Here is a 57,671-nt window from a genome sequence, read left to right on the forward strand (position 1 = left end):
TACCGGCTCGTGGAGAGCTGGGTGTTGAGGTCGATCACCGGCAGGATCCGCACCTCGGTGTGCGTGCCCCGCACCCATGACCGGACCTGGGACAGCAGGGCCAGCTTCTGGCCGTTCTCGAGTAACCCGATCGGGTTGATGCCGGTGGTGCCGTCGGGCTGGACCTCGGCGGTGAAGTGCAGGTGCAGGTCGACCCGCCGGGCCTTGCGCTGCACGTTCTCGTCCTCGGCGTCCGCACCGGCCAGGTCGAGTGAGGTCTGTTGGCGTGCCAGCTCGCCCAGCGCCATCGACCGGCGCACGTCGAGTGATGCGGTGGAGCCACCGGCCTTGAGTGCCGCCGCGCCCGCGGCGAGGGCTTGGGCGAGGTCGTGCCCGTCAGCGTTCGAGACCTCCGCCTCGATCCGCATCGCACCCGCGAACGGTCCGACCGGGGTGTGGATGTGCACGTACCGGCCGTCGTGGTCCTCATCCCGTGGTGGCTCCTGCATCGCCAGGCCGTAGAGCTCGATCGCCTGCGCGAGGATGCGTTCCATCTGGGCGCGGCCGATCTTCTCCAGGAACGGCGCCACCTGCGCGTCGATCCACGCCATCGCCTCCGGTGTCAGGGCCGGGTCACAGTGAATGGTCGCCTCAGCGACCTGCTTGGCCCGCCACACCGGCACCAAGCCGGACTGGACCCGCTTCCACACCCGCGGCAGCCGGTGGACCATCTCGACCGCGTGGCCGATCAGCTTCTTCGCCGCATCGGTGGAGACCCCCAGCGCGGCCCCGAGCTCGGGGATGCAGAACTCCGCCACCAACGGGGTGCCGTCACCCGAGATCGGCTCATCACCCAGTGGGTGGTGGAACGTGGCCGCGTTCCAACCGTCCTCGTCCGCGGGGTGGGCGACCGCCCACTCGTACGCGATCGCCAGGAGATCGGCCTCGCCACGCTGCACCACCGAGCGTCGCTGACGAGCCGCACCGAGCAGCTCGGCGGCGGTCAGGTCACCCAGCTCGGGGGCGGCAGTGGCGGTGGCTTCCATGACTCAACCCAACCAGCGCCCACCGACGACTCTGAACCTCCGGCCGGACACGGGCCTCCGCCACACGCTGGCACACAACGAGGGCCGCCTCCCTCAGGGGAGACGGCCCTCGGTGGGACGGACGTACGTCAGTCCTTGAGCTCGCAGATGACCTCGCCGTTACCGACGGTGGCGCCGACCTCCGCCTTGAGGCCGGTCACGGTGCCGGCCTTGTGGGCCTTGAGGGGCTGCTCCATCTTCATCGCCTCGAGCACGACCACGACGTCGCCCTCGGCGACCTCCTGGCCCTCCTCCACGGCGATCTTGACGATGGTGCCCTGCATCGGCGAGGCCACGGCGTCGCCGGAGACGGCGGAGCCCGCCTTCTTCGCGGCACGCTTCGGCTTCTTGGCGCCGCCGGCGGCAGCGCCACCGCCGAGACCACCCAGACCAGCAGGCAGGACGACCTCGAGGCGACGGCCATCGACCTCGACGGTGACCTTCTGGCGCTCGCCGGCCTCCTCGGCCTCGCCCGCCTCGCCACCGTAGGGCTCGATGTCGTTGACGAACTCGTTCTCGATCCACGTGGTGTAGACGTCGAAGGAGCCCTCGCCGGTCTTGTTCGAGGCGCCGACGTAGGCGGGCTCGTCGAGGACCTTCTCGAAGAACGGGATGATCGTCGGCATGCCGTCGACCTTGAACTCGGCCAGCGCGCGCTTGGAGCGGGCGATCGCCTGGGTGCGGTCCTTGCCGGTGACGATCAGCTTGGCGACCAGCGAGTCGAACGCGCCCGGGATGGTCTCGCCCTTCTCGTAGCCGGAGTCCAGGCGGATGCCGGGGCCGCTCGGCGGGGCCCACTCGGTGAGGGTGCCCGGCGCCGGCATGAAGTTGCGGCCGGCGTCCTCGGCGTTGATGCGGAACTCGATGGAGTGACCCTTGATCTCGGGGTCGTCGTAGCCCAGCTCCTCGCCGGCGGCGATGCGGAACATCTCCTGCACGAGGTCGATGCCGGTGACCTCCTCGGAGACGCAGTGCTCGACCTGGAGGCGGGTGTTGACCTCGAGGAAGGAAATGGTGCCGTCGGCGGCGACGAGGAACTCGCAGGTGCCGGCGCCGACGTAGCCGGCCTCCTTGAGGATGGCCTTCGACGACTCGTAGAGGCGGGTCAGCTGGTCGTCGGTCAGGAACGGCGCGGGGGCCTCCTCGACGACCTTCTGGTGGCGACGCTGCAGCGAGCAGTCGCGGGTCGAGACCACGACGACGTTGCCGTGCTGGTCGGCCAGGCACTGGGTCTCGACGTGGCGGGGACGGTCGAGGAACTTCTCGACCAGGCACTCGCCGCGACCGAAGGCGCCGACGGCCTCACGCGTGGCGGACTCGAAGAGCTCGGGGATCTCCTCCATGGTGCGGGCGACCTTGAGGCCACGACCGCCACCACCGTAGACCGCCTTGATGGCGACCGGCAGGCCGAACTCCTTGGCCAGCTCGACGACCTCGTCGGCGTCCTTGACCGGGTCCTTGGTGCCGGGGGCCAGCGGGGCGTTGGCCTTCTGCGCGATGTGCTTGGCCTTGGCCTTGTCGCCCAGCGCGTCGATCGCCTCGGGGGAGGGCCCGATCCAGATCAGGCCGGCGTCGAGCACGGCCTGGGCGAACTGGGCGTTCTCCGCCAGGAACCCGTAACCCGGGTGCACCGAGTCGGCGCCGGACTTCTTGGCCACCGCGATGATCTTCTCGATGTCGAGGTAGGACTCGGCAGGCGTCGAGCCGCCGAGCGCGTGGGCCTCGTCGGCCAGACGCACGAACAGCGCGTCGCGGTCGGGCTCGGCGTAGACGGCCACGGAAGCGATGCCGGCGTCCTTCGCGGCGCGGATGACGCGGACGGCGATCTCACCGCGGTTGGCGATGAGGACCTTCTGCAAGGGCTTGATCTCGGGCACGAACTCTCCTCGACTACCGATCTGTGGGCATGCGTCGCGCACGCCAGTTGACGATTGTATGGGCGCTGCGGTGGGTCGTCGGACCGGGGTTCGGGTGGTGGGCGCCCGGTCGCCCCGAGGTGAGCCGCGCCGCCACGGCCCGCTGCACCGGACGCATCAGCAGCCCGTAGCCGATCCCCACGACGAACGACGCCACCAGGGCCAGCCACGGGTGCCCGGCGTCCTCCAGCGGGGGGTAGACCTGCCAGTGGGTGAGGTAGACGAAGAGCGAGTACGACGCGAGCACGGCCGCGACCCGGCTCACCGGTCGCGCGCCCCACCGGGGCAGTCGCAGGTGGCTGAGCCAGGTCAGGGCGAGCACTCCGACGACCACGATCGCCTCACGGGTCGGGTTGCCGAAGAAGCCGACGACGACCAACGGGGCCAAGGCGCTCACCACCAGCTTGCGGCGCACGGTGTCGGCGCGCGCGGCGCACCAGCCGAGCACGAAGAGGAAGGCCACCACGGAGGTGGTGTAGCGCTCGACGGCGTCGGCCTCGACCCCCACCCGGGCGTGGCGCACGGTGGTCGTCGCCAGCAGCAGTCCGACCGCGAAGAGGAAGGGGGCCCGCCGTTCCCACCGGTGCACCCACGGCACCGACAGCAGCAGCAACGCGGCGAGCATCGTCCAGACCAGGGCCTCGAGGAACCACAGCTGCCACCGTTCGTCCCACCCCGGTGACCCGAGGACCCCGTTGAGCAGCAACGCCGTGGAGGCGTCGTAGCCGCCGGACAGGAAGGCCACGGTGCCGACCCAGGCCACGGCGGGCACGACGACCTGCAGCACGGTCGACAGGCCGTGCCGGACCCGGGTCGCCGGGTCGGCCGAGCCGAGCTGGAAACGGGCGAAGTTGTAGCCGGCGACGGCGAGCAGCAGGTGGGCGCCCCCCTGCCACCCGACGAGGTCGACGTGGCCGGCGACGATCGCCACGATGGCCAGGGCGCGCAGGGCGATGGTCGTGTCGAGCCGTGCCGCGGGCCGCGGCCGTTCGCCGGGGCGTACGTCGTGGTGCGCTGCCGCAAGCTCGGCGAAGGGCGTCGTGTGCCATCCGTCGGGCAGGTCGCCCAGGCGCTCCTCCAGGCGGACCGTGAGCTCGACGTAGGAGAGGGAGTCGCCACCGAGCGAGACGAACGTGTCGGACTCGTCCGCGTCGTCACGACCCAGCACGATGCCGGCCCACGCGGTGATCCAGACGGCCAGCGGGGCGTCGGGGTCGGGCGCCTCGGAGGCGGGCGTCGAGGTCTCGTCCGCCGCTCGCGCCTCCGCCAGGCGCAGCAGCGCTGCCCGGTCGACCTTGCCGCTGGAGGTCCTGGGCAGCTCGTCCACGAGGTGAGCCCGCACGGCGTGAGCAGGCAGGCCGCAGAGGTGCGCGACCGTGGTGGCCAACCGTCGGCCCCGGCCCCGGGCCGTCGCGAGGTCGGGGTCCGGCACGAGGCTGACGGCGTGCAGGACCTGGTCGGAGGCGACGAGGGTGGCCGGGGTGCCCTGCACCTCGAGGTCGACCTCGAGCTGGTCGAGGTCGATGCGCAGGCCGAAGATCTTCGCGAACCGGCTGCGGCGCCCCACGACCTCGTGGAGGCCGTCGCGCACCCGGCCGAGGTCTCCGGTGCGCAGCTCGGTCAGCTCCGCGCCGCGGGCCAGGTCGCAGAGCGTCTCGGCGTAGCCGAGCATGACGTTGGGCCCGCTGTAGACGAGCTCGCCGACGCCCGGCTCGTCGCACTCGGCCACCGGGTCGACACGCAGGTGGCCACCCGGCACCGCGACGCCGATCGCGGTGGGGTGGTCGACCGCGAGGTGTGGGGGCAGCCACGCCATCCGCGCGGTCGCCTCGGTCTGCCCGTACATGACGACCAGGTCCCAGCCCTGACGCCGACCCCGCTGCGCCCAGTCGACCACCCGCTGCGGCGCCATCCGTCCGCCCGCCTGCGTCACCTGCCGCAGTGACGCCGGGCGGCGGGCGTCGAAGTTGATGCCCTCGAGCAGCTCGAAGGTGTAGGGCACCGCGGCGAAGGAGGTCACCTCGTGCTCCCGGGCCAGGCGCCAGAACTCCGCGTCGACGACGCTGGCATCGGTCAGGACCACCGATCCACCGACCAGCAGGTGGCTGTGCACGACCGAGAGGCCGTAGCAGTAGTGCAGCGGGAGGCTCGTCAGCGCCCGGCTCCCGGGGCCGAGGTCGAGGTAGTCGGCGATCGCGGCGGCGTTGGAGACCAGGTTGTCGGCGGAGAGTCGCACCAGCTTGGGCGAGCCCGTCGAACCGGAGGTGCTCGACAGCATCGCCAGGTCCGGGTGGAGGTCGTGGAGGCTGGTCTCGCGGTGGACCCGGTCACCGTCGTGGCGGCACTCGACGTCGGGAAGCCAGGCGGTCGCGAGCGGGTGGGGCGCAGCGTCCGCTCCTCGGGGCGGCACGAGCAGGGAGACGTGACCGTGCTCGACCGCCGCCAGGTGGGCGACGAGCGCGTCGAGCCGGTTGCCGCCCTCCACGAGGACGACCCGGCGTGCCGGACCCCAGCTGGCGGCACGTCGGGCGACCATCTGCGCCAGCTCGCCGTGCGTGAGCCGCAGGCCGTCGGGCCCGATCACGGCGACGGAGCCGTGGTGCTCGGGCGCCGCCAGCAACCGGGGGCGGGTCCGGGTGCTCATGGCGTCCGGGAGTCGGCGGGGAGCAGGTGGACCCCGTCGTCGACCGCAACCGTCAGGGTGTCGCCGACGTGGGGACGGACCCGGCTCACAGAGGCCTCGACCACCTGTCCGTCGGGCAGCTCCAGGAGCAGCTGCACCCCGGCACCGACGAAATCGACTGCTCGCACGGTCGTCCGCACCCCCGAGTCGGCGACGACGACCTGCTCGGGACGCACCAGCGCCACGGCGCCCGCGGCGTCGTCGACACCCGGGCCCGCGGACCGCTCCGGGTGGCCTCCGAGCACGGTGGTCACGTGTCCGGACCCACGCTCCAGCACCGGCACGAACGACGCCGGCCCCAGCAGGCGCGCGACCTCACGATTGGCGGGGGCGTCGTAGAGCGCGAAGGGCTCGCCGACCTGGGTGATCCGTCCGCCCACCATCACCGCGACGCGGTCGGCCATGGTCAGCGCCTCGCCACGGTCGTGGGTGACCAGCACGCCGGTGGCACCCTCGCGACGCAGCATCTGGGCGACCTGGGCGCGGACGTTGACCCGGGTCTGGGCGTCCAGGGAGGCGAACGGCTCGTCGAGGAGGACGACTCCCGGACGCGGTGCCAGCGCCCGCGCCAGCGCGACGCGCTGCTGCTGGCCGCCGGAGAGCTCGCGCGGCATCCGCTGCTCGAGCCCGACGAGGTCGGCGAGGGCCACCAGCTCGGCCACCCGCGCCCGGCGGTCGGGGGCACGGCGGGGGAGGCCGAAGGCGATGTTCTCCGCCACCGTCAGGTGGGGGAAGAGGGCACCCTCCTGCGGCACGATGCCCACCTGCCTGCGGTCGGGGGAGACATGGGTCCCGGGCCCCGCGACCAGGGTGTCGCCGAGGTGGATCGTGCCCTCGGCCGGACGTTCGAAGCCGGCCATGAGCCGGAGGAGGGTCGACTTGCCGCAGCCGCTGGCCCCGATCACCGCCAGCAGGTCGCCACTGGCGACCTCGAGGTCGACGCCGTCGAGCACCCACGAGCGGTGGTAGCCGAAGCGCAGCTGCGAGATCGCGATGCCGGTCACGTGGTCTTCTCCCAGGTGGACGAGCGCGACAGCACCAGCGCAGGCACGCTGGCGATGAGCACGAGGGCGAGGGCGTAGGGAGCGGCGGCACCCTGGGCCGAGGAGCTGGTGCGGCTCCAGATCTCGGTGGCCAGGGTGTCCAGGCCGCTGGGCCGCAGGATGAGGGTGGCGGGCAGCTCCTTCATGGCGGTGATGACCACCAGCAGGAAGCCTGCCGAGATTCCGGGGGCGGCCAGCCGGGCGGTGACCAGCCGCGCACCCAGGCGGCTGCGGCCCAGGGAGGCCGCGACCTCGCCGAGGCCGGGCGGCACCGCGCCGACCGCGGCACGCACCGAGCCGACGGCCTTGGGCAGGAAGAGCACGGCGTAGGCGAAGACCAGGACCCACACGGTCTGGTAGAGCCCCGGCACGACCCGCAGCGAGAGGTAGACCAGGGCGAGGCCGACGGTGATGCCGGGCAGGGCGTGGCCGGCGAAGCTCATCGTCTCGATGAGCGTGGTGGTACGGCTGGGGTGGCGGGCGGCCAGGACGCCCACGAACCCGGCGAGGGTCACCGCGACGACGGCGCCCAGCACCGAGACGGCGGCGGTCGCCGCCACGGCCGACCACAGCTCCGCCGGGTCGAGGGGGTGGCGGGTGCCCAGGGAGAGACGTCGGAGCAGTGCCGCGCAGGGCACCACGGCGGCGACGACCACGGGCACGAGCACCAGGACCCAGGCCGGCGCCGACCACCAGCCCAGGCGCACGGGGCGGGGGGCGCGTCGGGCCTGACGGGAGACCGACCAGCGGCGGGCGTCGCCGCGGGCCAGCCGCTCGAGGCTGACCAGCAGCAGGGCGATGGCGACCAGCACGAAGGCCAGCAGGGCGGCGCGTTCGCGTCCGACGAGTGAGCCGTACTGGCGGTGCACGGCGAAGGTGAGCACCTCGTGGCGCATCAGTCCGGGCGTGCCGAAGTCGGAGAGCGCGTAGAGGCCGGCCAGCAGCGCGCCGGCCAGGGCGGCGGGAGCCACCTGGGGCAGCAGCCCGGTGGAGAAGGCGCCCCAGGGACGACGGCCCAACGAGCGCGCCACGTCGACGAGGGAGTGGTCGGCCACCCGCATCGCCGCGATCGTCGGCAGCACCACGTAGGGCAGGCAGGCGGCGGTGAGGATCGCCCAGGTGGGCCAGAAGCCGCGCAGCGACGGCACGGTGTCGAGCCAGCCGAAGGCCGAGACGTAGGACGGCACGGCCAGCGGGACGGCACTGGCCACGACCAGCCAGCGACGCCCGGGCAGGTCGGTCAGTGCCAGCAACCAGGCGATCGCCACGCCGAGGACCAGGCAGGTGAGGGCGACGGCGACGACGAGCACGAGGCTGGCGCTGGTCCACTCCCACAGCCGACGGCGCAGCACCGCGTCGGCGCCCTCCGGCAGGACCCCGGCGGTACGCACCACCAGGTAGACCAGGGGGGTGAGCGCGCAGACGACCGCCAGCAGGGCTCCCGCGAGGAGCCCCGCCGGCGGTCGGCGGCGTCGGGGGTGGACGCTCAGCTCAGGCCCACTTCCTCGAGCATGGCCAGGGTGGCCTCGAGGTCCTCGAGCTCGGCAAGGTCCTCGAGCGGGCCCTTGAGGGAGGTGAGCTCCGGCAGGCCCTCGGGTGCCTCGACGCCCGGCAGGAGCGGGTACTCGAAGGTCTCCTCGGCGAAGTACTGCTGGGCGTCCTCGGCGACGAGCCACTCGACCAGGGCCTCGGCGTCGGGGTGGTCGGAGAGCGTCGCGGCGCCGGTCACGTTGACCAGCGCGCCGGGGTCGCCGGCCTCGGGGAACTTCAGCTCGGTGACGACGTTCTCCGCGCCGAGCTCGGCGCGCAGACCGAAGAGGTAGTAGTGGTTGATGAGGCCCAGGTCGACGGTGCCGTTCTCGATCGCCTCGAGCGTGTCGAGGTTGTTCTCGAAGGTCTGGACGTCGTTGGCGACCATGTCGGTCAGCCACTGGCGCGCGGCGTCGTCGCCCTCGGCGGCACGGAACCCGGTCACGAACGCCTGGAAGGAGGCGTTGCCCGGAGGGAACCCGACCCGGCCGGCCCACTTCTCGTCGGTGAGGGCCCCGACCGTGGTGGGCACCTGGTCCTCGTCGAGCTTCTCGCTGTTGTACGCGATCACGCGGGCGCGGGCGGTCAGGCCCACCCAGGTGTCGTCGGCGGAGGTGAACTGCGCCGGCACCTGGCCGGTGATCTCCTCGGGCAACGTCTGCAGCATGCCGGCCTCGGAGAGTGCGCCGAGCGCGCCGGCGTCCTGGGAGACGAAGACGTCGGCGGGCGTGTCCTCGCCCTCCTCGAGCAGCAGCGCCAGCGCGTCGGGGGTGGCGGTGTAGCGGGCGTCGACCTCGATGTCGGTCTCGTCGGTGAACTGCTTGAGGAGCGGGCCGACCAGACCCTCGTCGCGGCCGACGTAGACCACGAGGGTGTCGTCGTCACCCTCGCTGGAACAGGCGGCGAGCGGTGCGAGCGTGAGGGCGGCGAGCAGGGCACCGAGGCGCAGGCGACGGGTGCGAGAGTTCATCGAGTTCCTCCGAAGACATGAGTTTAGGCGAGCCTAACCTTGCCGCCCGGGAAGCCGGAATTCGCGTTCCAGATAGAGGTTAGCAATCGCTAACCTGTGGGATACGCTCGTGCCATGACCTACGAGCTGTCCCGTGAGCACGAAGAGTTCCGCCGCACCGTCCGCGACTTCGCCGAGGCCGAGATCGCGCCACACGTGGCCGAGTGGGACCGTGACCACCACTTCCCGACCGACGTGGTGCAGAAGATGGGCGACCTGGGACTGATGGGCCTCACGGCGCCGGAGGAGTTCGGCGGCGCCGGCCTCGCGGGAGAGGACGGTGGCTTCACCAGCCTCTGCCTGGCCATCGAGGAGATCGGCCGCGTCGACCAGGCCATGGGCATCACCCTCGAGGCGGCCGTGGGGCTGGGCATCAACCCGATCCTCACCTACGGCACCGCCGAGCAGAAGCAGGCCTGGCTTCCCGACCTGGTCGCCGGCCGGAGGCTGGCGGGCTTCGGCCTGACCGAGCCCGGCGCCGGCTCCGACGCAGGGGCGACGCGCACCAAGGCCGAGCTCGTCGACGGTGAGTGGGTCGTCAACGGCTCCAAGCAGTTCATCACCAACTCGGGATCCGCGATCACCTCGGTGGTCACCGTGACCGCGCGCACCGGCACCCGCGAGGACGGTCGCCCGGAGATCTCCGCGATCATGCTGCCGTCCGGCACGCCGGGCTTCACCGCGGAGAAGGGATACGACAAGCTCGGCTGGCACATCTCCGACACCCACCCGCTGACCTTCGTCGACGCGCGGGTGCCCGAGGACCACCTGCTCGGCGGTCGTGGTCGCGGCTACGCGCAGTTCCTCGCCACGCTCGACGACGGCCGCGTCGCCATTGCCGCGCTCGCCGTCGGTTGCATCCAGGCATGCCTCGACATGAGCCTCACCTACGCCGGTGAGCGCCAGACCTTCGGCGGCCCGATCGGGCGCAAGCAGGGCGTCGCCTTCCAGATCGCCGACCTGCAGGTCATGCTCGACGCCTCCCGCCTGCTGACCTACCGCGCCGCTGCGCTCAAGGACCGGATGGACGCCGTCGTCGGCGCCGGCGGGTCGCTCTCTGCCGCCCAGGTCGCCGAGTTCAAGCAGGCGGCCGCCGTCGCCAAGCTCTACACCTCGGAGTCGGCGGTCACCGCGACCCGCATCGCCACCCAGGTCTTCGGTGGCTACGGCTTCATGGAGGAGTACCCGGTGGCGCGCTTCTACCGCGACGCCAAGATCCTGGAGATCGGTGAGGGCACCTCGGAGGTCCAGCGGATGCTGATCGCCCGGGGGCTCGGCCTGCCCGTGGAGTGAACCACCCGCTCCGGCGGCGGAGTGTCCGCCGTCGGGCAGGAGGGGCACCCCGGCTAGGCTCGAACCCATGCGTGCACGTCGCTTCGCCGGTGAGGTGAGCAAGTTCCTGACCGTGGGCGCCCTGGCCACCGTGGTGGCCTTCGTGGTCTTCAACTTCCTCGTGCACGGTTTCCGGCCCGGTGCCGACCCGTGGATGAACGACAAGCCGCAGCTGGCGTTCGTCATCGCCAACCTGGTCGGCATGCTGATCAGCTTCCGCGGCACCCGCGACTGGGCCTTCCGGTCACGCGACGTCCGCCACCCTGACGGCGGCCGGACGGCTTTCGTGGTGATCAACCTGGTCACCATGCTGATCCCGATGGCCTTCCTCTGGATCAGCCGCAACGTGCTGGAGCTCGACGACCCCTTCTCCGACAACATCGCCGCCAACGTGCTGGGGCTCGGTGTCGGCACGGCCGTGCGCTTCGCGCTCTTCCGGCAGTACGTCTTCCCCAGGGTCCGGCACGTGACCCGCTACGAGTCCGCGGCGTCCGCCACTGACGCGGGCAGCGGCTCAGTCGGGTCGGGGTGACCAGAGGTCGGTCCACCGGTGGCCCAGGTCGGCCACCATCTCGCGCAGCACCGGCACGCTGACGCCGACCACGTTGTGGGGGTCGCCCTCGACGCCGCGGACGAACGCAGCGCCGTAGCCCTCGAGCGTGAAGGCGCCGGCCACCCAGATCGGTTCGCCCGTGGCGACGTACGCGTCGATCTCCGCGTCGTCGACGTCGGCGAAGTGGACCGTGGTGCTGGCGGTGCGGGAGAGCGCCCGCCCACTCACGGAGTCGGCGAGCGCATGGCCGGTGTGCAGCACGCCGGAGCGGCCGCGCATCGCGCGCCACCGTTCACGGGCGACCTCGGGCGTCCCCGGCTTGCCGAGCGCCTCGCCGGCCAGTTCGAGCACCGAGTCGCAGCCGAGCACCAGCGCGCCCTCGGGGACCTCGGGGTGGTCGAGCACCGCGCGGCACTTGAGGTCGGCCAGGGCGCCTGCCAAGGGGGCGGGCGCGAGGTCGGTGAGCTGGTCCTCGTCGACGCCGGAGACGATCACGACGGGCTCCACCCCGGCCGTCCGCAGCGTGCGCAGGCGCGCCTCGGAGGCGGAGGCCAGGACGAAGGGCGTGCTGACGGTGCGTTCGTTCACGGAGCCAGCCTAGGAGTGCGGTGAGGCCCGCCGCGGGAGGGGCGTGGACGAACAGAGGAAAGTCCCTCCCGAGCCCGATTCCGGGCGCCGAGAGGGACTTTCCTCCGTCGAACTACGAGTGATGAGGCGTGGTCAGCGCGGCATCGCGCTCGCCCGCCAGCCGCCGAGGCCGTGCGGGAGGGTGCGGCGGGCCGACCGCTCGGGAGCGGACCACTGCGAGCGGGGGCGCTTCGGAGCCGGCGCCTGGCCGCCCATGGCGGAGACCACGGCCACGAGGGCCGCGATCTCCTCGGGGGTCGCATCGGGGGTGATGATCCGCAGGGCCGGCGCGGCCGGGGCCTGGGGAGTCTCTCCCGTCTGCTCTGTCTGCGTGGCGTCGTCGGTGGCCATCAGAGCGGGATGTTCCCGTGCTTCTTGGCCGGCAGGGACTCGCGCTTCGACTTGAGCAGGCGCAGGGCGCGCACGATCTCGACGCGGGTCTCGTGCGGGGGAATGACCACGTCGACGTAGCCCCGCTCGGCAGCGATGTAGGGGTTGGCCAGCGTGGTCTCGTACTCGTCGATGAGCTCCGCGCGCTTGGCCTCCACGTCGCCGCCCTGGGCCTCGACGGCCGCCAGCGTCTTGCGGTGCACGATGTTGGCCGCGCCCTGGGCGCCCATCACGGCGACCTGGGCGGTGGGCCACGCGATGTTGATGTCGGCCCCGAGGTGCTTGGAGCCCATCACGACGTAGGCGCCGCCGTAGGCCTTGCGGGTGATCGTGGTGATCAGCGGGACGGTGGCCTCGGCGTAGGCGTAGATCAGCTTCGCGCCGCGACGCACGATGCCTGCGTACTCCTGGTCGGTGCCGGGCAGGAAGCCGGGCACGTCGACGAAGGTCAGCACCGGGATGTTGAAGGCGTCGCAGAAGCGGACGAAGCGGGCCGCCTTCTCGGAGGCGTCGATGTCCAGGGTGCCGGCGAACTGCATCGGCTGGTTGGCGACGACGCCGACCGGCGAGCCCTCGACGCGGCCGAAGCCGACGATGATGTTGGGCGCGAAGAGCTCCTGGACCTCGAGGAAGTCCTCGTCGTCGACGACCGCCTTGATGACCTCGAGCATGTCGTAGGGCTGGTTCGGCGAGTCGGGGATGATCGTGTCGAGGGTGCGGTCGAGGTCGTTGAACTCGAGGTCGGCCACCTCGTCGTAGGTCGGCAGCTCGTCGAGGTTGTTCTGCGGCATGTAGCTCAGCAGGGCCTTGACGTACTCGAACGCGTCCTCCTCGTCGGAGGCCATGTAGTGGGCGTTGCCGGACTTGGTGTTGTGCGTGCGGGCACCGCCCAGCTCCTCCATCGTGACCTCCTCACCGGTGACGGTCTTGATGACGTCAGGACCGGTGATGAACATCGCGGAGGTCTGGTCGACCATGATCGTGAAGTCGGTGACGGCGGGGGAGTAGACGTGCCCACCGGCGCAGTTGCCCAGGATCATGCTGATCTGCGGGATGACGCCCGAGCTGTGCACGTTGCGCTTGAAGATCTCGCCGTAGAGCCCCAGGGAGACGACGCCCTCCTGGATGCGGGCGCCGGCGCCCTCGTTGATGCCGACGATCGGGGAGCCGGTCTTGATGGCCAGGTCCATGATCTTCGTGATCTTCTCGCCGTAGACCTCGCCCAGCGACCCACCGAAGACGGTGAAGTCCTGCGAGAAGACGCAGACCTGTCGGCCGTTGACGGTGCCGTAACCGGTGATGACGCCGTCGCCGTAGGGGCGGGTCTTCTCCAGTCCGAACGCGGTCGAGCGGTGGCGGGCCAGCTCGTCGATCTCGACGAAGGAACCCTCGTCGAAGAGCATCTCGATGCGCTCACGGGCGGTCTTGCGGCCCTTGGCGTGCTGCTTCTCCACGGCCTTCGCGGAGCCGGCGTGGACGGCCTCGTCGATGCGGCGCTCCAGGTCCGCGAGCTTGCCCGCGGTGGTGTGGATGTCGATCTCGGGCTGTTCGGTCTTCTCGGCGCTCACCGGTCGGTTCTCCTCGGCTGTGCTGGGGCGGTCTGCCGGTCCGGCTGCGCCGGACGGTGTGGGCGGGTCGGCGGTGTGCCGGCCACGCAACTAGGCCAATCTAGTCTGCATGTCCGACGCACCTGCACCGCGCCCAGCCCTCGATCCCGCACAGTTCGTCGACCTGCCGGCCCCGTGGCGGGTCGAGGTGGTCGCCGAGACGCATTCCACGAACGCCCTCGTGGCAGAGCGCGCACGCGCCGGCGAGCGCGAGGGACTGGTCGTCGTGGCCGAGCACCAGACCGCCGGCAGGGGTCGGCTCGACCGGGTCTGGGAGACCCCGCCGGGCACCGGACTGACCTTCTCGCTGCTGCTGCGCCCCGACCTGCCCGTCACCGCGTGGACCTGGATCCCCCTGCTCACCGGCTTCGCCCTGCACGCCGCCCTGGCCGACCGCATCCCCGAGGTCATGCTCAAGTGGCCCAACGACGTGCTGGTGGGCGAGCAGAAGATCTCCGGGATCCTCGTCGAACGGGTCGAGACCGACCTGGGTCCGGCCGCGGTGATCGGCATCGGCCTCAACGTCAACCAGTCCGAGGCGCAGCTGCCGAGCGAGACGGCGACCTCGCTGCGCGTCGAGCTGGGGGAGACCTTCGACCGGGGCGACCTCCTCATCCAGGTGCTGGGGTCGGTGCGGGCGCTGCTGCCGCTGCTCGAGCAGCCGGAGGTGCTGCGGACCGCCTACGTCGACGTCTGCTCGACGGTGGGGCGCACCGTCGACGTGCACCTGCCCGGCGGTGAGGTGGTGCGCGGCGAGGTGCTCGACCTCGACCCCCACGGCGCACTGGTGCTCAGCACCGGTGAAGGCACGTTCACCGTCCACGCCGGTGACGTGGTGCACGTCCGACCCGCGCGGTGAAGCAGCGCGGTCCCGCCCAGAGGTGAGAGGATTCACGTCGTGGCGATCAACGCGAAGTACCTGAACGAGGGCGAGCACGTCATCGTCTCCACCCGTACGCACGTCAAGGCGCTCTTCGGACCGGTCCTCGTGCTGGTGGTCGTGGTGGTGGGGACCCTGCTGCTCGCCCAGGTGGCTCCCAGCGGCACGGCCGGCACGGTCCTCGGCTTCGTGGTCGGCGCGCTGGCTGCGGTCGTGGTGGCCCGGTGGGTGCTGTGGCCCTTCGTCGTGTGGCTGACCACCACCTACACCTTCACCAACCGGCGCTTCATCTCCCGCACGGGCTTCATCGCCAAGGAGGGGCGCACCATCCCGCTGAACCGCATCTCCGGGGTCGACTTCGAGATCGGCGTGATCGACCGCCTCTTCGGCTGTGGCACGCTGATCGTCACCGATGCGAGCGCCGAGGGTCGGGTGCAGGTCACCGACATCCCGCGGGTCGAGGAGGTCCAGCTCAGGGTGGCCGACGAGCTGCACCGCCTCTCGGAGCGGGGCGACGAGGGTGCCTGACCGCCGGCAGAGTCGCCAGGACCTCGAGCTCAGCATCCTGGGCGAGCAGCCCACCCTCACCGCCCTCGAGGTGGCGGCCGAGGCGGGGGCGACCGTCGCCCAGATCCGTCGCCTGTGGCGCGCCCTGGGGTTCCCCGAGGTCAGCTCGGAGGCCGCCTTCACCTCCTCCGACGTCGACGCGGTGCTGAAGATCTTCTCGACGGTCGACTCGGGCGCGGTCGACTTCGACATGGCGGTCGCCCTCACCCGCGGCCTGGGCCAGACGATGTCGAAGCTCGCCGACTGGGAGGTCGCGATCCTGCTCAACCGGGTGGAGGAGATGGCCGGCGACGAGGGTGGCGGCTCGCGGATGTCGCACGCCCAGCGTCTGGTCGACGACCTCAACCCGGCGTTCGAACGTCTCCTGATCTACGCCTGGCGGCGGCACCTCGCCGCAGCCGTGTCGCGGATGGAGGCGCTGGGCGCCAAGGAGGAGGACCTGCACACCACCTACGTGAGCGTCGGGTTCGCCGACATCGTCAGCTTCACCGAGCTCAGCAACACCCTCGACGAGGAGGGCATCGGCGACCTGGTGGAGCTCTTCGAGGCCCGCTGCCACGACGTGGTCTCCACGGCCGGCGGCCGGGTGATCAAGTCGATCGGCGACGCGGTGCTCTTCGTGGTGCCCTCGGCGGCCAGCGCGATCGAGATCGGGGAGGGCATCATCCGGGTGATCGGCCGCGACCCGCGCATGCCCGACGTGCGGGTCGGCATCTCCTCCGGCTCGGTCGTCACGCGCATGGGTGACGTCTTCGGCCCGCCGGTCAACATGGCGGCCCGCCTCACCGCGGTCGCGCGCCGCAACCGCATCATCGTCGACGCCGCGACCGCCGAGCTGTTGCCCGACACGTTCCTGACGCGTCGCCTGCCGGCGAGGCCGGTCCGGGGCTTCGGGATCGTCGAACCGCTCGCCGTCAGTCGGCGCTGAGCGTCGACGTACGCCCCCGCGGGGAGCGCGGGCACGGCGCAGCGGTCTGGACCAGGCGCGACCGGTTGCTCCAATCCGCCCCACGGCGAGGGTGAAGATGCCTACGTTCGGATCATGCTCGAGGTGCAGGACGTCGTCGTCGACCCCGCCTCGCGTCGGGTCTGGCGCGCGGGGCAGGAGGTCGTGCTCTCCCGCATGGAGTTCAACCTGCTGCACGCGCTCATCCGGCGGCCCGGGGAGCTGGTCACCCGCGACGAGCTGATGCGCCAGGTGTGGGGAGCCACGTTCTACACCTCGTCGAAGACGATTGACGTGCACGTCGGGTGGGTGCGTCGCAAGCTGGGTGACGACGGTCGCTGCCCGACGTTGATCAGCACCGTGCGCGGGCGCGGACTGCGTTTCGAGAAGGGCTGAGCGAAGGGCTGAGCGCGGCAGTTAGGGTTCTCCTCGTGCCGCTCCCGCTCGCTCCCACCCTCGCCGTGATCGGCGGCGGCCAGTTGGCGCGCATGATGGCCCAGCCGGCCATCGCGCTCGGGCTCCCGCTGCGCCTGCTCGCCGAGGCGGAGGGTGTCTCCGCCGCCCAGGTGATCGTGGACCATCAGGTGGGCGACCACCGCGACCTCGAGGCGCTGCGTCGGGTCACGGCCGGTTGCGAGGTGGTCACCTTCGACCACGAGCACGTGCCGACCGAGCACCTGCACGCCCTCGTCGCCGACGGCGTCGCCGTCCGGCCCGGCCCCGACGCGCTCGTGCACGCCCAGGACAAGGGCGTCATGCGGGCGCGGCTGGCGGAGATTGGCGTGCCGTGCCCGCGCAACGCGCTGGTCACCGACGTCAGCGACGTCGAGGCGTTCGGCTTCCCCTGCGTGCTCAAGACGACGCGCGGTGGCTACGACGGCAAGGGTGTCTGGGTCGTACGCTCCCGCGACGACGCCGCCGAGGCCTTCCGGGTGGCCGCCGAGAGCGGTGTGGAGGTGCTGGCCGAGGAGCTCGTCGACTTCCGCCGCGAGCTCTCCGCGATCGTGGCCCGCTCGCCTAGCGGGCAGGCCGCCGCCTACCCGGTGGTGGCCACCCTCCAGGTCGACGGTGTCTGCGCCGAGGTCGTCGCACCCGCGCCTGACCTCGAGCCCGACCTGGCCGGTCGCGCCCAGCAGATCGCGCTCACGGTCGCCAAGGAGCTCGACGTCACCGGCATCCTGGCCGTCGAGCTCTTCGAGACCACCGACGGGCGGGTGCTGGTCAACGAGCTGGCGATGCGCCCGCACAACACCGGCCACTGGACGCAGGACGGCGCCGTCACCTCACAGTTCGAGAACCACCTGCGGGCCGTGATGGACCTGCCGCTCGGCTCACCGGCGCCGCGAGCTCGGTGGAGCGTCATGGTCAACGTGCTGGGCGGGCCCCACGACCCCGGTCGCCTCTACGACGGGTTCCCCCACGTGATGGCGCGCGACCCGCACCTCAAGGTGCACCTGTACGGCAAGGAGTGGCGACCGGGACGCAAGGTCGGCCACGTCAACGTGTGGGGCGACGACCTCGACGACTGTCTGGAACGGGCCCGCCACGCGGCGGCCTGGCTGCGCGGAGACCTGGGAGACCACAGTGAGTGAGAGTGCCGTGAACGCCGTGAAGCCCCGCGTGGGGATCGTGATGGGGTCGGACTCCGACTGGCCGGTGATGCAGGAGGCCGCCAAGGCGTTGGGTGAGTTCGGCATCAGTCACGAGGCCGACGTCGTCTCCGCGCACCGGATGCCCGAGGAGATGGTGGCCTACGGCCGCGAGGCGCACGCCCGCGGTCTGGAGGTGATCATCGCCGGAGCCGGGGGAGCGGCGCACCTGCCCGGGATGCTGGCGTCGTTGACGCCGCTGCCGGTCATCGGCGTGCCGGTGCCGTTGCGCTACCTGGACGGCATGGACTCACTGCTCTCCATCGTGCAGATGCCGGCCGGCGTCCCGGTCGCGACGGTCTCGATCGGCAACGCCCGCAACGCCGGGCTGCTGGCCGTGCGCATCCTGGCGGCCGGTGACCCGGAGCTGACGCAGCAGGTGGTCGACTTCCAGGCGTCGTTGCGCGACGCCGCCCACGCCAAGGGGGCCGCGGTGCGTGAGGCCGCCGCTGACCCGCGCCCCAAGCTGGGGTTCTGACCGCAGGTTCTGAGCGCAGGGTTTTTCGGGCGCGGCTCAGGCGCAGGAGGCGACGGCCTCGGTGACGAAGTCGGCGACCTCGTCGTGGTTCTCCACGAGCGCCAACGAGTGGTCGTCCGTGTCGACCGCGAGATCGTGTGTGGTTGCTCCCGCCTCCCGGGCTGCTGCCAGCAGTCCCTGCGCGGTGGCGGCGATCGTGTCGTCCTGCTCCTCGTGGGTCACCCAGACCGCCCGAGGCAGGCGGATGGCGTCCTCCGCGGCCGAGACCGGGACGACCGGCGAGATGGAGACGACCGCGCAGACGTCGCCGACCCGGTCCACCGCTGCCCACGCCGACTGGTTGCCCATCGACGACGCGACGAGGACCACGTCCTGCGCCCCGTCGGTGCGGGCCAGTGCGACGGCGGCGGCGAGGTCGTCGGGCTCGGCGGCGAGGTCGTCGTCGCCCGGCGTGGACCCCTGACCGCGACGGTCGAAGAGCAGCACGCGTACGCCCGTGGCAGCGCTCAGCTCCTCGGCCCACCCGAGCCAGTCACAGAGGGTCTGCGAGGCGCCGTGGCGCAGCACCACGGCCGTCGCGGCCCCGGGGTCGCCGACACTGGCGCCCCCGACGGCGCGGGCGTCCGCACCGGTGAGGGTGACGCGCGTGGCCCCGTCCGGCACGTTGTGGCACTGCTCGCCCAGCGGTGCGTCGGCCGCGGTCTCCCGGTCACCGCGGAGCCGGTCGCTGACCCGCGGGCCGAGCCATGCCACCAGGAGGGCGACGACGACCAGGACCGCGAGCAGCTCACCCAGGAAGAGTCGTCGGGTGGTCCGGCGCCTCACCGTCCCGGCCGGCGCCACTCGATGGCCGGGCAGGTGTCCATCACCATGCGGACGCCGGCAGCCGTGGTCCGCTCGTGGGCCTCACGGTCGACGACCCCGAGCTGGAACCAGACCCCCTTGGCGCCGATCGCGACGGCCTCGTCGGCGACCGCGCCGGCCAGCTCGGAGCGCACGAAGACGTCGACGACGTCGACCTCTAAGGGGATGTCCGCCAACGTCGCGTAGCCCTGCTCGCCCAGCACGGTCTCGGCCTTGGGGTGGACCGGGACGATCCGCTTGCCGCGCGACTGGAGCAGCGAGGCGATCTCGTACGCGGTGCGGGCGCGGTTGCTGGAGAGGCCCACCACCGCCCACGTCTCGCAGTCGTCGAGCATGAAGTCGATGTCGTCGCGGTCCTGCCACCGGGAATCCATGGATTCACCGTACCCCGCGACAACGGTGTGCCAGCCGTGGTCAGCGACCCTCCTCGCTAGCGATACCGTCAGGGCGTGCAGGATGAATCCCTCGACGACGCGACCCTGGCCGGCAGCCTGGTCAGGCGAGCCGGCGACCTTGCCAGCCGGATGCTCGCGTCCGGGGTGGAGAGTTCCCAGAAGTCGTCGCGCGGGGACCTGGTCACGGCGGCTGACCGGGCGGCGGAGCAGATGGTCGTCGACCTGCTCTCCCGCGCCCGACCCGCCGACGGAGTGGTGGGGGAGGAGGACGCCGCCCGACAGGGCACGAGTGGTCGCACCTGGTTCGTCGATCCCGTCGACGGAACGTACAACTTCGTGCACGGCCTGCCCTGGTGGTGTTCAGCCTTGGCGCTCCAGGAAGCCGACGAGGTGCTCCTCGGCGCGGTCCACCACACGGAGGGCGACGACACCTGGGTGGGTGGGCGGGACCTGCCCACCACGCGCAACGGTGTCCAGTTGCCCCGGCTGGGAGACCGGGACCTGGAGGACTGTTCCGTGGCGACCTACCTGCACCTCGACTACTTCAGCGACGCGGATGTGCAGGAGCCGTTCGCCGCGGTGGCGTCCGGGGCGAAGGCCGTGCGTTCCGGAGGTTCCGGTTCGATGGACCTGGCCGCGGTGGCCGACGGCCGGCTGGACCTGTGGTGTCAGCGCGACGCCGAACGCTGGGACTGGATGCCCGGATTTGCCCTCGTCGAGGGCGTCGGGGGCACCACCGCCCACCTGACAGTGCGGGGCCACACTTGGTCCCTCGCCGGTCCCGCGACGGCCGTGGGTCGGGCGATCAGGTTGTTGCAGCAGGCTTGAGTGGGCCCGCTCGGCGGGCGGCTCTCGCGCGACCGCTCAGCGGGCTGGCGCGCTCCCGCGCACGACCAAGTGCGGTGGGAGCACCTCGTGGCGATCGTCGGTGCGACCGTCCAGCCGCTCGATCAGCAGGGCCACGGCTCGAGCGCCCATCGCGGCACGTGGCTGGTGGACGCTGGTGAGGCGCGGGCGTCCGCGCCGTGCCAGCATCGAGTCGTCGTAGCCGACCACCGCCAGATCTGCCGGCACGGCGAGACCGCGATCCCAGGCGTGGTCGAGCACGTCGGAGGCCTCGACGTCGTTGCGTGCGAACGCCGCGTCGTATCCCTGGGCGAGCAGGTCGTCCAGTTCGCCCAGCGAGCTGTCCGAGGGTGTACGCGCCAGCACCCGGACGTGTTCGGCGAGTCCGTGGCGGCGCATCGCGGCCTCATAACCACGGCGTCGTGCCAGGCCGGCGGGTCGGGTCGAGGATGAGACGTGCACGATCCGTGAGTGCCCGCCGGCCACCAGGTGGTCGACGGCCAGCGCCGCGCCGGCCTCGTCGTCGCTGATCACCGAGTCGATGCCGGTGACCGGTTCCAGGGAACGCCCGATCATCACCACCGGCGCGCGGAGGCTGGCTGCCTGCACCATGGCCGGCTCGGCCCACGAGGAGACCACCACGATGCCGTCGAGGCGGAGGTCGAGCATCGCGTTGATCCGTTCGGCCAGCTGCCCGCTGGCACGGTTGCCGTGACCCAGGAGCACGGAGAAGCCGGCCGTCTCCGCCGACTCCTCGACAGCCGCGACGACCTCGGTGTGGTACGGGTTGTCGAGGCTGGTCAGCACGACGCCCAGACGCATCGTGCGACGTTCGCGCATCGCTCGAGCCAGGACGTGCGGGCGGTAACCGATCTCCTCGGCCGCGGCCAGGATCCGTCGTCGGGTCTCGGCCGAGACCCCCGGGTCGTCCCGCAACGCCAACGAGACGGCCGACTTCGAGGTGCCGGCGTGACGGGCGACGTCGAGGATGGTCGGGCGACGGGACGCCGTGGGGTCGGAGAGGGCGGTCACGCGACTGTTCTACACCCGCAGGCCATGAATCAGGTCGGGATCGCCGCTCGGACTGGAACGTTCCAGATGATTGCCTGTCGTTCACTTGCCGGAAGCCCAAACCCACCCGGGGCCTTCACTTGCGTTCCTAGCGTGCAGCGCGTGACATCCCCCTCTTCTTCGCTGACGACTCGCCCCGAGGCCCTCCTCCTGGACTTCGGCGGCGTCGTCTTCCAGACCCGCAAGCGCCCCGAGGCGATGGCCGAGTTCGCCCAGCACGTTGCCCACCTCCTGGCGCGCGCCGGCCACCTCGTCCCCACCCATGAGCTCGAGGAGATGCTCCGGGGCGGCAAGACAGCGCTCAAGGACTGGAAGAACTCCTCCAGCCGCCGCCTGCACCCCCGCGAGCTGGACCACCGGGAGATCTGGCGAGACTTCTACGCCTCCCCGCTGCCTCCCTCGGCCCGTGAAGTGCTCGTGGGTGAGGCCGGTGAACTCCAGGAGTGGATCGGTCTGGCCGCCGCCGAGCACACCGTCCGCCCCGGGATTCCTGCCCTCCTCGACCTGGCTGACGAGCTCGGCATCCCCGTCGGCATCGTCTCCAACGCGCACAGCGGTCGCGCCCATCGACGCCTGATGGAGCAGCACGGACTCGCCGAGCGGTTCGGTGTCCAGGTCTATTCCGACGAGGTCGGGATCCGGAAGCCCAACCCCGCAATGATCGAGCTGGCCGCCAACGCCCTCGGCACGACCGCGCCTCGCACCTGGTACGTCGGTGACACCTTCGACCGGGACGTCGTCTGCGGCCGCCGTGCCGGCGTCGCCGCCATGGTGCTGACCCGGCACCACTCCACCGACCGGGTGCCCTTCCCCGTCACCGACGTGCCCGACGCCGTCCTCGACACCCCGGAGGGACTGGTCGACCTGCTGCGGGCCACCGAGCCCGGCACGTTCGCCGACCCCCAGCGCTCCGATCCCCAGCGCTCCGATCCCCAGCACCCCGACGCCATCCGCGCGGAGCCCCCTGACCACCTGCCCGGCGCCATTCTCCTCGACCACGGCGGCGTGATCTCGTCCTCGACCAAGGACACGGTCGGTCGGACCGGCTTCGCCCACGACCTGGCGGCCGGGCTGAGGCGCGCCGGATGGCAACTCGCTGACCAGGACGCCGAGGACGTGGTCGCCGAGACCATCGCGGCCCACAAGAAGTGGAAGCAGGACCGCCGTGACGAGGCCGAGGCCGGCACCGTGCTCGAGATCGACCCCACCACCTTCTGGGTCGACCTCGCCGGACCGCACGTCGAGGAGCGTGTTGACGGCGACGCGCGGGGCGTACGCGCCTGGTTGCGCGCGGAGGCGTACGCCCTCTCCATCGCCTGGGCGCGGGTCAAGTCGATCTCGGTCCTGCGCCCCGGCGTGAAGGAGCTGTGCGAGGCCGCCGCCGCGGCCGGTGTACCGATCGGCATCGTCTCCAACACCGTGAGTGGACGGAGCGTGCGCGAGAAGCTCGCCGGTCACGGCATCGGCCACCTGGTCGCGGCCGGTGTCTACTCCGACGAGCTCGGGCGCCGCAAGCCCGACGCCGTCGTCGCCACCACCGCCTGCCGCGCGCTCGGCGTGGACCCTGCCCGCGCCGTCTTCGTCGGCGACAAGCCCGAGAACGACGTCGTCTCGGCCCGCGGTGGGGGAGTCGGTACGGCCGTCATCGTCCGTGGTGGTTCGACCGCGGACGCCCGGATCGACGCCCTGCTGGCCGATCCCGGTTCACCGGAACACCCCGACCTCGTCGTCGCCGAGATGGACGAACTCATCGACGTCCTCAACCTCCGCCCCTGAACCACCAACCCGAAAGGCACCCCCCACCATGTCCGTGGACACCTCCAACGACTTCCGGAGCCGCCTCACCGGCGGTGACCAGCTCTCCGGGTCGCAGAAGCTGATGATCCTCGTCCTCTCCATGACGCTCTACGGCGTCGGGGACCTGGTCTGCCAGATCATCCCTGAGTTCCAAGCCGGGCCGTTCGAGCTCGGCGTCTCCTACTTCGCGTTCATTGCGGTCGTCCTGGCCGCGCTGCTCAACCCCTTCTGGGTCGCTCTCGGAGCGCCACTGGGTGAGCTGGTCTTCTCCGACATGCTCCTGGGCGATTTCGGTGGCTTCGGTGAACTCGAGGGCTTCCTCCAGACGGCCCTGGCGATCTTCGTGGCCGGCACCCTCGTGCGCAACCCCAAGAACCTCAAGCAGCTCGCCCTCGCGCCGGTCGTGATGGTGCTGGTCGACAAGGTGCTGGGCGGCGTCGTCGACATCCTCAAGGTCGTCGTCGGTGTCGACCCCGAGACCCTGGAGGAGGCCGACGGCCTCTACTCGACGCTGATCTTCGTCGAGGGCGCCGACATCGTCATCACGGTGATCCTGTCGGGCATCCTCTTCGGTGCTGTCCCGGCCATGTGGCTGGCGCCCCGCCTCCACGGCAAGCTCGAGCCGATCATGGGCCTGCGCCCGCGCGACCCGCAGAACCCGCCGAAGATGGAGGGCCCCGGTGGGGTGAGCATCTGGATCGTCGGTGCGCTCGTCTTCGTCGTCGCTGGCGCCATCACGATGTTCGCCCAGTGGGAGGAGTTCGTCGGCCGTGAGGGCATCGGCACCTTTGGTGCCTTCGAGCCCGACTACATCGACCAGTTCGGTGACTTCTACCTGTGGATCGCGATCCTCGTGGCGGCTGCCGTCGGCTTCGGTGCCTTCATCGTCATCAAGGCACTCGCCGGTCGCACCAGAGTGCGGGACTGACCGTGAGCGCGCCGAGCACGGCCCCCGTGAGGCCGTCCACGGAGCCGGGTTCCACCGATCTGGGTGTCACGGATCTGCCCGCCGTCGAGATCCGCAACCTCCGCTTCCGCTACCCGGGAGCCGAAGTCGATGCGTTGCGCGGAGTGGACCTGACGATCACCCAGGGCGACTTCGTGGCCGTGGTCGGCGGCAACGGTTCGGGCAAGACCACCTTGTGCAAGACCTTCAACGGTCTGATTCCGCACTTCTGGAACGGTGACATCTCTGGCACGGTCCGCATCGTCGGGGAGCCCACCGCCCACCGCACGGTGGGCGAGATCGCCAACCAGGTCGGCTACGTCTTCCAGGACTTCGGCAACCAGTTGGTCCGCCCGCGGGTGCGTGACGACGTCGCGTTCGCCCCGATCAACTTCGGTCTGGCCGACTGGGAGCGACGCGCCGACGAGGCGCTCGACGTCCTGGGGATCACCCATCTGGCCCAGCACTACACCTGGCAGCTGTCCGGAGGCCAGCAGCACCTGACGGCGCTGGCGGGGGCGTTGGCCCTGGCTCCGGGGATCCTGGTGGTGGACGAGCCGGCCGCCGAGGTGGATCCCCGCCGGGCCACCGCGATCTACGAGCACCTGCGCCAGCTCAACACCGAGCACGGCATCACCGTCGTCGTGATCGAGCACCATGCCGAACTGGTCGCCCGGTACGCCAAATCCGTCGTCCTGATGGCTGACGGGCTGGTCAGATGGCACCTGCCCGTGTCCGAGGCCCTGTCGCGCACCGAGGATCTCGAGGCGGCGGACATTCCGGCTCCCCAAGTCGTCGCAGCGGCGCGAGCGTTGGTGCCGGAGGTGGCCCGTGGGGAGCGGCAGGTGCCGCTCACGGTTGAGTCGGCGGCCGAGATGCTCCGTGATCATCCCGTGCGACCAGCGACGACCTCGACGCCAGCGGTCCCGGAGGTGACGGGCGTTCGCCCGAGCATTGCCTCGCTCGACTCCGTCACCCATGGCTACATCAGCGTGTCGGGAGGACGGTCCAAGGTCATCGACGGCCTCTCCCTCGACCTCCGCGACGGTGAACGCGTGGCTCTGGTCGGCACCAACGGCGCGGGCAAGTCGACGCTGCTGTCGGTCATGGCCGGACTCGCCGTGCCGCAGGCGGGCACCGTCGTGGTCGACGGCCACGACACTCGGTCCGTGACGGCCGCCGAGCTGGCCAACCGGGTCTGCTATCTGGTGCAGCGGCCCGATGAGATGTTCCTGCAGGACTCGATCCGAGGCGACATCGCCATGTTCCCGGCCGGCCGCTCCGTGCCCGACACCGACGAGATCGTCGACCAGGTGCTGGAGCGGATGAAGCTCACCGACCTGCAGGACCGTGACGGTCGCATGCTGTCGGGTGGCCAGCAGCGCCGAGCGACGCTGGCCGTCGCGCTGGCGATGCGACCGCGGCTCCTGCTCCTCGACGAGCCGACCTCCTCGCTCGACCTGCGCTCGCGCGACGACGTGATCGCGTTGCTCACCGCACTCTCCGAGCACATCCGGTGCACGGTGGTGGCCACCCACGACATGCACCTGGTGGCCGAGTGGGCCGACCGGGTGATCGTGCTCGACCGGGGCGCCGTCATCGCCGACACCGACCCAGCCACGCTGTTCGCCGACGCCGAGGTGTTGCAGCAGGCCCGGCTCGTTCCGCCCCAGGTGGCCCAGCTCGGGGAGGCGCTGGGCCTCTCGCCCGTGCCCCTGAGCGTGCCCGAACTCGTGGGCCGACTCATTCCTGAGGAGATCTGATGACCGTCACCGCCCAGGCGTTCGACCCCCACGACACTGTCGACCCAGGGGTCGGTACGTCCGGCACGAGCACCGATCCGTCCGGTTCTGGCACCGGCTCCGGTGTCAAACCCGAACGACACCGCAAGGGCCGCGACCGCGCCTCGGTGGAATGGGTGAAGGTCGAGTTGATGCGGGTGGCGTACGCAACCCGTGGCGGCTTCCTCGCCCGTCGCGACCCGCGTGCGGTGCTGGGCTGGTACGTCATCTTGGCGGTCGCCCCGTGGCTCACCTACTCGAAGCCGACGCTGATGATCCTGGCCGGCCTTGCCCTGGCCAGCGCCCTCGCTGCGCGAATCGGGCCCCTGCTGCTCGGCCTCTTCCTCTTCGGCTTGCTGGGGCAGATCCTCTATCTGGGGGTGATGATCGTCGTCTTCGGAGGCAACACCGCTGCGATCGAGGGACTGGTCGAGGTCTCGCTCAAGCTCGGCATCATCTCCTTGGCGAGCATGGCGGCCTTCGTCTCCCTCGACCCGGAGAAGCTCTCCGACGGCCTGGCTGCCCTCCGTGCGCCGGCCGTCATCGGGTTCGGTGTCTCGTACGCCTACCGGATGATCCCGCTGCTCATCGACGAGTTCCAGACGATCATCGACGGTCACCGGCTGCGTGGGGCCCCGCCGGCGGGGCACGGTTTCCTGGGGTGGCGGACGGCCCGTCGGATCGGGATCGTCGCGGTGCAGTCGTTCTACCCGCTCTTCCTCAACACGGCCAAGCGCACCCGCACCACCGTCGAGGCGCTGGAGACCAGGGGATTCACCCTCACCGGGGGCGCCAACCCGGCGGGCCGCGCCCTCCGCCTCTCCGCACTGCGCTTCACGCACGCTGACGCCCTGCTGCTGGTCGCCACGATGGGCCTGGTGGTGGGCGCGTTCTGGGCCGGCGGAGTGCTCGAGACCGGCGGACAGCCCCCCGGAAGCTGAGGCGTGGGGCTCGGTCGGTCACAAGCCCTTTGCCGCTGGACCGCGTGTGGACTCGCGGTCGATTGCGCCGCCGCGGTTTACGTCCCGGTCGGGAACGACCCGTATTCTGTGCTCGTTGTGGTCAACAGTTGACCACCAGCCCGACAGAGACGAGAGATGGAACCTTCCCATAGTCCCGAGCCCGAACCTCCCGGACCGCACCGCGGTGTCGTGACGAGAGGCGCGGGCGACCTTCAGCCGGGAGGGATCCGATGACGGTCCTCTCCCTCCTCCTGGGCATCGTGGTGATCCTCGCGATCACGGCCCTCACGGCCTACTTCGTGGCGCAGGAGTTCGCCTACATGGCGGTGGACCGCTCCCGTCTGGGTGCAGCGGCTGCCGCCGGTGACAGCACGGCGCAGCGCGCACTCGGCGTCACCCAGCGCACCTCCTTCATGCTCTCGGGCGCCCAGCTCGGCATCACCGTCACCGGCCTGCTCGTCGGTTACGTCGCCGAGCCGCTCGTCGGCCAGGCCCTCGGCACGATGCTCGGAGGGGTCGGCGTGCCGACCGCCGTCGGCGTCGGTGTCGGGACGGTGCTGGCGCTCGCCCTCTCCACGGGTGTGCAGATGGTCTTCGGTGAGCTCTTCCCGAAGAACCTCGCCATCGCCCGTCCCGAGCCCGTCGCCCGCTGGCTCGCCCGGTCGACGCAGGTCTACCTCAAGCTCTTCGGCTGGCTGATCTGGATCTTCGACCAGTCCTCGAACCTCCTGCTCAAGATGCTCGGGATCGAGCCGGTGCACGACGTCGAGCACTCCGCGACCCCGCGCGACCTCGAGGCGATCGTGGAGCGCTCCCGCGACTCCGGCGACCTCAGCCCGGCGCTCTCGCTGCTGCTCGACCGGATCCTCGACTTCCCCGACGAGACGGTCGACCACGCGATGATCCCGCGGGTGCACGTCGGCCACTTCGACCCCGACACCACGCTCGCGGAGATCCGCTCGGAGATGAGTGGGGGCCACTCGCGCTACCCGGTCATCGACGACGAGGACCAGGTCGTTGGCATCGTCGACCTCATCGACGTGATGACGGCTCGCGACGAGACCCTGACCGCCACCGACCTGGCGCGCCCGGCCCTCCTGGTGCCGACCCTGATGAAGCTGCCCGAGGCCGTGCAGGAGTTCGCGCTCACCAAGCAGCAGATGGCCTGCGTCCTCGACGAGTACGGCGGCTTCGCCGGCGTGGTCACCATCGAGGACCTGGCCGAGGAGCTGGTCGGCGAGATCACCGACGAGCACGACAGCGACGTGGCCGAGGTCCAGGCCGTCGCCGCCGCCGACGGCACCTGGATCGTGGCGGGCTCCACGCCCGTCGACGAGGTGCAGCGCGCCATGGACCGCGACCTGCCCGACGGTGACTACGAGACTCTTGCCGGCCTCTTCATCGCCCTGCACGGTCGCCTTCCCGAGGTCGGCACGACGGTCGAGATCGACCTCGGTGAGGACCTCGGCCGCCTGCCCGGGGAAGACCCGGGCATCCGCCAGGTCAGCCTGGAGGTCCTGGAGCTCGACGGCCACGTGCCCGGCCGGATCCGGCTCACCCTGCTCGACGAGGACGGCGAGCGCTACGAGCGCCCCGCCGACCAGGTCGCGGAGATCGAAGAGGCCCTCTCCCTCGACACCCCGGCGCGGGGCACGGCCCTGTCCCCGCCGAGCCCTGTCGCAGACCCGGCCCCCACCACCGACGAGGGGAGGTCGTGATGGAGAACCCGTGGGTGGTGGCCGTCGCCACCGTGCTGATCATCGGCCTCTCGGCCTTCTTCGTGGCCGTCGAGTTTGCCCTCATTTCCGCGCGCCGCAACCGGCTCGAGGAGAAGGCGGCCGACAGCCGCTCGGCCCGCGCCGCGCTGCGCAGCTCCGGCGAGCTCACCCTGCTGCTCGCCGGGTCTCAGCTCGGCATCACCGTCTGCACCTTGGCTCTCGGTGCGATCACCAAGCCGGCGGTCCACCACTGGTTGACCCCGCTCTTCGAGGGCTGGGGCATCGCTGCCTGGCTGGCTGACGGCGCAGGCTTCGTGCTCGCGCTCATCATCGTCACCTTCCTCCACCTGGTGGTGGGGGAGATGGCGCCGAAGTCGTGGGCCATCGCCCACCCGGAGACGTCGGCCACCGTGCTGGCGCTGCCGATGCGGGCCTTCATGTGGGTCTTCCGCCCCGTGCTGCGCTGGCTCAACGGCGCTGCCAACTGGTGCCTGCAGCGGGTCGGGGTCGAGGCGACCGACGACATCGAGGCGGGGCAGAACCCCGACGCGCTGAGGGTGCTGGTCAAGCACTCCGCGGAGGTCGGGTCGCTCGACGAGACCTACTCCTCGCAGCTGACCCGCGCCCTGGAGCTCGACCGGCTCACCCTGGGCGACATCGTGCGTCGCGGGCGGGTCACCGTGGTGCCGCTCGAGGCGAGCGTCGCCGATGCCCAGTCGACCTCGCTGCGCTCCAGCCACCTGCGGATCCTCGTGGGCGACAGCAGCCGGATCCACGGCATGGTTCACGTCCGCGACACCCTGAGTGCCGCGCCCGACGACCTGGTGACCTCGTTCCTGCGGCCCGTCGAACGGCTCGACGCGGGCATGAAGGTCTACGACGCGTTGGGTCACATGCGCCGCGCCAGTTCGCACCTGGTGCTGGTCACCGAGGAGGGTGACGCGGTGGGGGTGGTCACCATGGCCGACCTGCTCAAGGGCCTCTTCCCGCTCTCCGAGCAGCCGGTCTGAGGCAGCAGTAGCATCATGCCCGTGGCCAGCCCCGTCCGTCCCGGCACTGCCGGCGCCGTGGCCTCCGCCCGCGTGCCGGTGTGGGGGCGGGCCGGCGTGCTCGGTGCCGTCGCGATGGCCACCGGCACCGTGTCCCACGTGCTGGGGCAGGGTCATCTGCCCGGTCCCGTGGCTTTGGCTGCGCTCCTGGCCGTCTGCGTCGCCGTCGCCGCGTTCTTCCTGCGGGTGCGCGCCACCGCCGTGCGTCTGGTCCTGCTCGTGGTGGCCGGGCAGACGTTCGTGCACGGTGCCCTGTCGTCGTTGGCGGGTCACCGGGGCGACGCCTCCCCGGCGCCGACGCCGCTGCCGGACATGCCCACGGGGGACGCCCGGCCCAGTCGCTTCTTCGACCACTACGAGTCGGTGGCGGCCTCCACGCTCGCCGGCCCGACGCGCAGCGACTGGCTGGCCCACCAGGTCGAGCACCTCACTGCCCAGGGGCCGGCGATGGTGCTGGCCCACCTGGGCGGAGCCGTCGCCCTGGGTCTCTTCCTGGCCGTCGGGGAGTCGGCCCTGTGGAGCCTGCTCGCCCTGGCCGTGGCCCGGGCCCTGGTGCGCACGCGCGCGCTGACGCAGACGGCGGTGGCCCGGGGCGTACGACGTGGGGTGGCGCTGCGCGCCGGTCTGCTCGGCAGCCCCCTGCTCCCGGTGCTGCGCCCCGCCCTGCTCGACCGCCGCACCGAGAAGCACCGCGGACCCCCGTTCGTCCTCGTCGCCTGATCCGGTCAGGCCACCACCCCGGGACCCGCGTCCCGGTGGGCCGTCGTGCCCGCCCCGACCACCTTCTTCCAGCGAGGACACCCATGAACCTGCGTACGCCCATCCACCCCCGCTCCACCCGTCGACGCCCGCGCGTCGCCGCGAGCATCGCCGCCCTCCTGCTCGCCGCCACCCTGGCCGCCTGCGGGAATGAGACCGACGCACCCGGGGCCGACCCCAGCGCCACCCCCGCCGCCGCGTCGGCGGAGTCGCTCACCGTCGAGGACCCGTGGGTCCGCAGCACCGACGGCGCCGAGGACACCTCCATGACCGGTGCCTTCATGGTGCTCGACAACACCGGTGACGAGGAGCTCACCGTCACCGGCGCCTCCAGCGACGTCGCGAAGAAGGTCGAGCTCCACGAGATGGCCATGGTCGACGGTGCCTCGGTGATGCGGGAGATCGACGGTGGCATCGTCCTGGCGGCCGGCAAGGGCCAGCTGCTCCAGCCCGGCGGCATGCACGTGATGCTGATGGGCCTGACCGAGGAGCTCCCCGCCGGCGCGGAGGTCGACCTCGTGCTCGAGCTCGCCGACGGGTCGACCCTCGAGGTGAACGCCCCGGTGAAGGCCTTCACCGAGGAGGACGAGCACTACCACGCGCCCGGCACCGGCGACCACGAGCACTGAGGGGAGAGCAACGATGGCGGACCTCGGCCGTCGAGGCTTCCTCGGCTACCTCGGCACGGCCGCGGCCGGCACCGCACTGGGAGCGGGTGCCGGCGTCGCCGGCGCCCGCGCCCTGGACGACCCGGACGGTTCGGACGCCCTGCGCACCCCCGGTCCGGGGCGTCGGGGCGAGGAGATCCCGGCGTGGGGCGACCACCAGCCCGGGGTGGCGGCCCACCCGACGCCTGTCACGGAGGTCGTCACGCTCGACGTGCTGCCGGCGCTGCACCGCGCCGGCGACACCGAGGCGCTGGCCCGTCTGATGCGGGTGTGGACCACGGACGTCGAGGCCCTCACCGCCGGCCAGGGGACGCCCGGTGACACCGCCCCCTGGCTGGCCGCGGCGCACAACGACCTCACCGTGACCGTGGGCCTCGGGCCACGGCTCTTCGAGGGGCAGTGGCGGCTGGAGGCCCCTCGCGGCTTCGGCCGGGTGCCGGCCATGCGCCACGACCGGCTGGAGAAGGAGTGGAGCGGCGGCGACCTGGTGGTCGTGGTCGCCGGACGCGACGGCACGACAGTGGGCCACGCCGTACGCCGGCTGGTCGCCGACGCCGCACCGTTCGCCACGCTGCGGTGGCGTCAGGGCGGGTCGTGGCAGCCCCACGACCCGCAGGGGCGCCCGCAGACCGGCCGCAACCTCTTCGGCCAGGTGGACGGGTCGGCCAACCCGCGGCCCGGCACCGACCTCTTCGACCAGACCGTCTGGGTGCGCGACGGTGCCTGGGCGGGCGGCACGTCATTGGTCGTGCGCCGGATCCGGATGGACCTGCGCACCTGGGACGAGCTCACGCGCAGCGAGCAGGAGCGTTCCGTGGGCCGCGACCTCGAGCGCGGGGCGCCGTTGACCGGCGGGGGAGAGCTCGACGATGTCGACCTGGGGGCCCGGGAGGGCCGCAGGTTCCTGATCGCCGAGAACTCCCACGTACGCCGCTCCCACCCCTCGACCAACGGCGGTCGGCGGATCTTCCGCAAGGGCGCGAACTACGAGCACTTCCACGACGGACGCACGGAGGTCGGGCTGCTCTTCCTGAGCTACCAGGCCGACCTGGGCGACCAGTTCGTGCCGATCCAGCGCACCCTCGACCAGGCCGACGAGCTCAACGAGTGGACCACCGCGGTCGGCTCTGCCGAGTTCGCCGTGCTGCCCGGCTTCGCCGAGGGCGAGTGGCTGGGCCAGCGACTCCTCACCTGACCCCGGCCCTCGTGACGCCACGAGGGTGGCCGGGGAGGATCACTCCGGTAGGCCGGAGGGGGTGCAGAGCTCCTTGGGCAGGTTCTCGGTGTCGTCGGCCTTCAGGTGGGCGAAGTAGGTCTTCGACCGCTCCGGGTCCCAGGTCACCGCGAGGTCGCGGATCGGCACGCCGCAGGTCATGCCGGAGTCGCCGTCGAGGCGGGTCATCGCCCAGGCGAAGCGCGCCATCGAGAAGGGGCTGCTGCCCTCGCTGACGCTGAAAGAGGTGGCGCTGGCCATCGCCACGTCGTAGTAGCGCTTCGGGTTGAGCAGCGTCCAGGGGGAGAGGGCCTCGCGGCCGACGGCGGAGACGACCTCGCGCTGGGCCCGGGCCCGGTCGACGTCACCGAGCTGCTTGTAGGTCTTGCGGGAGCGGGCGTAGCCCAGCGCCGTGGGGCCGTCGGCCTCCTGGCAGCCGGCCTCGATGTCGAGCTTGGCCTGCGGGTCCTTCATGGCGGCCTTCGGGCAGATCTCGATGCCGCCCACCGCGTCGACCATCCCGACGAAGCCGCCGAAACCGATCTCGACGTAGTGGTCGACCTGGACGCCGGTGTTCTTCTCGACCGTCTCGACGAGCAGGGGCGCGCCACCCCAGGCGTACGCTGCGTTGATCTTGTTGCGTCCACGGCCGGGGATGTCGACCAGGGAGTCCCGCGGGATCGAGGTCAGGACGTTGGGTCCCGAGCCGTCCTGCAGGAGCATGATGGTGTCCGTACGCCGCCCGCCGGCGTTGCCGGTGCCCAGCCGGCGCCGCTCGGCCTTGGTGAGCCCCTCACGGGAGTCGCTGCCGACCAGCAGGTAGGTGGTGCCGGGCTGGGACCCGAGGCGGTCCTCGCCGAACGCCTCGACCTTGCTGACCTCCCGCCAGGCCAGGACGGGCACCGCGACGAGGAAGACGAGCCACAGCAGCAGCAGGACCTTGACCACCCGCCAGACCCGTCGCCCGCCGCCTCCGCGGCCACCCCGGCGACCCCGACCCGGTCGGTCCGGGGCGGCTGGCGGCGCAGCGGGAGGGACAGGTCGCTCGCTGGGCCGCTGGGTCGCGGGGGGTGTCGTTCGCCCGCTGGGGGAGGTGCGCATCACCCGGGTCTCGTCGGCCCGGGGAGCCTGGGAGGTCTGGTCGGAGCCGCTGCCCTCGCCGTAGAGCCAGCGGTACTCCGGGGAGCCCTCCTCGGGGCCACCTGCGCCGGGACGTCGTGTTGCCATGGCGACGAAACTACCCCGGCGTGGGGCGCAGACACGCCGGAACCGCTGCGGCCCTGTGGCCGGTGTGACTGGTGATACTGAGGGCACAGTCCGCCGCGGCTGTTCCTTCCCCACAGCAGAGAGCCCCGATGTCGTCGATCGCACCACCCCCACCCCTCGCGCCCCTCGGCGTGGAGGACCGCGCCGCCCGGGTCCGCTTCCGGCGGGCGGTCACGCTGCTGCTCATGACCCTGGTGCTGCCGGGGTCGGCCCAGCTGGTGGCGGGTGACAGACGGCTGGGCCGCGTCGCGCTGCGCGTCTGGGGCGTCCTGGTGGCCGTCGGCCTGGTGACGCTCCTGCTGACCTGGCTGTGGCCAGCCCTGGGGTTGACCGCCGGCACCAGCCCGCTGGTGCTGGGGGTGCTGCGCCTGGTGATGATCGTGGTGGCGATCGGCTGGGGCGTGCTCTTCGTCGACGCGTGGAGGCTGGGTCGGCCCCTGTCGCTGCTGCGCAACCACCGGCTCTCCCTGGTCGGGATCAACGGTGCGCTGTGTGTCGTCGTGGTCGGCTCGCTGCTGTTCGGGGCCCACGTCGTCAACGTGCAGCGTTCCTTCTGGATCGCCGTCGCCGGCGACGGCGACGTGGCCGGGGCCAGCGACGGTCGCTACAACGTGCTGCTCGCCGGTGGCGACGCCGGCGCCGGTCGCACCGGTCTGCGTCCCGACTCGCTGATGGTCGCCAGCATCGACGCCGAGACCGGTCGCACCGTGCTCATCGGCCTGCCGCGCAACATGAGCAACTTCCCCTTCGCCGAGGGCTCGGTGATGGCCGAGCAGTTCCCCGACGGGTTCGACTGCGACGGCTGCATGCTCAACGGAGTCAGCACCTGGGCCCACGACCACCCCGAGCTCTTCAAGCGGCGCAAGGACGTCGGCATGGCCGCCACCGTCTCCGCGGTCGAGGGCATCACCGGCCTGGAGGTCGGCTACTGGGCGCTGGTCGACATGCGAGGCTTCCGCCAGCTCGTCGACGCCTTCGGCGGCGTGGAGCTCCACGTGCGCGACCGGATCCCGGTGGGGCTGCCCCACGAGTCCTACTTCCACCACATCGAGCCGGGCGTACGCACCCTCGACGGTGAGGACGCGCTCTGGTTCGCCCGCGCCCGCCACGGCTCGGACGACTACTCGCGGATGGCGCGGCAGAAGTGCGTGATGAGCGCGATGGTCTCCCAGGTCAACCCGGCCGAGGCGGTGCTCAACCTGCGCGAGATCATGGAGGCCGGGTCCGCCATGCTCACCACCAACATGCCCGGCAGCGAGTTCGACCGGTTCATCTCCTTGGCGCTGAAGGCCAAGGAGCAGAAGATGTCCAGCGTCTCCCTGGTCCCCCCGCTGCTGAACACCGCCGCCCCCGACATCGACGTGGCCCGGGCAGCCGTGGCCACCGCCATCGAGCGGTCGGAGAACCCGCCCGCCAAGAAGCCCGACGGACGCAAGAAGGGCGGCGGCTCGGTGACCGGTGGGTCGAAGGGCAGCCTGTCGACCGGCTACGTGGCCAACGACACCGACGACGTCGCCGCCGCCTGCTGACGCCTCAGCCGGCGCCCTCCGCGCGGCTCAGCTCGGCCTTCCACTCCCGGAAGCCCTCCTCGCTGCGCCCCCGGCGCCAGTAGCCGGAGATGGAGGCGTCCGCACGGGGCACCCCACGCTCCTTCAGGACGTAGGGACGGATGCCGTGCATGACCGCACCGGCCTCCCCGTGGACGAAGACGTGGACCCGACCCGGCAGCCACTCGACGGCCCGGACCGCCTCGTCCAGCGAGCCGCCCTCGGCCCGCAGCGCCCAGGAGACCTCCATCCGTGGCCCCTGGGGCAGGGGCAGGACGTCGTCGGGGCCGGAGACTTCCACGACCACCCGCGCGACGGCGTCGGGGTCGGCTGCCACGAGGGCCTCGAGGGCGGCGGCGACGGCCGGCAGGGCGGACTCGTCGCCGGCGAGCAGGTGCCAGTCGGCCTCGGGATCGGGGGAGTAGGCGCCGCCCGGCCCGCGCGCCACGAGCACCTCGCCGGGCTCCGCGCGGGTCGCCCAGACCCCGGCGACACCGTCGTCGCCGTGCACGACGAAGTCGATGGCCAGCGTCTGGGCGTCGAGGTCGAGCTCACGCACCGTGTAGGTGCGCAGCACGTCGCCGAGCTCCAGCTTCACGTAGCGGTCGGTGCACGCGCTCTGCGCGAAGGCCGCGAGGTCGCCGCTGAAGCGCACGCGCACCAGGTGCGGGGTCAGCTGCTCGCGCCCGGTGACCGTGAGCGTCGTCGTGGGGCGGGCAGCTCTGGCCCTGGGACCGGCGGAGGTGGTCATGGGTCCATGGTGCCGCGCCGGCGCGCGCCTGCCGACTCCGGTGTGCCGGCCGAGCGCAGCTAGGCTGCCCTGCGTGACACCACCCGGCCCCGAGCGTCCTCGCATCGTCGCGGCGGTGGTGACCTTCAACCGGCTCGAGCTGCTCCGGCGGCTCGTCGCGAGGTTGCGGGAGGTGCCGCAGGTCGACGAGGTCGTGGTGGTCGACAACGACTCCTCCGACGGCACCGGCGCGTGGCTCGCCGAGGTCGCCGCCACCCCCGGCACTCCCGTACGCCCCCGCCTGCTGCCCGAGAACCGCGGCGGCGCCGGCGGCTTCCGCGAGGGGCTCGACGCGGCCGTGGAGCTGGGGGCGGACCTCGTCTGGTTGATGGATGACGACGGCATGCCCGACCTCGACTGCCTGGAGCGGTTGCTGGTGCACGACGGCGCCCTCGACTTCTGGGGTCCGGCGGTGGTCGACGCCGAGCGCCCCGACCGCCTGGTCTTCCCGATCCGGTTGCCCGGCCGCGCCACGGTCGTCCACGACATGGCGGCGGTGCGCGCGGCGGCCGTCGACGGGCTGATCCGCGACGTGGTGATCCCCTTCAACGGGGTCCTGGTGACCCGAGAGCTGGTGCAGCGGATCGGATCGGTGCGTGCCGAGCTCTTCATCTGGGGCGACGACCACGAGTACCGGCTGCGCGCCGAGCGCGCCGGGGCCCGGATCGCCACCGTGGTCGACGCCACCGTGCGCCACCCGTCGGTCGGTGACCTCGGCACCCCCATGCTGGGCGGCCGGATGACCTACAACCACAGCCCCAGCGACCTCAAGCACTACTGCATGGCCCGCAACAACCTCCTCAACCTCAGGGAGTACCGCGGTCCGCTCCATGCCCTGGCCTTCGTCGCCAAGACCGTGTGGTTCTACCTGGTCACCCGCCGCGACCTCGGACGCTTGCGGCTCAGCTTCTCCGCCTTCGTCGCCGGCCTGCGTGGCGACTTCACCGGACACCGGAGGTTCCTCGCATGACGGCCCACGAGAGCGTCGCCGTGGTGGTGGTGACCTACAACCGCGCCGACCTGCTGGTCCGGATGCTCGACGGGCTGGCGGCGCAGACCCATCGCCCCGACCTCGTCGTGGTCGTCGACAACGCCAGCACCGACCACACCGCCGAGGTGCTGGCCGGGCGTGACGACCTGCCGCTGCACGTCATCAGCTCACCCGACAACCTGGGTGGCGCGGGTGGCTTCCACCTCGGCACCCGCACCGCCTACGAGCAGGGGTACGACCGCATCTGGCTGGTCGACGACGACGTGGTCCCGGCCCCGGACTGCCTGGCGGTGCTGATGGCGGCCGACGAGGACTGCCTGATGGTCGTGCGCGAGGACCTCTCCGGTGCGTTGGTGGAGAAGGCGGCCATCACCTTCGACCTCGCCAACCCCCTCGCCGTGCGCCCGAAGACGGCGAGCGTGGACACGACGTACGCCAGTCGCGCCGAGATGCCCGAGCGCGTCGCGGTGGAGAACGTGGCGTTCGAGGGGTTCATGACCCGGCGCAGCGTGATCGACGACGTGGGTCTGCCCGACCCGACGTTCTTCATCTTCTACGACGACGTCGACTTCGCCGTGCGCGCGCGCCGTTCGGGCCGCACGATCTGGGCCCTGCGCGACGCGGTGCTGGTGCGCCAGCTCGACTTCAACCAGCAGCACGACCTGTCGGGCTGGAAGGGCTACTACATGTACCGCAACCTCTTCGTGGTGCACCTGCGCTACGGGGAGAACGTGCTGGTGCGCCTCAAGCCGTGGCTGATCGCCCTGGCCGTGGTGGTCCTCAGTCCGCTGCGCGGTGGTCGTGCCGAGGCCTCGAACGTGACCCGGGCCATGAGGGACGCGTGGGGGATGCGTACGGTTCCCGGAACCGTCCAGCCACGCCGCTAGACTTCGGCTGCCCGTGCCTTGCGCGCTGGCCTGCCCTGAAGAACTTCGTGAGGAGCACGTCTTGTCCGAGTCCGCACCGTCGAGTGAGCCCCGGGACCTGCCAGACCTGGTGGTCGTCGGCTCCGGCTTCTTCGGTCTCACCGTCGCCGAGCGCTGCGCCACCGACCTGGACCTGAAGGTGCTCGTCCTGGAGCGTCGCTCGCACATCGGGGGCAACGCCTACTCGGAGTTCGACGAGGAGACGGGGATCGAGGTGCACAAGTACGGCACGCACCTCTTCCACACCTCCAACAAGCGGGTCTGGGAGTACGTGAACCGGTTCACCGAGTTCACGAACTACCAGCACCGGGTCTTCGCGAAGTACCAGGGGCAGGTCTACTCCTTCCCGATGAACCTGGGTCTGATCAACCAGTTCTTCGGCAAGTCGCACACCCCCGACGAGGCGCGCGCGCTGATCGCCGAGCAGGCCAGCGAGATCGCCACCGCCGACGCCACCAACCTCGAGGAGAAGGCGATCTCCCTGATCGGTCGGCCCCTCTACGAGGCCTTCGTCAAGGGCTACACCGCCAAGCAGTGGCAGACCGACCCCAAGGAGCTCAGCGCTGACATCATCACGCGCCTCCCGGTCCGCTACACGTTCGACAACCGCTACTTCAACGACACCTGGGAGGGCCTACCGGTCGACGGCTACACCGCCTGGCTGACCCGGATGGCCGACCACCCGAACATCACCGTGCAGCTCGACACCGACTTCTTCGACGTCGTGGACGACTACAAGGGCAAGGTCCCGATCGTCTACACCGGACCCGTCGACGAGTACTTCGGCAACTCCGAGGGCCGCCTGTCGTGGCGCACCATCGACCTGGAGCAGGAGACGCTCGACGTCGACGACTACCAGGGCACCGGCGTGGTCAACGCCAACGACCAGGACGTCCCGTTCACCCGGGTGCTGGAGTTCAAGCACCTGCACCCCGAGCGCAAGCACCTGGCCGGCAAGACCATCGTGGTGCACGAGTACAGCCGCTTCGCCGAGGAGGGCGACGAGCCGTACTACCCGATCAACACCGCCGAGGACCGCGCCAAGCTGCTGAAGTACCGCGAGCTCGCGAAGCAGGAGCCGATGACCCTCTTCGGTGGCCGCCTCGGCACCTACAAGTACCTGGACATGCACATGGCGATCGGCGCGGCCCTCTCCATGTACGACAACAAGCTGCGCCCGCACTTCGCCGAGGGCGCGGCGCTGAAGAGCGGGGGAGTGGACGAATGACCGTCACCCACACGCAGGTCCACGAGGCCGCGGAGAGCATCCAGGAGGCCGGCAACGTCCGTGTCCTGCTGATGCGCCAGATCCTGCCCGTCGAGCGCGACACCGACGTCATCAAGCTCTACGTCGACCCCGACCCGGCCCAGCTGGACGCCGACAAGTACGACATCGGCCACTCCCGCGCCGCGCACGAGGCCAACGCGATCGCCACGCGCATCCAGAACGCCACCAAGGGCATCTCGGCGATCCACCCCGACCAGATCGTCTCGCGCACCGGCTTCCGCATCGAGGCCGGTGAGACCGTCTCCTTCGGCACCTACTTCAACGCCTTCCCGGCGTCCTACTGGCGCCGTCACACGATCGTCGACACCGTGCGCCTCACCGTGCACCTCGAGGGCACCGGCGGCACCGTCATCGTCTACCGCTCCATGGCCAACGGCCGCTCGCAGCGCGTCGACTCGGCCACTGTCGAGGGCGCCTCGGGCGAGTTCTCCTTCGACCTTCCGCTCAAGCCCTTCGTGGACGGAGGGTGGTACTGGTACGACGTCGTCTCCGCCGAGGGAGACGTGGTGGTGCAGGGTGCGGAGTGGACCGCCGAGGTGGCTCCTGAGGACGCGCCGAAGGGCACCGTCACGGTCGGCATCACCACGATGAACCGACAGGACTTCTGCGCCAAGCTGCTCACCCAGCTCGGCCAGGACCCGGCGCTCGAGGGTGTCGTCGACGAGGTCGTCGTCATGGAGCAGGGCAAGGACAAGGTCGTCGACTCGGAGTACTTCCCCGAGGCGCGCGAGTCCCTGGGTGACCGTCTGCGGATCATCGAGCAGGGCAACATCGGTGGCTCGGGTGGGTTCGCCCGGGCCCAGTACGAGGCCCTGAAGTCGGGCCGCTCCGACTACGTGCTCATGCTCGACGACGACGTCGAGTGCGAGACCGAGGGCCTGGTCCGCGCCGCCACCTTCGGCGACCTGTGCCGCCGACCCACGATCGTGGGCGGGCACATGTTCAGCATCTACCAGAAGACCCAGCTGCACAGCTTCGGCGAGACGATCGAGCCGTACTCCTTCTGGTGGGGCTCGGCTCCCGGGGTCACTCCGGCCTGGGACTTCGCCGAGCGCAACCTGCGCTCCACCCGGTGGCTGCACGCGCGCGTCGACGTGGACTACAACGGGTGGTTCATGTGCCTGATCCCCGTCCAGGTGCTGCGTGAGGTGGGTCTGTCCCTGCCGGTCTTCATCAAGTGGGACGACTCCGAGTTCGGCCTGCGCGCCAAGGCCGCCGGCTACCCGACGGTCTCCCTGCCCGGCGCGGCCGTGTGGCACGTGCCGTGGACCGACAAGAACGACGCGCTCGACTGGCAGTCCTACTTCCACGTCCGCAACCGGATGATCGCAGCGCTGCTGCACTCGAAGTACCCCCGTGGCGGGCGCCTGCTGCGTGAGAGCTTCAACCACCAGGTGAAGCACCTCGTCTCCATGCAGTACTCCACCGTCGAGCTGCGGCACAAGGCGCTCGAGGACGTGCTGGCCGGGCCCCACGCCCTGCACGGCGTGCTGGGCTCCACCCTCCCGGAGCTGAAGACCTTGGTCGCGGGCAGCGACGACGCCACGATCATCGCCGACCCGGCCGAGCTGCCCGAGGTCAAGCGGCACAAGCTGCCGCGCAAGGGCAAGCAGCCCGGTCCGGTGATCTCCGGTCGTGCGGCCACCCTCCAGGCGCTCCTGCAGCCGCTGCGTCAGCTGCGGGGCCCGCGGACCGACGCCCGGGAGCACCCCGAGGCGGAGATCAAGGCGATGGACGCCCGCTGGCACCTCATCGGTCGCTACGACTCCGCGCTCGTCTCGATGCCGGACGGCACCGGTGCGGCCTTCTACCGCCGCGACCCGCGACGCTTCAAGGAGCTGATGACGCGCACGGTCGAGATCCACCGCCGCCTCGTGGCCGAGTGGGACGAGCTCGCCCAGCAGTACCGCGCGGCCCTGCCGGAGATCACCTCGCCCGAGACGTGGGAGCAGACCTTCGAGCCCTGGATGACCTCCGGGGACGAGCGCGACGACGTCACGACGGCCGGGGCATGAGTCAGGGGTCGGCGTCGGCGGAGCTCCCGCCGCTGGCTCCTCCGGCGGCGAGCACGGGGCTCCTCGAGGTCTTCCGCAAGCGCTACCTGCTGCGGATGCTGGTGCGCAACACCATCAAGTCGCGCTACCAGGGCACCGCGCTGGGATGGACCTGGAGCTACCTCCAGCCGGCCATGCGCTTCGCGATGTTCTACTTCGTCTTCGAGGTGGCCATCGGGCGTGGTGGCGACGCCGTGCCGAACTTCGCCATCCACCTCTTCTGCGGCATGATCCTGGTCCACTTCTTCACCGAGACCTTCAACGGCGGCACCGCCTCGTTGGTGCGCAACCGGAGCCTCATCGGCAAGCTGCCGATGCCCAAGGAGCTCTTCCCGGTCTCGCGGATGATGGTCTCGCTGTGGCACACCGGGCCGATGCTGGTGATCCTGCTGGTCGGTTGCCTGGCGCTCGGATGGCGACCGGACCTCGTGGGAGTCGGGGCCGGGCTGCTGGCCTTCGCGATCCTCATCCCGTTGGCACTGGCGCTGGCCCTGTTCTTCAGCGTCCTCAACGTCTTCATGCGCGACTTCGGCAAGGTCGTGGGCACCCTGACGCAGTTCACGACCTTCAGCGTGCCGATGATCTACCCCTACACGATGGTCGCCGACCGGTTCGGTGAGACGGGCTCGCAGTTCTACCTGCTCAACCCGGTGGCCGAGGCGGTCCTGCTGATGCAGCGTTGCTTCTGGGTGGGCACGCACGACGATCCCCAGCACCTGATCGACACCCACTTCCCGGCCGACCTGTGGGCGCGCGGCGGCATCATGCTCGTGGCGAGCCTGGCCTTCCTCGGTGTGGCCCAGTGGTGGTTCGCCACCTTCGAGAAGCGTGTGGCGGAGAGGCTCTGAGATGACCAACTTCATCGAGGTGCGCGACGCCACGAAGACCTTCCGGATGCAGTACCACCGCTCCCTGAAGCAGATGGTGCTGGCCAAGGCCCGGGGCATGAAGACCCACGACACGTTCAACGCCGTCGACGGCGTCTCCTTCGACGTCGCCGAGGGCGAGGCGATCGGCCTCATGGGGCTCAACGGCTCGGGCAAGTCGACCCTGCTCAAGCTGATCAGCGGTGTCATGGTGCCCGACTCCGGGTCGGTGCTCACCCGAGGGCGGATTGCCGGGCTGATCGCGACCGGCGCCGGGTTCGACCCCCAGCTCTCGGGCCGGGAGAACCTCTGGCTGAACGCGGCGATCCTGGGGATGAGCGAGGCGGAGACGCGACGCAAGTTCGACGAGATCGTGGCGTTCGCCGACCTCGGCAAGTTCCTGGACACGCCGGTGACCTACTACAGCTCCGGCATGAAGGCGCGCCTCGGCTTCGCGGTGGCGATCCACGTCGACTCCGACATCTTCATCGCCGACGAGGCCCTGGCGGTGGGGGACCGTCCCTTCAAGCGCAAGTGCAAGAACAAGCTCGACGAGATCAAGAAGTCGGGCACCACGATCTTCTACGTCTCCCACGCGCCGGGTGCGGTGCGCAACCTGTGCACCCGGGTGCTGGTGCTCGACAAGGGACGTCTGGCCTTCGACGGCGGGGTGGACGAGGGGATCCACTTCCTCAAGTACGACGACAACGAGACCGACGTCGCCGGTGACCCGACCGACGACGGTCTCGGCGCCGACATCTGAGGCCATCACCGCGTCGCCAGCCGCGACGTTCCGCATCCGCAGGGCCGACCCGACACCGGGTCGGCCCTGCGGCGTTTCCGGGGGTCAGGGGGCGTCCAGCGGCCGCAGTTGGGGCCTGTCGGAGCCCCAGGAGTTGACAATATTCACTTCTGTCGGCGTGTCGACTGGAAATTACACGATTGTAGTTACTCAGTTTCCCTCGACCTGTCGTGTGACTGGTGTGAAACTTGCTCACCGTGTGACTCTTCCCCCGCACAGTGGAGCAGCCGATATGCGCAACAGCCAAGCCCGGTTCATCACCGCGTGCCAGACCACCCTGGCCCTCGGTGTGGTGACCGCCGTACTCGTCCCCGCGGCATCCGTCGTCACCCTCGACGTGGTCGCCCAGCCCCCGTCCGCCACCGGCGTGGTGGGGGCGAGCGTCGACCCCGCGAGCGTCCCGACCGCCCAGGTGCCGGTGGCCCCGGTGGAGCCGCAGGTCGAGGAGTACGCCGTCGAGACCGAGGAGCCGCGCTCGTCGCGTCGTGCACCGCGCCGCGAGGCGGCTCCGCGCACCGCCCCCGAGTCCGACACGCCGCGCAAGGGTGCCCAGGACCCCGAGGGACACCACGACGACGAGGCCCACGAGGGCCACGCGCACGGGCTTGTCGAGGGCACGGAGCGTGGAGCCGGGGCCGTGGTGAGCGCACCGGTCACCGGCTACGGCGCTGTCGGCGTCACCTGGGACGGCGACGCATCCGTCGCCGAGGACGAGATCGCACTCCAGGTGCGTACGCGGGTGGGCGAGGAGTGGAGCCAGTGGCAGCCGCTCGAGTACCACGACGCCCACGCCCCTGAGGGGGACAGCCCCGACGCCGCGGCCGCCCGCAACGGCACGGATGCCCTCATCGTCGGTGAGGTCGACGAGGTCGAGCTGCGCGCCGACGCCGCCACCGACCTGCCCGAAGGTCTCTCCCTGGCCGTCGTCGACCCGGGCGAGGCCGAGACCCGTGAGCAGGAGCCCGCCATCGAGGGTGGGGGCGACTCCGCTCCTGCCGCCGAGGCGACCGGGGAGGCGAGCGACACGGAGGGCGACATCGCCCTGCGGGCCCGCTCGAACAACGTCACCGCCCCGAAGCCGACGATCTACTCGCGCGCCCAGTGGGGCGCCAACGAGAAGCTGCGCGACAAGTCGTCGCTGCGCTACGGCACCATCAGCGGCGGGTTCGTGCACCACACCGTCAACGCCAACGACTACACCGCGGAGCAGGTGCCGGGCATCATCCGCAGCATCTACGCCTACCACACCCGCTCGCGGGGCTGGAGCGACATCGGCTACAACTTCCTCGTCGACCGGTTCGGTCGCATCTGGGAGGGCCGCTTCGGTGGCGTCGACAAGGCCGTCGTCGGCGCCCACACCCTGGGCTACAACGACTACTCCTTCGCCATGTCGGCGATCGGCAACTTCGAGACGGTCAGGCCCTCGCAGGCGGTCGTCAACGCCTACAGCGCCCTGATGGCCTGGAAGCTGGGCCTGCACGGGGTCGACGCCACCTCGGCGCGCCAGCGCATCGGTTCGCGCACGTTCCCGGCGATCAACGGGCACCGCGACGCCGGCAGCACCGCCTGCCCCGGCCAGCACCTGTACGCCCGACTCGCGGACATCCGGCGCGGTGCCGGGGCGGCCCAGGGCAGCGCGCCCACGCCCACGCCGACTCCGACGCCGACCCCGACTCCGACGCCCACGCCGACCCCCGAGGCGCCGCCCGTGCTGTCGGCCCCCGTCAAGGACTCCAACCTGGTCGGCACCCCGCACCCCGACCTCGTGGTGCGACGCTCGAGCGACAACAAGATCGTCATCCTGCCCACCGGCGGCACCGCCAAGCTCACGAAGCCGCGAGTGGCCTCCAGCGGGTGGAAGAAGCGGGGCAACGTGGTCGCCACCCCCGACCTGACCGGAGACGGCCGCGGCGACGTGCTCTCCTTCAACGCCAAGGGGGCAGCCTTCGTCCACGCCGGTGACGGCCGCGGTGGCTTCGGCGGACCCGGCAAGCGGATCCGTGCCACCCGCAACCACGACCTCGTGGTGGGCATCGGTGACCTCACCGGCGACGGCCGCAACGACCTCGTCGGTCGTGACGCCCGCGGACGCCTGATCGGCTTCGTCCAGACCCGCAAGGGCAAGTTCCGCACCGTGCGCCTGGGACGCAAGGCGGCGCGGTTCGCCTCCCTGCACGCCGCGGGCGACGTCACCGGTGACGGCCGCGTCGACCTGGTGGCCCGCGAGGCCAACGGTGCGGTGTGGACCCTGCCGGGACTCCCCGGCCCCAAGCTCGGTGCCGCCGTGCGTACGCCCGGGGCGAGCGGTCTCACCATCGCGGGCGGTGGCGACTTCACCGCCGACGGCCGCCAGGACCTGCTGGTGCGCAACATGGCCGGCGCCTTCCACGTGCTGCCGGGTCGCGGCGACGGCACCTTCGGGGTGGCCCTCGGCCCGCTGACCACCCGCAAGAACCTCACGCACCTCTCGGTCACGACCCTCACTGCGTCGGGCCTGCCCGACCTGGTGGCGCGGCGCGGCGGCAAGCTCGTCGTCCTCTCCCACTCGGGCACGTTCGACCTGGGCGCCCCCGTGGCCACGGGCGTGACCGCGGGTGGGATCACCGCCCTGGTCAACGCCGGCGACTTCGACGGAGACGGCCACGGCGACGTCATCACCGTGCGTGGTGACAACGGTGCCCTGCAGCTGCGGCGCGGAGACGGCACCGGCAAGCTCGCCAAGCCCAAGCGCATCGGCAAGGGCTTCGGCTCGGTCGCCAACCTCGAGGCCGTGGGTGACATCGACGGCGACGGCAAGCCCGACCTGATCGGCACGCGCGAGGGGAAGTCGTACTTCTTCGCGGGACGTGGTCACAAGTCCGTGGCGAAGGGGGTGGCCGTGGCCGGCCTGACCGGCGCCGTGGGGCGCATCGGCACCTCGCCGGTCTACGACCCCACGCTGTACGACTGGAAGGTCGCGGTCAGCGACGCGCACCTCGCGCCGCGCAGCACCGACCTGGTGGCGCGCGAGAAGGCGACGGGCCACCTCTACCTCTTCACCTCCTCGGCGTCGGGCCTGACCGGCCGCCGGATACTGGGCGAGGGGATGGGGGTCTACGACCTGGCCGGCTGATCCCGGTCCGTGACCCGCTCCTGCTCGGCCGTGGCGTCGAGCCGCTCCGGGTCCGCGGAGGCCACGAGGACCACCGACCCGTCTCGCACGAGGGGTTCGGTGAAGGTGGCGAGACCTGATGGGGAAGTCGGGTTCGCCACCGTCAGGAGGCGGCCGCCGTCGGTGAGGAGACTCCCGGCGGCGGCCGTCTCGACGAGTGCGGCCTGGGTGAGCGTGCCGGAGTCGACGACGAGCGCCGCGTCGTCGCCCGTCGGCGGGTCCCAGGCGGTGAAGGCGTCGGGCTGGCTCCACACCTCGATGCCCACGTCGCGCACACCCTCGGGCACGCCGTCGCGGAAGCGGACCCCCATCGGCAGCAGGCTGCACGCCAGCACCGGGATCTCGGCGGCGCGCGGGGCCCACCGCTCCAGGGAGTCGGGTCCGCAGACGACGGCGTCGACGTCCGCACCGCCGGCGTCGTCGAGCACGACGACGAGGCCCACGGTCCAGGCCGCGCCGAGGAACACCGGCCCCAACCAGTGCGGGGGCAGGTCGACGCTGATCCGTTGGCCGCGTTCGAGGTCGCACTCCTCACTCAGCAGGCCCGCCGCCTTGGCGACCCAGTTGGCATAGGTCACGGCCGAGAGCTCGACGCGTTCCCCGCTCGCGTGGTCGTAGAACGTGATCAACGGGTCACCGGGGGCCTTGCTCACCCGACTGGCCAGGACGTCCGCAAAGGTCGTGGGAGTGGTCACGCAGCCCAGCGTAGACGCCAGCAGGTCCTCCTCCGGTCCGTGCTCTACCCTCGCTGCCATGCCCGCCACCAGCGCAGAGACCCCTCCCGCCGCCGACCTCGGCATCGACCACTTCTGGGCCGTGGTCCCCGCCGGGGGCGCGGGCACCCGCCTGTGGCCGTTGTCCCGTTCGGGTGCGCCGAAGTTCCTGCTCGACCTGACCGGTCAGGGGCGCACGTTGCTGCAGGCCACCGTCGACCGGCTGACCCCGCTGGTGGGGCCGCGGTGCCTGGTGGTTACCGGGGCCGTGCACGCCGACGCGGTGCGTGCCCAGCTGCCCGAGGTGGCCTCCGAGCAGGTGGTCGCCGAGCCGTCGCCGCGTGACTCGATGGCGGCGATCGGGCTCGCCGCCGCGATGCTGGAGCGGGTCGACCCCGAGGCGGTGATGGGTTCCTTCGCCGCCGACCACGTGATCGGCGACCGGGCCGCGTTCGCCGCCGTCGTCGAGGACGCCGTCGCCGCCGCCCGCGAAGGCTGGCTGGTGACCATCGGCATCGAGCCGAACGCCCCCGCGACCGGCTTCGGCTACATCCGCGCCGAGGCGACCCTGCCGGGGCTGACCGCCCTGCGGGTGGAGGAGTTCGTGGAGAAGCCCTCGCGCGAGGTGGCCGAGACCTACCTGGCCACGGGGGCCTACCGCTGGAACGCCGGCATGTTCGTGGTCCGACCCGGGGTGCTGCTCGACCTCCTCGCCGAGGGCGACGCCGACTTCGCGGCCGCCCTGCGCGAGCTCGCCGCGCAGCCGGAGCGGATCGAGGAGGTCTGGCCCACGCTGCCGAAGATCGCCATCGACCACGCCGTCGCCGAACCGGCCGCGGCCGCGGGCCGGGTGGCCTGCGTGCCCGGGGGCTTCGCCTGGGACGACGTGGGCGACTTCGCCTCGCTCGGCGACCTGCTCGACCAGCTCGCCGCCGACGGCGCCACCCTCCGCGTGCTCGGCGACGCCGCGTCGGTGCGTACGCATGACGCGAGCGGTCTGGTCGTGCCCGCGGGAGGCAGGACGGTCGCGGTCGTGGGTCTGGACGACGTGGTGGTGGTCGACACCCCGGACGCCCTCCTCGTCACCACGCGCAATCGGGCGCAGGACGTGAAGACGATCGTGGCCGCCCTCAAGGAGGACGGCCACGACGCGATCACCTGAGTCGGCTCAGCCGCCGCCGGGCTCGGGGGAGTCCATGTAGGGGTACTCCGTCATGAGGGTCTCGAGGGCCTCGCCGCTGGGCTCCGAGCAGTACTGCCACACGCCGACCTGCTTGGAGGTGTCGCTCTCTCCGGCGCCGCCGGCCGACCAGTGGGTCATGGCCACGTGCTGGCCGTCGGGGAAGGGCTCGCCGTCCTCGGAGGTCCAGGGAGCGGCCTTGAACTTGTTGCGCATGTCGTCGCCGTCGAACTTGGCGGCGATCCCGCGCACGACCTCCATCTGCTCGGCGTCGTCGGCGATGGTCTCGTCGTACCAGAGGATCGTGTAGCCGTGCTCCAGGTTGTGCACCAGGAAGCCGAGGTCGGGACGGTCCTCGCCGTAGAACTTGCGGTCCATCGGCTCCCACGAGTCGTAGTGGGTGCCGAAGGCCGGCGGCGACTCCTCGTAGGGGATCTCGGTGCCCGGCTCGACGTGGTCCATCATGCCACTGGCCGGGGCGGTGGTGACGTCCTGGCAGCTGCTCGCCGGTGCGCCGATGGTCGAGAGCTCCTTCGCCTTGAACTCGCGCGTCGACAGCGCGTCGGTCACGGGCTTCCAGGCGGCCGCCACGATGATGAGCAGCCCCAGTGCCACCGAGACCCCGATGATCATGCCGCCCTTGCGGCGGTCGGCGGACTTCTGCGAGTTGCGGATCTCGTGGACGACGGCCCGGCGATCCGGCTTCTCCTGCTTCGACACGTACGTGGTCCCTCACGGTTCGGCGCCACCCGGCGGATCGGGCGGCAGGACGGGGTGGAGTCTACGAGGCGCTGGGTGAGAGGTGGGCCGAGGTGACCGCACCGTGCCCGGGCTGGCCGTCGAGGCGCCACCCATGGGCGATGCAGAGCGCGCGGACCACGACGACCGGCACCGGGCGTGGCAGGGTCAGCTCCGCCCCTTCGTCGCCCTCGCCGTCGTCCGTGCGCAGCTCGGAGCCGGGCACCACGCGGTCGAAGGCGTCTGCCAGCTCGACGAGGTCGGCCGGTGCCCCGAAGACCGGCCGGAGGTGCGGTTCGTCGGCCAGGGCGACCACCACCGCCTCCCGGGCCCCGAACCCGAAGAGGTCGGCGCCCTCGGGGCGCTGCAGGGCACGAGCCCCCGGCCCGTCGTCACCGACGGGCAGGACCAGGTCGGCACGCCCCCGCAGCACGGCGACCGGCCTGGCGCCGAGCTTGCCCTGCGCCAGCTCCGCGGCCCCGGCGATCTCGTCGGCCACGGCGGGCAGGGTGACCGCGAGCGGGTTGCCGTAGGAGTCGTGGCGCCCGGCGAACGCCTCGGCGGGCTGCACGCCGGCGAGGCCGATCGCGATGTCGGTCTGGCCCTCGCGCCAGGCCCGCCCGGCGGTGTCGGTGACCACCACGCCGACGTTGACGCCGACCAGGTCGTGCAACCGCGCGCGCATCGTGCGGGCCGAGGCGTCGGGGTCCAGCGGCAGGAGGACCAGGGCGTCGGTGGCCACGTTGGAGCGGTCGATGCCGGCGGCCGCCATCACCAGGCCGAGGCGGTTGCGCACGATGCGGGTGCGACCACGTCGGGCGACGAGACGGAGCGTCTCGCCGGCCAGGTGTGTCTCGTAGGCGGCGTCGCTCGCGGGGCCCGTGCCGACGACGACGGTGCGGCCCTCGGCCTTGGAGACGACCTTGCCGGTGACGACGACGACGTCGCCGTCGCGCAGGTCCGCGACCTCGGCGACGAGCGCGGCCAGGTCGGTGCCCTCGGTGACCTCACCGATGCCGTCGGGGGCGACGACGCTGAGCCGGCCCACCGTCAACGGCCTGCGATGAGGGCCAGGGCAGTGGCGGCGACGGTGGCCGCGGCCTCGGGGGAGTCGGTCGCCACCGGAGCGGTGGCCACGTCGAGCCCGGCGACCTGCAGGGCTGCCACGTCGGCGGCGTCGGAGTCGTCGACGACCCACCCGTCGAGCAGGCCCCCGGTGCGCCGCGCCCCGAAGTGGCGACCCACCGCGGCGGCGCTGGCCTCCAGCCGGCTCGCGGCGAGCACCTGGCGCAGGGCCGCGGGTGCGGGCGTACCGGCACTGACGGGGGAGATGCCGACGACGCGGGCCTTCGTGGTGCGCAGCGCCTCCCGGACGCCGGCAACGTCGAGCACGGGACCCAGGGAGACCACGGGGTCCGAGGGTGCCAGCAGGACCAGGTCGGCCTCCGTCACGGCCTCGACGACACCGGGAGCCGGGGTCGCACGGTCGAGGCCCACGAAGGCCACGGCCTCGACGGGCACCGCAGCCTCGAGCCGGCGTCGGTACTCCTGCAGGTGCACGACTCGCCGCCCGCTCGGGCTGTCGGGGTCGGCCACGGCGACGTGGGCCTCGACCCGGTCGTCGGTCATCGGCAGGAGGCGGACGCCGGGGTTCCACCGCCGGCACAGGGCCTCGGTGACGGCCGAGAGGGGGTAGCCCGCGTCCAGCATCTCGGTGCGGACCAGGTGGGTGGCCACGTCGCGGTCGTCGAGGCCGAACCAGCGCGGCTCCACGCCGTAGGCCGCGAGCTCGGTGGAGACGTTCTGGGTGGAGACGTCGGCCCTGCCGTTGGCAGCGGCCTCGCTGAGGGCGTACATCAACGTGTCGAGGTCCGGGCAGGCCTTGAGGCCGTGCACCCAGAGGTCGTCGGCGGTGTTGACGACGACGGTGACGCGGGCGTCGGTGTCGACGTGGGGGAGGGTGCCGGAGGTGATCGTGCGGAGCAGGCCGCGCAGGAGGGCCGCGGTCCCATTACCACCGGAGAGCACCGTGATGTCACGCATACGACAGAATTTTGCCGGAACCGGTGCACGACACGCCCATGGGGGTGGACTTCCTCGGATTCGGCTTGACTAAGTGCCCGTCGCGGGCATGTAATTCCACCAGTGTTGTTTCACGCGAGCACCTCAGGGGGATGAGGTCGCTCACACCGGCGAAAGGAAGAAAGTCATGCGGGAACTGTTCCTCCTCGACGCCGACTCCGAAGAGGTGGGCTGGCAGGACCGCGCGTTGTGCGCACAGACCGACCCCGAGGCGTTCTTCCCGGAGAAGGGCGGTTCGACGCGGGAGGCCAAAAAGGTCTGCCTGACCTGCGACGTGCGCTCCGACTGCCTGGAGTACGCACTGATGAACGACGAGCGGTTCGGCATCTGGGGCGGGCTCTCCGAGCGCGAGCGGCGCAAGCTCAAGAAGCGCGCCGTCTGACCCGCAGTTTCTCCCCGCTCCGCCCCGGTCCCTAGGGTGTGCGGAGTGATCGTCTCCGCCGTCCTCGTCAGCCACGACGGTTCCCGGTGGCTCCCGCAGGTCATCGACGCCCTGGGCCAGCAGCTGCGGCCCGTCGACCGTCTGGTCGCCGTCGACACCGGCAGCGAGGACGACTCGCCCCAGCTCCTCGCGGCGGCGTACGGCACCTCGGCCCTGGTCCGCGCGCCGGCCACGACCTCCTACCCGGCCGCCGTGCGAGCCGCCCTCGACGCGCTCCCGCCCGCGGGCCAGGACGAGTGGATCTGGCTCCTGCACGACGACTCCGCGCCCCACCCCGAGGCGCTGCTGGCCCTCACCCTGGCCGCCGAGGAGTATCCCGACGTCGCCACCTTCGGTCCCAAGCTGCGGGAGTGGCCCTCCCTGCGTCGCCTGCTCGAGCTCGGCGTCACGATCTCCGGCACCGGCCGCCGCGAGACCGGTCTCGAGCGCGGCGAGTACGACCAGGGCCAGCACGACGTCGAACGTGAGGTGCTCGCGGTCAACACCGCCGGGATGCTGGTGCGCCGCAGCGCGCTGGAGGAGCTCGGCGGCTTCGACGACCGACTGCCGATCTTCGGCAACGACATCGACTTCGGGTGGCGCGCCGCTCGCGCCGGCCTGCGTACGTTCGTGGTGCCGCAGGCGGTTGTCTTCCACGCCGAGGCCGCGACCCGCGGCGCGCGGCGCACCCCCCTGACCGGTCGCCACCCCCACGACCAGCAACGTCGGGCGGCGCTCTTCACCCTGTTGGCCAACGTCGACTCGCGGCGCCTGCTGACCCAGACCCTGCGGCTGCTGCTCGGCAGCCTGGTGCGGGTGGTCGGCCTGCTGGGGGTGCGCGCCTTCGGGGAGGCGCGGGCCGAGCTGTCCGCGCTCGTGCACGTCTACACCCGCCCCGGGGAGATCCGACGGGCGCGCAGCGACCGGGCCCGCGTGCGCGCCGAGGCTGCGCGGTCGGTCGCCCACCTGCGGCCGCCGTGGTGGCTGCCCTACCGGCACGGTCTCGACGTCGTCTCCGACGTCGCGCAGGCGCTGACCACGGGCGCCCAGGACCTGGCCGACCGACGCCGGGAGGCGCGCCAGGAGGCCCGGGCCGCGGAGATCGCGGCCCAGCCCGCCCTCGCGCCTCTCCAGGTGGTGCGTGAGCCGCGGTCCGACGAGGGCGACGACGGCGAGGACGAGGTCTACGCAGACAGCGGGTGGGTGGTCAACTTCCTCACCAACCCGGTCGCCGTGGTGCTCGCAGTGGCGGTCCTGGGCTCCTTGGTGGCCGCCCGCGCCGCCTTCGGGGAGATCGCCGGCGGTGCCCTCTCGCCCGTCCCGCAGAGCGTGGGCGACTGGTGGCGGCTCCACGCCGAGTCGCGCCACCCCCTCGGCACCGGGTCCGAGGTCCCCGCGCCGGCCTACGTGGCGCTGCTCGCGCTCGCCGGCACCGTGCTGGGCGGCAGCGCGCAGGCGGCCGTCAGCGCCCTGATGCTCGGTGCCGTCCCGGTCGCCCTGTGGGGGGCCTGGCGCTTCCTGCGGCTCGTGGGTCGCCTCGTCGACCCGCGCGGTCTCACCACGTGGGTCCTCGTCTGGGGCTCGGTGACCTACGCCCTCGTGCCGGCGACGTCGGGAGCGTGGAGTGAGGGACGCTTCGGCACCGTCGCCCTGGCGGCGCTGCTGCCGTGGCTGGCCCACGCCGCCGTCGGTTTCGTCGACCCCGATCCCGAGCTCCGGGTCCGAGCCGCCTGGCGGACCGGGCTCCTGCTGGCGCTGTGCACCGCGTTCGTGCCGGGGGTCTGGCTCTTCGCGCTGCTGGCTGCTGCGCTGGTGGTGGCTGCCGCGACCGCGATCAGCCCCCGTCTGCTGCAGGACCGTTCGGCGTGGGCGCCGCCCGCCCTCGCGCTCGGACTGGTGCCGCTGCTGCTCGTGCCGTGGTTCCTGCCGCTGGTCGGGCAGGGCGCCTTCTCCGGACTCCTGCTGGAGGCCGGGCGGTTGCCGGTCGCCGCGGCAGACGTCACCGGCCTGCTGACCGGCCGCATGTCCGACGCGGGTGCGCCGTGGTGGCTGGGCGTGCCCGTCGGGGTGCTGGCCGTGCTGGCGATCGCCCCGCGTTCGACCCGGGTTCCGGTGCTCATCGGGTGGCTGGTCGCCCTGCCGGCCGCCTGCGTCGTCGCCCTGCTGGCCCTCGTCGAGCTCGACCTGCCCGCGACGCCCACCCCACCCAGTACCGGCTTCTTCGTGGTCATCCTCCAAGGGGTGGCGATCGTGGCGGCTGCGCTCGGCACGGGCGCGTTGGTGCGGCGGCTCGCCGGAGGCCCGCACCCCTGGTGGCAGCAGGCCGTGGCCGTCGTGGTGGCCCTGGTCGCGGCGGCTGTCCCTGCCGGTGGCCTGGTGTGGTGGCTGCAGGCCGACCACCAGTTCGGTGACGACCCCGTCGAGGTGGTGCCGGCCTACATGGCCCAGAGCTCGCTGGCGGGCGAGGAGGACCGCGGGGTCCTGGTGGTGCGCGGCTCGGTCGACGACGGCGTCAGCTACCGGGTGCGGCGCGGCGACGGCATCACCGTCGGCGAGGACGAGGTGCTGGGCCTCACTCCCGAGGACCGTCCGATGACCGAGCTCGTCGCCCGTCTCGTCTCGGCGCCCCAGCCCCGCGACGTCGAGGCGCTGGCCGAGCGCGGCATCGAGTACGTCGTGCTGCCGGGCCCCGTGGACGGGCGGCTCTCCGCGGGGCTGGACGCCGTCGACGGCTTCGTCCAGGCCAGCGCCGAGGACCGTGCGACGCGCGCCTGGCGGGTGGAGCAGGAGACCTCGACCGCGGCGGTCTCCGGGGAGGTCGGGCTCTGGCGCCTGCTGCTGCTCGTGGTGCAGGGGGTGGCGTGGGTCGTCGCGGTGGTCGCGGCCGCCCCCAGCGTGCGGACGGGGAGGCAGTCATGACGAGGCCCGATCGAGCACGGCAGGCGGCCCCGGTGGCCGACCGCCGCGCCGGGGGACGACGGATCGACCCGGTGCTGCTGCTGGCGTTCGTGATCCCGTTGCTCACCGTCGCAGTGCTGGCCACGGTCGACCCGTCGCCCACCGAGCAGGGGTCACGGTCTCCCTCGCCCGCCCCGTTGACCTCTCGGACCTTGGTCTGCCCCGCTGCCCAGGGCGGCGCCGACGTGGTCGCCGTGGCCTCGGGCGAGGACGGTGCGGCCGGTCCCGTCGAGGTGCGCGGGGGCGACGACCTGACCCTGCAGCCGGGCCGGACCGCCGAGCGACGGGTGCGTGGGTCGTTGGTGCTGCGGGGGCGCGACGTCACCGCGCCGGGCCTGCTGGCGGCCCGCGGGGGAGTCGGTGGGGGGATCGACTGTCCCGCACCGGCCAGCGACGTCTGGTTCGCCGGCGTGGGGGCCGGTCCGGAGCACTCCTCCGTGTTGACGTTGCACAACCCGGACGCCGGACCGGCGTTGGCCGACGTCACGGTGTTGACGAGCAAGGGCCTGCGTGAGGTCTCGCGTCTGCGCGGCGTGGCGGTCGAGCCGCGCGGGGAGGTCTCCCTCGACCTGGCGACGTTGCTGCCGGAGCCCGACGACCTGACCGTGCGGGTCACGGTCAGCCGGGGTCGTCTGGCCTCCTGGGCCGTCGACCGGGTGGTGCCCCTCGGAAGTGGCGCACGCGCCCTGGGATGGCTGCCGCCCGCCGCCGCGCCGGACACGTCGCTGGTGGTGCCCGGGGTGGGCCGTGGGCCGGGCGAGCGTGTGCTCGTCCTGACCAACGCCGGTGAGGCCCAGACCATGGTGCGGGTGCGGGCCGTCACGCCGGAGAGCGAGTTCGACCCCAAGGACCTGCCCGAGGTGTCCGTGCCGCCGGGGGCCACCGTGACGGTGGACCTGTCGCGCTTCCTGCGCTCGTCGGCCTCGGCCGACGTGCTCGGCCTGCGGCTCGAGTCGCAGGAGCCGGTCACCGGCGTGCTGCGTACGCGCGTGGCCGGACGCCTCTCGTACGCGGTCGCCTCGACGCCCCTGCGCGAGCGCGGCGCACTGCTGGTGGACGCCGGCCCGAAGCGCCTGGTGCTGGCCGGAGCCACCGAGGCGGGGGAGGTCCGGGTCGTGCAACGGACCGCGTCGGGTCGAGCGTTGCCCGAGCGAGCGGTGCAGGTCGGTCCTGACCGCGGAGCCCGCGTGCCCCTGGCGGCGCGGGCGCGCTACGTCGAGGTGGTCGTCGCGGAGGGTTCGGTCTCCGGAGCCGTGGAAGGCACCGGCGGCGAGCTCGCCCGGGTGCGTCCGGTGACCGAGCTGGTCACCGACACCTGGGTGCCCCACGTGGCGCCCGCGCTCTACTGAGCACGTCGCTCAGCCCTGGCGCGGGTCCACGTCCTCGGGGTCCATGCCCAGCAGCGCGGCGACCTGCTCGACCACCACGGTGAGCACGAGCGCTCGCAGCTCCTCCCGGGTGTCGCTGCGGCGCTCGAGGGGGCGGCGGAAGAGCACCAGGCGACTGGGCTGCCCGCCGGAACCCCGCACGAGCGTGGCCAACGGGACCTCGGCGTCGTCCCAGTCGTCGGGCACCATCGGGGTGTCCTCGACGGCGTACTCGACCAGACCCAGCCGGGAGTGCCAGCGCGCCTCGACGGCGGAGACCGCGCCCAGCACGACGGCGTCGAAACGCTCCCGCTCGGTGCGCAGCGCCGGTGTGCCCAGCTGGCGCGGCATCACACCCGGTCCGCGCATGCCCCGCCCGCGGCGGTCCCGGCTGCGGCGCGGTGCTGGATCCATGCCGCGAGCCTAGACCTCGACCGACCCCGCGGGAGGTAACGTCTGGCGTGTGAATCCTGCCCGTCGTTGCTCGCGCACCGCGTGCGGTCGTGCTGCGGTGGCCACGTTGACCTACGTGTACGCCGAGCAGACCGCCGTGCTCGGGCCGCTCGCGATGCACGCCGAGCCCCACGCGTACGACCTGTGCGAGCAGCACAGCGAGCGACTCTCGGCCCCCCGCGGCTGGGAGGTGCTCCGCCTGGCCCGTGACCTGGGGGAGCGCGGGCCCTCGGGCGACGACCTGCTGGCGCTGGCCGACGCAGTGCGCGAGGCCGCCCGGGTGCCCGAGCCGGCGCCCGAGATGCACCCCGACGACGACCCTTCCCGGGGCGTGCGTCGGGGCCATCTCCGTGTGCTGACCACGGAATGAGGCACTGGGCCGGGCGCTATAGGCTCCGGTTCCATGACTTCCGGTAGCCCCACCCTGGACGCAGCCAACCTGCAGGCGATCTTCAAGGCCTACGACGTGCGGGGCACGGTGCCCGACCAGATGGACGAGGAGCTCGCCCGCGCCACCGGCAACGCCTTCGTGCAGGTCGTCGGCGCCGACACCGTCGTCATCGGCCACGACATGCGGCCCTCCTCGCCGGGCATGGCCCAGGCCTTCGCCGACGGGGCCGCCACCGCCGGCGCCGACGTCGTGATGGTCGGCCTCGCCTCGACCGACCAGCTCTACTTCGCCTCCGGCCACCTGGGCCACGCCGGCGTCATGTTCACCGCCAGCCACAACCCCGCGCAGTACAACGGCATGAAGATGTGCCGCGCCGGCGCGACCCCGGTCGGTGCCGACACCGGTCTGGTCGAGATCCGTGACGTCGTCGCCTCGGGTCGCCTGCACACCGCCGAGCAGCGCGGCTCGATCAGTCAGACCGACGTGCTCGAGGCGTACGCCGACCACCTGCTGACGCTCTCGCCCGTGCGCGGCCGGGGACTCAAGGTCGTCGTCGACGCCGGCAACGGGATGGCGGGCCTCACCGCCCCCATGGTCTTCGACAAGATCGGCCCGGTCGTGGAGATGGTGCCGCTCTACTTCGAGCTCGACGGCACCTTCCCGAACCACGAGGCCAACCCGATCGAGGCCGAGAACCTCGTCGACCTCCAGCGGGCCGTCCTCGCCGAGAAGGCCGACCTCGGCCTGGCGTTCGACGGTGACGCCGACCGGTGCTTCATCGTCGACGAGCAGGGCCGTGCGGTCTCGCCCTCGACGCTGACCGCCCTGATCGCTGCGCGCGAGCTGCTCAAGGACCCGGGGGCGACGGTGATCCACAACCTCATCACCTCGCGCGCGGTGCCCGAGATCGTCACCGAGCTCGGCGGCAAGCCGGTGCGCACCCGCGTGGGGCACTCCTACATCAAGGCCACGATGGCCGAGACCGACGCGGTCTTCGGCGGCGAGCACTCGGGCCACTTCTACTTCCGCGACTTCTGGCGGGCCGACTCCGGCATGCTCGCCGCCCTGTACGCCCTCGCGGCGCTCGCCGAGACCGACCTGCCGTTGTCGGAGCTGCTGGCCGAGTACGAGCGCTACCCCGCCTCGGGCGAGATCAACTCGACCGTCGCCGACCAGGGGGCGGTGCTGAGCCGTCTGAAGGAGCAGTACGGCGAGCGCGACGGCGTCGAGGTCGACGAGCTCGACGGCCTCACCGTCACCCACGCCGACTGGTGGTTCAATGTCAGGGCCTCGAACACCGAGCCTCTGCTGCGCCTCAACTGCGAAGGCCGCGACGAGGCCACG

Annotated in this window: 51 protein-coding genes (1 of these 51 running past the window's edge); 32 read left to right on the forward strand and 19 right to left on the reverse strand. The window is 71.7% G+C overall.

Going from position 1 to position 57,671, the window contains the following annotated elements; all coding sequences use genetic code 11:
- From IEQ44_RS01920 to IEQ44_RS01945, 6 genes are all read right to left on the reverse strand, one after another.
- A partial coding sequence (locus tag IEQ44_RS01920) for a DUF222 domain-containing protein (protein WP_193636758.1) occupies positions 1-1,025 on the reverse strand: 1,025 nt, incomplete at its 3' end.
- A 128-nt stretch (positions 1,026-1,153) separates the two neighbouring features.
- Entirely contained in the window at positions 1,154-2,941 is a 1,788-nt protein-coding gene (locus tag IEQ44_RS01925; protein WP_193636759.1) for an acetyl/propionyl/methylcrotonyl-CoA carboxylase subunit alpha, read from the reverse strand.
- A 13-nt stretch (positions 2,942-2,954) separates the two neighbouring features.
- The gene (locus tag IEQ44_RS01930; RefSeq protein WP_193636760.1) at positions 2,955-5,624 is read right to left on the reverse strand and encodes an AMP-binding protein; all 2,670 of its coding nucleotides are present in this window, start codon (positions 5,622-5,624) and stop codon (positions 2,955-2,957) included.
- Positions 5,621-6,667 (reverse strand): ABC transporter ATP-binding protein, encoded by a 1,047-nt coding sequence (locus IEQ44_RS01935; protein ID WP_319804432.1) that lies wholly within the window; start codon positions 6,665-6,667, stop codon positions 5,621-5,623. Before IEQ44_RS01935 ends, IEQ44_RS01930 begins: the two co-directional genes overlap by 4 nt.
- Positions 6,664-8,100 carry an ABC transporter permease gene (locus IEQ44_RS01940; RefSeq protein WP_319804433.1) on the reverse strand — a complete coding sequence of 479 codons (1,437 nt, stop codon included), beginning with the start codon at positions 8,098-8,100 and terminating at the stop codon, positions 6,664-6,666. The genes IEQ44_RS01935 and IEQ44_RS01940 overlap by 4 nt, the downstream gene beginning before the upstream one ends.
- A 92-nt stretch (positions 8,101-8,192) precedes the next feature.
- Complete coding sequence (locus tag IEQ44_RS01945) at positions 8,193-9,206, reverse strand: iron ABC transporter substrate-binding protein (protein ID WP_193636761.1); 1,014 nt, start codon at positions 9,204-9,206, stop codon at positions 8,193-8,195.
- Positions 9,207-9,320: 114 nt separating this feature from the next.
- Here IEQ44_RS01945 and IEQ44_RS01950 point away from each other — a divergent pair, with 114 nt between their 5' ends.
- A complete protein-coding gene (locus tag IEQ44_RS01950) occupies positions 9,321-10,538 on the forward strand; it encodes an acyl-CoA dehydrogenase family protein (RefSeq protein ID WP_193636762.1) in 1,218 nt (405 codons plus the stop codon).
- A 67-nt stretch (positions 10,539-10,605) separates the two neighbouring features.
- Complete coding sequence (locus IEQ44_RS01955) at positions 10,606-11,109, forward strand: GtrA family protein (protein ID WP_193636763.1); 504 nt, start codon at positions 10,606-10,608, stop codon at positions 11,107-11,109.
- On the opposite strand, the gene IEQ44_RS01960 is transcribed toward IEQ44_RS01955, so the two are convergent.
- The 3 genes from IEQ44_RS01960 to IEQ44_RS01970 form a co-directional block, all read right to left on the reverse strand.
- Positions 11,092-11,718, reverse strand: coding sequence for a Maf family protein (locus IEQ44_RS01960; protein ID WP_193636764.1), 627 nt, complete (start codon positions 11,716-11,718; stop codon positions 11,092-11,094). The genes IEQ44_RS01955 and IEQ44_RS01960 overlap by 18 nt on opposite strands.
- 132 nt (positions 11,719-11,850) lie before the next feature.
- The gene (locus tag IEQ44_RS01965) at positions 11,851-12,108 is read right to left on the reverse strand and encodes an acyl-CoA carboxylase subunit epsilon (RefSeq protein ID WP_193636765.1); all 258 of its coding nucleotides are present in this window, start codon (positions 12,106-12,108) and stop codon (positions 11,851-11,853) included.
- The gene (locus tag IEQ44_RS01970; protein WP_193637024.1) at positions 12,108-13,715 is read right to left on the reverse strand and encodes an acyl-CoA carboxylase subunit beta; all 1,608 of its coding nucleotides are present in this window, start codon (positions 13,713-13,715) and stop codon (positions 12,108-12,110) included. Before IEQ44_RS01970 ends, IEQ44_RS01965 begins: the two co-directional genes overlap by 1 nt.
- A gap of 109 nt (positions 13,716-13,824) precedes the next feature.
- Between IEQ44_RS01970 and IEQ44_RS01975 the strand changes: the two genes are divergently transcribed.
- The 6 genes from IEQ44_RS01975 (at position 13,825) to purE (ending at position 18,274) form a co-directional block, all read left to right on the forward strand.
- Positions 13,825-14,613, forward strand: a complete 789-nt coding sequence (locus tag IEQ44_RS01975) for a biotin--[acetyl-CoA-carboxylase] ligase (protein WP_193636766.1) — start codon at positions 13,825-13,827, stop codon at positions 14,611-14,613.
- Between the two features lie 39 nt (positions 14,614-14,652).
- Positions 14,653-15,162 carry a PH domain-containing protein gene (locus IEQ44_RS01980; RefSeq protein ID WP_193636767.1) on the forward strand — a complete coding sequence of 170 codons (510 nt, stop codon included), beginning with the start codon at positions 14,653-14,655 and terminating at the stop codon, positions 15,160-15,162.
- A complete protein-coding gene (locus IEQ44_RS01985; protein WP_319804434.1) occupies positions 15,155-16,129 on the forward strand; it encodes an adenylate/guanylate cyclase domain-containing protein in 975 nt (324 codons plus the stop codon). Before IEQ44_RS01980 ends, IEQ44_RS01985 begins: the two co-directional genes overlap by 8 nt.
- A gap of 114 nt (positions 16,130-16,243) precedes the next feature.
- Positions 16,244-16,543: a winged helix-turn-helix domain-containing protein gene (locus IEQ44_RS01990; RefSeq protein WP_193636769.1), complete on the forward strand. Its 300-nt coding sequence runs from the start codon at positions 16,244-16,246 to the stop codon at positions 16,541-16,543.
- 35 nt (positions 16,544-16,578) lie between these two features.
- Positions 16,579-17,739 (forward strand): 5-(carboxyamino)imidazole ribonucleotide synthase, encoded by a 1,161-nt coding sequence (locus IEQ44_RS01995; protein WP_319804435.1) that lies wholly within the window; start codon positions 16,579-16,581, stop codon positions 17,737-17,739.
- Positions 17,732-18,274, forward strand: coding sequence for a 5-(carboxyamino)imidazole ribonucleotide mutase (gene purE / locus IEQ44_RS02000; RefSeq protein WP_319804436.1), 543 nt, complete (start codon positions 17,732-17,734; stop codon positions 18,272-18,274). Before IEQ44_RS01995 ends, purE begins: the two co-directional genes overlap by 8 nt.
- A gap of 36 nt (positions 18,275-18,310) precedes the next feature.
- Here purE and IEQ44_RS02005 read toward each other — a convergent pair whose 3' ends face one another.
- Entirely contained in the window at positions 18,311-19,099 is a 789-nt protein-coding gene (locus IEQ44_RS02005; protein WP_193636770.1) for an alpha/beta fold hydrolase, read from the reverse strand.
- Positions 19,096-19,512 carry a CoA-binding protein gene (locus tag IEQ44_RS02010; RefSeq protein ID WP_193636771.1) on the reverse strand — a complete coding sequence of 139 codons (417 nt, stop codon included), beginning with the start codon at positions 19,510-19,512 and terminating at the stop codon, positions 19,096-19,098. Before IEQ44_RS02010 ends, IEQ44_RS02005 begins: the two co-directional genes overlap by 4 nt.
- 75 nt (positions 19,513-19,587) lie before the next feature.
- Here IEQ44_RS02010 and IEQ44_RS02015 point away from each other — a divergent pair, with 75 nt between their 5' ends.
- Positions 19,588-20,361: an inositol monophosphatase family protein gene (locus IEQ44_RS02015; RefSeq protein ID WP_319804437.1), complete on the forward strand. Its 774-nt coding sequence runs from the start codon at positions 19,588-19,590 to the stop codon at positions 20,359-20,361.
- A gap of 36 nt (positions 20,362-20,397) precedes the next feature.
- Here IEQ44_RS02015 and IEQ44_RS02020 read toward each other — a convergent pair whose 3' ends face one another.
- On the reverse strand, positions 20,398-21,411 hold the full coding sequence (locus tag IEQ44_RS02020) for a LacI family DNA-binding transcriptional regulator (RefSeq protein ID WP_193636772.1): 1,014 nt from the start codon (positions 21,409-21,411) through the stop codon (positions 20,398-20,400).
- A 141-nt stretch (positions 21,412-21,552) separates the two neighbouring features.
- On the opposite strand from IEQ44_RS02020, the gene IEQ44_RS02025 reads away from it, so the two are divergent.
- From IEQ44_RS02025 to IEQ44_RS02065, 9 genes are all read left to right on the forward strand, one after another.
- Complete coding sequence (locus IEQ44_RS02025; protein WP_193636773.1) at positions 21,553-23,226, forward strand: HAD family hydrolase; 1,674 nt, start codon at positions 21,553-21,555, stop codon at positions 23,224-23,226.
- Positions 23,227-23,260: 34 nt separating this feature from the next.
- Positions 23,261-24,175, forward strand: coding sequence for a DUF8171 family membrane protein (locus tag IEQ44_RS02030; protein WP_193636774.1), 915 nt, complete (start codon positions 23,261-23,263; stop codon positions 24,173-24,175).
- A 26-nt stretch (positions 24,176-24,201) separates the two neighbouring features.
- Entirely contained in the window at positions 24,202-25,956 is a 1,755-nt protein-coding gene (locus tag IEQ44_RS02035; RefSeq protein ID WP_193637028.1) for an ABC transporter ATP-binding protein, read from the forward strand.
- On the forward strand, positions 25,956-26,915 hold the full coding sequence (locus IEQ44_RS02040; RefSeq protein WP_193636775.1) for an energy-coupling factor transporter transmembrane component T family protein: 960 nt from the start codon (positions 25,956-25,958) through the stop codon (positions 26,913-26,915). Before IEQ44_RS02035 ends, IEQ44_RS02040 begins: the two co-directional genes overlap by 1 nt.
- A 251-nt stretch (positions 26,916-27,166) precedes the next feature.
- On the forward strand, positions 27,167-28,654 hold the full coding sequence (locus IEQ44_RS02045; RefSeq protein WP_193636776.1) for a hemolysin family protein: 1,488 nt from the start codon (positions 27,167-27,169) through the stop codon (positions 28,652-28,654).
- Positions 28,654-29,664 (forward strand): hemolysin family protein, encoded by a 1,011-nt coding sequence (locus IEQ44_RS02050; RefSeq protein ID WP_193636777.1) that lies wholly within the window; start codon positions 28,654-28,656, stop codon positions 29,662-29,664. Before IEQ44_RS02045 ends, IEQ44_RS02050 begins: the two co-directional genes overlap by 1 nt.
- A 21-nt stretch (positions 29,665-29,685) precedes the next feature.
- Positions 29,686-30,423 (forward strand): hypothetical protein, encoded by a 738-nt coding sequence (locus IEQ44_RS02055; RefSeq protein WP_193636778.1) that lies wholly within the window; start codon positions 29,686-29,688, stop codon positions 30,421-30,423.
- An 83-nt stretch (positions 30,424-30,506) separates the two neighbouring features.
- Positions 30,507-31,091: a copper chaperone PCu(A)C gene (locus tag IEQ44_RS02060; protein ID WP_193636779.1), complete on the forward strand. Its 585-nt coding sequence runs from the start codon at positions 30,507-30,509 to the stop codon at positions 31,089-31,091.
- Positions 31,092-31,104: 13 nt separating this feature from the next.
- Positions 31,105-32,325: a Dyp-type peroxidase gene (locus IEQ44_RS02065; protein ID WP_193636780.1), complete on the forward strand. Its 1,221-nt coding sequence runs from the start codon at positions 31,105-31,107 to the stop codon at positions 32,323-32,325.
- A 39-nt stretch (positions 32,326-32,364) separates the two neighbouring features.
- On the opposite strand, the gene IEQ44_RS02070 is transcribed toward IEQ44_RS02065, so the two are convergent.
- Entirely contained in the window at positions 32,365-33,570 is a 1,206-nt protein-coding gene (locus IEQ44_RS02070) for an LCP family protein (protein WP_193636781.1), read from the reverse strand.
- A 128-nt stretch (positions 33,571-33,698) separates the two neighbouring features.
- Between IEQ44_RS02070 and IEQ44_RS02075 the strand changes: the two genes are divergently transcribed.
- Positions 33,699-35,138, forward strand: a complete 1,440-nt coding sequence (locus IEQ44_RS02075; RefSeq protein ID WP_193636782.1) for an LCP family protein — start codon at positions 33,699-33,701, stop codon at positions 35,136-35,138.
- A 4-nt stretch (positions 35,139-35,142) separates the two neighbouring features.
- Here IEQ44_RS02075 and IEQ44_RS02080 read toward each other — a convergent pair whose 3' ends face one another.
- Positions 35,143-35,907: a siderophore-interacting protein gene (locus IEQ44_RS02080; protein WP_193636783.1), complete on the reverse strand. Its 765-nt coding sequence runs from the start codon at positions 35,905-35,907 to the stop codon at positions 35,143-35,145.
- Between the two features lie 73 nt (positions 35,908-35,980).
- Between IEQ44_RS02080 and IEQ44_RS02085 the strand changes: the two genes are divergently transcribed.
- From IEQ44_RS02085 to IEQ44_RS02115, 7 genes are all read left to right on the forward strand, one after another.
- Complete coding sequence (locus IEQ44_RS02085; RefSeq protein WP_319804438.1) at positions 35,981-36,916, forward strand: glycosyltransferase; 936 nt, start codon at positions 35,981-35,983, stop codon at positions 36,914-36,916.
- Positions 36,913-37,824: a glycosyltransferase family 2 protein gene (locus IEQ44_RS02090; protein ID WP_193636785.1), complete on the forward strand. Its 912-nt coding sequence runs from the start codon at positions 36,913-36,915 to the stop codon at positions 37,822-37,824. The genes IEQ44_RS02085 and IEQ44_RS02090 overlap by 4 nt, the downstream gene beginning before the upstream one ends.
- Before the next feature lie 61 nt (positions 37,825-37,885).
- A complete protein-coding gene (glf, locus tag IEQ44_RS02095) occupies positions 37,886-39,091 on the forward strand; it encodes a UDP-galactopyranose mutase (RefSeq protein WP_193636786.1) in 1,206 nt (401 codons plus the stop codon).
- Positions 39,088-41,166, forward strand: coding sequence for a glycosyltransferase (locus tag IEQ44_RS02100; protein WP_193636787.1), 2,079 nt, complete (start codon positions 39,088-39,090; stop codon positions 41,164-41,166). Before glf ends, IEQ44_RS02100 begins: the two co-directional genes overlap by 4 nt.
- The gene (locus IEQ44_RS02105) at positions 41,163-42,053 is read left to right on the forward strand and encodes an ABC transporter permease (protein WP_193636788.1); all 891 of its coding nucleotides are present in this window, start codon (positions 41,163-41,165) and stop codon (positions 42,051-42,053) included. Before IEQ44_RS02100 ends, IEQ44_RS02105 begins: the two co-directional genes overlap by 4 nt.
- A 1-nt stretch (position 42,054) precedes the next feature.
- Positions 42,055-42,834, forward strand: a complete 780-nt coding sequence (locus tag IEQ44_RS02110) for an ABC transporter ATP-binding protein (RefSeq protein ID WP_193636789.1) — start codon at positions 42,055-42,057, stop codon at positions 42,832-42,834.
- A gap of 271 nt (positions 42,835-43,105) precedes the next feature.
- The gene (locus IEQ44_RS02115; RefSeq protein WP_193636790.1) at positions 43,106-45,985 is read left to right on the forward strand and encodes an FG-GAP-like repeat-containing protein; all 2,880 of its coding nucleotides are present in this window, start codon (positions 43,106-43,108) and stop codon (positions 45,983-45,985) included.
- Here IEQ44_RS02115 and IEQ44_RS02120 read toward each other — a convergent pair.
- Positions 45,967-46,779: a TIGR03089 family protein gene (locus IEQ44_RS02120; RefSeq protein WP_193636791.1), complete on the reverse strand. Its 813-nt coding sequence runs from the start codon at positions 46,777-46,779 to the stop codon at positions 45,967-45,969. The genes IEQ44_RS02115 and IEQ44_RS02120 overlap by 19 nt on opposite strands.
- On the opposite strand from IEQ44_RS02120, the gene IEQ44_RS02125 reads away from it, so the two are divergent.
- Entirely contained in the window at positions 46,778-47,899 is a 1,122-nt protein-coding gene (locus IEQ44_RS02125; RefSeq protein ID WP_193636792.1) for a mannose-1-phosphate guanylyltransferase, read from the forward strand. The genes IEQ44_RS02120 and IEQ44_RS02125 overlap by 2 nt on opposite strands.
- Positions 47,900-47,905: 6 nt before the next feature.
- Here IEQ44_RS02125 and IEQ44_RS17800 read toward each other — a convergent pair whose 3' ends face one another.
- From IEQ44_RS17800 to cofD, 3 genes are all read right to left on the reverse strand, one after another.
- Complete coding sequence (locus IEQ44_RS17800) at positions 47,906-48,637, reverse strand: DUF3105 domain-containing protein (protein ID WP_193636793.1); 732 nt, start codon at positions 48,635-48,637, stop codon at positions 47,906-47,908.
- 61 nt (positions 48,638-48,698) lie between these two features.
- Positions 48,699-49,703, reverse strand: coding sequence for a coenzyme F420-0:L-glutamate ligase (gene cofE, locus IEQ44_RS02135; RefSeq protein WP_193636794.1), 1,005 nt, complete (start codon positions 49,701-49,703; stop codon positions 48,699-48,701).
- A gap of 2 nt (positions 49,704-49,705) precedes the next feature.
- Positions 49,706-50,698 carry a 2-phospho-L-lactate transferase gene (gene cofD / locus IEQ44_RS02140; protein WP_193636795.1) on the reverse strand — a complete coding sequence of 331 codons (993 nt, stop codon included), beginning with the start codon at positions 50,696-50,698 and terminating at the stop codon, positions 49,706-49,708.
- A 166-nt stretch (positions 50,699-50,864) separates the two neighbouring features.
- Here cofD and IEQ44_RS02145 point away from each other — a divergent pair, with 166 nt between their 5' ends.
- Genes IEQ44_RS02145 through IEQ44_RS02155 form a run of 3 tightly spaced genes read left to right on the forward strand, consistent with a single transcriptional unit; the run spans position 50,865 to position 55,465 of the window.
- Entirely contained in the window at positions 50,865-51,119 is a 255-nt protein-coding gene (locus IEQ44_RS02145) for a WhiB family transcriptional regulator (RefSeq protein ID WP_193636796.1), read from the forward strand.
- Between the two features lie 45 nt (positions 51,120-51,164).
- On the forward strand, positions 51,165-54,077 hold the full coding sequence (locus IEQ44_RS02150) for a glycosyltransferase family 2 protein (protein WP_193636797.1): 2,913 nt from the start codon (positions 51,165-51,167) through the stop codon (positions 54,075-54,077).
- Positions 54,020-55,465 (forward strand): DUF5719 family protein, encoded by a 1,446-nt coding sequence (locus IEQ44_RS02155; RefSeq protein WP_319804439.1) that lies wholly within the window; start codon positions 54,020-54,022, stop codon positions 55,463-55,465. The genes IEQ44_RS02150 and IEQ44_RS02155 overlap by 58 nt, the downstream gene beginning before the upstream one ends.
- Positions 55,466-55,474: 9 nt before the next feature.
- Here IEQ44_RS02155 and IEQ44_RS02160 read toward each other — a convergent pair whose 3' ends face one another.
- On the reverse strand, positions 55,475-55,897 hold the full coding sequence (locus IEQ44_RS02160) for a metallopeptidase family protein (protein ID WP_227486776.1): 423 nt from the start codon (positions 55,895-55,897) through the stop codon (positions 55,475-55,477).
- 49 nt (positions 55,898-55,946) lie between these two features.
- Here IEQ44_RS02160 and IEQ44_RS02165 point away from each other — a divergent pair, with 49 nt between their 5' ends.
- Positions 55,947-56,306 (forward strand): DUF3499 domain-containing protein, encoded by a 360-nt coding sequence (locus IEQ44_RS02165; protein WP_193636799.1) that lies wholly within the window; start codon positions 55,947-55,949, stop codon positions 56,304-56,306.
- A 33-nt stretch (positions 56,307-56,339) separates the two neighbouring features.
- A protein-coding gene (locus IEQ44_RS02170; protein WP_193636800.1) for a phosphomannomutase/phosphoglucomutase crosses the window boundary here: on the forward strand, positions 56,340-57,671 show its 5' portion. It continues 48 nt past the right edge of the window; the window shows 1,332 of its 1,380 coding nt (coding positions 1-1,332); its start codon is at positions 56,340-56,342; its stop codon lies beyond the right edge, outside the window.

The sequence above is a fragment of the Nocardioides malaquae genome (assembly GCF_015070385.1).
GTDB lineage: Bacteria > Actinomycetota > Actinomycetes > Propionibacteriales > Nocardioidaceae > Nocardioides > Nocardioides malaquae.

What these genes read in the sequence shown, in the direction of transcription:
- IEQ44_RS01975 (WP_193636766.1), top strand. Translation starts at nt 13,825, where the DNA reads ATGTCCGACGCACCTGCACCGCGCCCAGCCCTCGATCCCGCACAGTTC.
- IEQ44_RS02110 (WP_193636789.1), top strand. Translation starts at nt 42,055, where the DNA reads ATGACCAACTTCATCGAGGTGCGCGACGCCACGAAGACCTTCCGGATG.
- IEQ44_RS01950 (WP_193636762.1), top strand. Translation starts at nt 9,321, where the DNA reads ATGACCTACGAGCTGTCCCGTGAGCACGAAGAGTTCCGCCGCACCGTC.
- IEQ44_RS02160 (WP_227486776.1), bottom strand. Translation starts at nt 55,897, where the DNA reads ATGGATCCAGCACCGCGCCGCAGCCGGGACCGCCGCGGGCGGGGCATG.
- IEQ44_RS02100 (WP_193636787.1), top strand. Translation starts at nt 39,088, where the DNA reads ATGACCGTCACCCACACGCAGGTCCACGAGGCCGCGGAGAGCATCCAG.
- IEQ44_RS02090 (WP_193636785.1), top strand. Translation starts at nt 36,913, where the DNA reads ATGACGGCCCACGAGAGCGTCGCCGTGGTGGTGGTGACCTACAACCGC.
- IEQ44_RS01930 (WP_193636760.1), bottom strand. Translation starts at nt 5,624, where the DNA reads ATGAGCACCCGGACCCGCCCCCGGTTGCTGGCGGCGCCCGAGCACCAC.
- IEQ44_RS02145 (WP_193636796.1), top strand. Translation starts at nt 50,865, where the DNA reads ATGCGGGAACTGTTCCTCCTCGACGCCGACTCCGAAGAGGTGGGCTGG.
- IEQ44_RS02065 (WP_193636780.1), top strand. Translation starts at nt 31,105, where the DNA reads ATGGCGGACCTCGGCCGTCGAGGCTTCCTCGGCTACCTCGGCACGGCC.
- cofD (WP_193636795.1), bottom strand. Translation starts at nt 50,698, where the DNA reads ATGCGTGACATCACGGTGCTCTCCGGTGGTAATGGGACCGCGGCCCTC.
- IEQ44_RS02105 (WP_193636788.1), top strand. Translation starts at nt 41,163, where the DNA reads ATGAGTCAGGGGTCGGCGTCGGCGGAGCTCCCGCCGCTGGCTCCTCCG.
- IEQ44_RS02070 (WP_193636781.1), bottom strand. Translation starts at nt 33,570, where the DNA reads ATGGCAACACGACGTCCCGGCGCAGGTGGCCCCGAGGAGGGCTCCCCG.
- IEQ44_RS01945 (WP_193636761.1), bottom strand. Translation starts at nt 9,206, where the DNA reads ATGAACTCTCGCACCCGTCGCCTGCGCCTCGGTGCCCTGCTCGCCGCC.
- IEQ44_RS01990 (WP_193636769.1), top strand. Translation starts at nt 16,244, where the DNA reads ATGCTCGAGGTGCAGGACGTCGTCGTCGACCCCGCCTCGCGTCGGGTC.
- IEQ44_RS02010 (WP_193636771.1), bottom strand. Translation starts at nt 19,512, where the DNA reads ATGGATTCCCGGTGGCAGGACCGCGACGACATCGACTTCATGCTCGAC.
- IEQ44_RS02040 (WP_193636775.1), top strand. Translation starts at nt 25,956, where the DNA reads ATGACCGTCACCGCCCAGGCGTTCGACCCCCACGACACTGTCGACCCA.
- IEQ44_RS02060 (WP_193636779.1), top strand. Translation starts at nt 30,507, where the DNA reads ATGAACCTGCGTACGCCCATCCACCCCCGCTCCACCCGTCGACGCCCG.
- IEQ44_RS02125 (WP_193636792.1), top strand. Translation starts at nt 46,778, where the DNA reads ATGCCCGCCACCAGCGCAGAGACCCCTCCCGCCGCCGACCTCGGCATC.
- IEQ44_RS02045 (WP_193636776.1), top strand. Translation starts at nt 27,167, where the DNA reads ATGACGGTCCTCTCCCTCCTCCTGGGCATCGTGGTGATCCTCGCGATC.
- IEQ44_RS01965 (WP_193636765.1), bottom strand. Translation starts at nt 12,108, where the DNA reads ATGGCCACCGACGACGCCACGCAGACAGAGCAGACGGGAGAGACTCCC.
- IEQ44_RS01955 (WP_193636763.1), top strand. Translation starts at nt 10,606, where the DNA reads ATGCGTGCACGTCGCTTCGCCGGTGAGGTGAGCAAGTTCCTGACCGTG.
- IEQ44_RS02080 (WP_193636783.1), bottom strand. Translation starts at nt 35,907, where the DNA reads ATGACCACCTCCGCCGGTCCCAGGGCCAGAGCTGCCCGCCCCACGACG.
- IEQ44_RS02075 (WP_193636782.1), top strand. Translation starts at nt 33,699, where the DNA reads ATGTCGTCGATCGCACCACCCCCACCCCTCGCGCCCCTCGGCGTGGAG.
- IEQ44_RS02120 (WP_193636791.1), bottom strand. Translation starts at nt 46,779, where the DNA reads ATGGCAGCGAGGGTAGAGCACGGACCGGAGGAGGACCTGCTGGCGTCT.
- IEQ44_RS02115 (WP_193636790.1), top strand. Translation starts at nt 43,106, where the DNA reads ATGCGCAACAGCCAAGCCCGGTTCATCACCGCGTGCCAGACCACCCTG.
- IEQ44_RS02050 (WP_193636777.1), top strand. Translation starts at nt 28,654, where the DNA reads ATGGAGAACCCGTGGGTGGTGGCCGTCGCCACCGTGCTGATCATCGGC.